The organism is Streptomyces sp. NPDC006510 (genome assembly GCF_040611955.1).
Classification (GTDB): domain Bacteria; phylum Actinomycetota; class Actinomycetes; order Streptomycetales; family Streptomycetaceae; genus Streptomyces.
The window spans coordinates 1-56,384 of record NZ_JBEXPH010000004.1 but is presented as its reverse complement, the minus strand read 5'-3'; the positions used below and the strand labels follow the sequence as shown (position 1 = coordinate 56,384).

55 protein-coding genes and 3 tRNA genes (1 of these 58 running past the window's edge) are annotated in these 56,384 nt (G+C 68.7%); 22 read left to right on the top strand and 36 right to left on the bottom strand.

What is annotated here, in order from left to right; all coding sequences use genetic code 11:
* The 5 genes from ABZY11_RS02725 to pdhA all read right to left on the bottom strand — a co-directional run.
* A protein-coding gene (locus tag ABZY11_RS02725; protein WP_356477369.1) for a molybdopterin molybdotransferase MoeA crosses the window boundary here: on the bottom strand, positions 1-113 show its 5' portion. 1,528 nt of this gene lie to the left of the window's left edge; only the first 113 of its 1,641 coding nucleotides appear in the window; it begins with the start codon at positions 111-113; its stop codon lies beyond the left edge, outside the window.
* Between the two features lie 248 nt (positions 114-361).
* The gene (locus ABZY11_RS02720) at positions 362-1,222 is read right to left on the bottom strand and encodes an NTP transferase domain-containing protein (RefSeq protein ID WP_356477368.1); all 861 of its coding nucleotides are present in this window, start codon (positions 1,220-1,222) and stop codon (positions 362-364) included.
* Between the two features lie 105 nt (positions 1,223-1,327).
* The gene (locus ABZY11_RS02715) at positions 1,328-2,839 is read right to left on the bottom strand and encodes a dihydrolipoamide acetyltransferase family protein (RefSeq protein WP_356477367.1); all 1,512 of its coding nucleotides are present in this window, start codon (positions 2,837-2,839) and stop codon (positions 1,328-1,330) included.
* Positions 2,839-3,870, bottom strand: coding sequence for an alpha-ketoacid dehydrogenase subunit beta (locus tag ABZY11_RS02710; protein WP_356477366.1), 1,032 nt, complete (start codon positions 3,868-3,870; stop codon positions 2,839-2,841). The genes ABZY11_RS02715 and ABZY11_RS02710 overlap by 1 nt, the downstream gene beginning before the upstream one ends.
* Complete coding sequence (pdhA, locus tag ABZY11_RS02705) at positions 3,867-5,030, bottom strand: pyruvate dehydrogenase (acetyl-transferring) E1 component subunit alpha (protein WP_356477365.1); 1,164 nt, start codon at positions 5,028-5,030, stop codon at positions 3,867-3,869. The genes ABZY11_RS02710 and pdhA overlap by 4 nt, the downstream gene beginning before the upstream one ends.
* Before the next feature lie 264 nt (positions 5,031-5,294).
* Between pdhA and ABZY11_RS02700 the strand changes: the two genes are divergently transcribed.
* On the top strand, positions 5,295-5,801 hold the full coding sequence (locus ABZY11_RS02700) for an Lrp/AsnC family transcriptional regulator (protein WP_356477420.1): 507 nt from the start codon (positions 5,295-5,297) through the stop codon (positions 5,799-5,801).
* Between the two features lie 50 nt (positions 5,802-5,851).
* On the opposite strand, the gene ABZY11_RS02695 is transcribed toward ABZY11_RS02700, so the two are convergent.
* Positions 5,852-6,445 carry a TetR/AcrR family transcriptional regulator gene (locus tag ABZY11_RS02695; protein WP_356477364.1) on the bottom strand — a complete coding sequence of 198 codons (594 nt, stop codon included), beginning with the start codon at positions 6,443-6,445 and terminating at the stop codon, positions 5,852-5,854.
* Positions 6,446-6,568: 123 nt separating this feature from the next.
* Here ABZY11_RS02695 and paaN point away from each other — a divergent pair, with 123 nt between their 5' ends.
* Positions 6,569-8,269, top strand: a complete 1,701-nt coding sequence (paaN, locus tag ABZY11_RS02690; protein WP_356477363.1) for a phenylacetic acid degradation protein PaaN — start codon at positions 6,569-6,571, stop codon at positions 8,267-8,269.
* A 212-nt stretch (positions 8,270-8,481) separates the two neighbouring features.
* On the opposite strand, the gene ABZY11_RS02685 is transcribed toward paaN, so the two are convergent.
* The 3 genes from ABZY11_RS02685 to ABZY11_RS02675 all read right to left on the bottom strand — a co-directional run bounded on the left by ABZY11_RS02685 (position 8,482) and on the right by ABZY11_RS02675 (position 11,287).
* Positions 8,482-9,171, bottom strand: coding sequence for a TrmH family RNA methyltransferase (locus ABZY11_RS02685; protein ID WP_356477419.1), 690 nt, complete (start codon positions 9,169-9,171; stop codon positions 8,482-8,484).
* Between the two features lie 104 nt (positions 9,172-9,275).
* Positions 9,276-10,502 (bottom strand): HTTM domain-containing protein, encoded by a 1,227-nt coding sequence (locus ABZY11_RS02680; protein WP_356477418.1) that lies wholly within the window; start codon positions 10,500-10,502, stop codon positions 9,276-9,278.
* A gap of 23 nt (positions 10,503-10,525) precedes the next feature.
* The gene (locus ABZY11_RS02675; RefSeq protein ID WP_356477362.1) at positions 10,526-11,287 is read right to left on the bottom strand and encodes a DUF5819 family protein; all 762 of its coding nucleotides are present in this window, start codon (positions 11,285-11,287) and stop codon (positions 10,526-10,528) included.
* 115 nt (positions 11,288-11,402) lie between these two features.
* Here ABZY11_RS02675 and paaA point away from each other — a divergent pair, with 115 nt between their 5' ends.
* From paaA to ABZY11_RS02645, 6 genes are all read left to right on the top strand, one after another.
* Positions 11,403-12,431 (top strand): 1,2-phenylacetyl-CoA epoxidase subunit PaaA, encoded by a 1,029-nt coding sequence (gene paaA, locus ABZY11_RS02670; RefSeq protein ID WP_356477361.1) that lies wholly within the window; start codon positions 11,403-11,405, stop codon positions 12,429-12,431.
* Entirely contained in the window at positions 12,428-12,718 is a 291-nt protein-coding gene (gene paaB, locus ABZY11_RS02665) for a 1,2-phenylacetyl-CoA epoxidase subunit PaaB (protein WP_093548044.1), read from the top strand. Before paaA ends, paaB begins: the two co-directional genes overlap by 4 nt.
* The gene (gene paaC / locus ABZY11_RS02660; RefSeq protein WP_356477360.1) at positions 12,715-13,416 is read left to right on the top strand and encodes a 1,2-phenylacetyl-CoA epoxidase subunit PaaC; all 702 of its coding nucleotides are present in this window, start codon (positions 12,715-12,717) and stop codon (positions 13,414-13,416) included. Before paaB ends, paaC begins: the two co-directional genes overlap by 4 nt.
* Complete coding sequence (gene paaD / locus ABZY11_RS02655) at positions 13,410-13,916, top strand: 1,2-phenylacetyl-CoA epoxidase subunit PaaD (RefSeq protein ID WP_356477359.1); 507 nt, start codon at positions 13,410-13,412, stop codon at positions 13,914-13,916. The genes paaC and paaD overlap by 7 nt, the downstream gene beginning before the upstream one ends.
* Entirely contained in the window at positions 13,917-14,975 is a 1,059-nt protein-coding gene (locus ABZY11_RS02650) for a 2Fe-2S iron-sulfur cluster-binding protein (protein WP_356477358.1), read from the top strand.
* 132 nt (positions 14,976-15,107) lie between these two features.
* Complete coding sequence (locus tag ABZY11_RS02645) at positions 15,108-16,295, top strand: acyl-CoA dehydrogenase family protein (protein ID WP_356477357.1); 1,188 nt, start codon at positions 15,108-15,110, stop codon at positions 16,293-16,295.
* An 81-nt stretch (positions 16,296-16,376) separates the two neighbouring features.
* On the opposite strand, the gene ABZY11_RS02640 is transcribed toward ABZY11_RS02645, so the two are convergent.
* The 4 genes from ABZY11_RS02640 to ABZY11_RS02625 form a co-directional block, all read right to left on the bottom strand.
* Positions 16,377-16,721 (bottom strand): rhodanese-like domain-containing protein, encoded by a 345-nt coding sequence (locus ABZY11_RS02640; RefSeq protein WP_356477356.1) that lies wholly within the window; start codon positions 16,719-16,721, stop codon positions 16,377-16,379.
* Positions 16,722-16,767: 46 nt separating this feature from the next.
* The gene (locus tag ABZY11_RS02635) at positions 16,768-17,823 is read right to left on the bottom strand and encodes a J domain-containing protein (RefSeq protein ID WP_356477355.1); all 1,056 of its coding nucleotides are present in this window, start codon (positions 17,821-17,823) and stop codon (positions 16,768-16,770) included.
* A 58-nt stretch (positions 17,824-17,881) separates the two neighbouring features.
* Positions 17,882-19,333, bottom strand: coding sequence for a DUF2252 domain-containing protein (locus tag ABZY11_RS02630; protein ID WP_356477354.1), 1,452 nt, complete (start codon positions 19,331-19,333; stop codon positions 17,882-17,884).
* A gap of 159 nt (positions 19,334-19,492) precedes the next feature.
* A complete protein-coding gene (locus tag ABZY11_RS02625; protein WP_356477353.1) occupies positions 19,493-20,662 on the bottom strand; it encodes a hypothetical protein in 1,170 nt (389 codons plus the stop codon).
* A 105-nt stretch (positions 20,663-20,767) separates the two neighbouring features.
* On the opposite strand from ABZY11_RS02625, the gene ABZY11_RS02620 reads away from it, so the two are divergent.
* On the top strand, positions 20,768-21,238 hold the full coding sequence (locus ABZY11_RS02620) for a MarR family winged helix-turn-helix transcriptional regulator (RefSeq protein WP_356477352.1): 471 nt from the start codon (positions 20,768-20,770) through the stop codon (positions 21,236-21,238).
* A gap of 183 nt (positions 21,239-21,421) precedes the next feature.
* Here ABZY11_RS02620 and ABZY11_RS02615 read toward each other — a convergent pair.
* Positions 21,422-21,504 (bottom strand) — tRNA-Leu (locus ABZY11_RS02615).
* A 315-nt stretch (positions 21,505-21,819) separates the two neighbouring features.
* On the opposite strand from ABZY11_RS02615, the gene ABZY11_RS02610 reads away from it, so the two are divergent.
* The 7 genes from ABZY11_RS02610 to ABZY11_RS02580 all read left to right on the top strand — a co-directional run bounded on the left by ABZY11_RS02610 (position 21,820) and on the right by ABZY11_RS02580 (position 30,330).
* Positions 21,820-22,689, top strand: coding sequence for a DUF3662 and FHA domain-containing protein (locus ABZY11_RS02610; RefSeq protein WP_356477351.1), 870 nt, complete (start codon positions 21,820-21,822; stop codon positions 22,687-22,689).
* 10 nt (positions 22,690-22,699) lie between these two features.
* Complete coding sequence (locus ABZY11_RS02605; protein ID WP_072487556.1) at positions 22,700-23,215, top strand: FHA domain-containing protein; 516 nt, start codon at positions 22,700-22,702, stop codon at positions 23,213-23,215.
* Positions 23,216-23,344: 129 nt separating this feature from the next.
* The gene (locus tag ABZY11_RS02600) at positions 23,345-24,853 is read left to right on the top strand and encodes a Stp1/IreP family PP2C-type Ser/Thr phosphatase (RefSeq protein WP_356477350.1); all 1,509 of its coding nucleotides are present in this window, start codon (positions 23,345-23,347) and stop codon (positions 24,851-24,853) included.
* Between the two features lie 23 nt (positions 24,854-24,876).
* Positions 24,877-26,277 (top strand): FtsW/RodA/SpoVE family cell cycle protein, encoded by a 1,401-nt coding sequence (locus ABZY11_RS02595; protein WP_356477349.1) that lies wholly within the window; start codon positions 24,877-24,879, stop codon positions 26,275-26,277.
* Complete coding sequence (locus ABZY11_RS02590; RefSeq protein WP_356477348.1) at positions 26,274-27,731, top strand: penicillin-binding transpeptidase domain-containing protein; 1,458 nt, start codon at positions 26,274-26,276, stop codon at positions 27,729-27,731. Before ABZY11_RS02595 ends, ABZY11_RS02590 begins: the two co-directional genes overlap by 4 nt.
* Positions 27,732-27,898: 167 nt before the next feature.
* Positions 27,899-29,881: a Stk1 family PASTA domain-containing Ser/Thr kinase gene (gene pknB, locus ABZY11_RS02585; RefSeq protein WP_356477347.1), complete on the top strand. Its 1,983-nt coding sequence runs from the start codon at positions 27,899-27,901 to the stop codon at positions 29,879-29,881.
* A gap of 200 nt (positions 29,882-30,081) precedes the next feature.
* Positions 30,082-30,330 (top strand): hypothetical protein, encoded by a 249-nt coding sequence (locus ABZY11_RS02580; RefSeq protein ID WP_356477346.1) that lies wholly within the window; start codon positions 30,082-30,084, stop codon positions 30,328-30,330.
* Between the two features lie 210 nt (positions 30,331-30,540).
* Here the strand turns inward: ABZY11_RS02580 and ABZY11_RS02575 are convergent, their stop codons facing one another.
* The gene (locus ABZY11_RS02575) at positions 30,541-30,867 is read right to left on the bottom strand and encodes a hypothetical protein (RefSeq protein WP_356477424.1); all 327 of its coding nucleotides are present in this window, start codon (positions 30,865-30,867) and stop codon (positions 30,541-30,543) included.
* Here ABZY11_RS02575 and ABZY11_RS02570 point away from each other — a divergent pair.
* Complete coding sequence (locus ABZY11_RS02570) at positions 30,775-31,236, top strand: restriction endonuclease (RefSeq protein ID WP_356477417.1); 462 nt, start codon at positions 30,775-30,777, stop codon at positions 31,234-31,236. The genes ABZY11_RS02575 and ABZY11_RS02570 overlap by 93 nt on opposite strands.
* Here ABZY11_RS02570 and ABZY11_RS02565 read toward each other — a convergent pair.
* Genes ABZY11_RS02565 through ABZY11_RS02540 form a run of 6 tightly spaced genes read right to left on the bottom strand, consistent with a single transcriptional unit; the run spans position 31,233 to position 35,762 of the window.
* Entirely contained in the window at positions 31,233-31,961 is a 729-nt protein-coding gene (locus tag ABZY11_RS02565; RefSeq protein WP_356477345.1) for a class E sortase, read from the bottom strand. The two genes, ABZY11_RS02570 and ABZY11_RS02565, sit on opposite strands and share 4 nt — an antisense overlap.
* A gap of 27 nt (positions 31,962-31,988) precedes the next feature.
* Positions 31,989-33,386 (bottom strand): class E sortase, encoded by a 1,398-nt coding sequence (locus ABZY11_RS02560; protein ID WP_356477344.1) that lies wholly within the window; start codon positions 33,384-33,386, stop codon positions 31,989-31,991.
* On the bottom strand, positions 33,383-34,021 hold the full coding sequence (locus tag ABZY11_RS02555) for an aminodeoxychorismate/anthranilate synthase component II (RefSeq protein WP_356477343.1): 639 nt from the start codon (positions 34,019-34,021) through the stop codon (positions 33,383-33,385). The genes ABZY11_RS02560 and ABZY11_RS02555 overlap by 4 nt, the downstream gene beginning before the upstream one ends.
* Positions 34,018-34,200, bottom strand: a complete 183-nt coding sequence (locus tag ABZY11_RS02550) for a hypothetical protein (protein ID WP_356477342.1) — start codon at positions 34,198-34,200, stop codon at positions 34,018-34,020. The genes ABZY11_RS02555 and ABZY11_RS02550 overlap by 4 nt, the downstream gene beginning before the upstream one ends.
* 57 nt (positions 34,201-34,257) lie before the next feature.
* Complete coding sequence (locus tag ABZY11_RS02545; RefSeq protein ID WP_356477341.1) at positions 34,258-34,968, bottom strand: class E sortase; 711 nt, start codon at positions 34,966-34,968, stop codon at positions 34,258-34,260.
* A gap of 26 nt (positions 34,969-34,994) precedes the next feature.
* The gene (locus ABZY11_RS02540) at positions 34,995-35,762 is read right to left on the bottom strand and encodes a DUF881 domain-containing protein (protein ID WP_356477340.1); all 768 of its coding nucleotides are present in this window, start codon (positions 35,760-35,762) and stop codon (positions 34,995-34,997) included.
* Between the two features lie 140 nt (positions 35,763-35,902).
* Between ABZY11_RS02540 and crgA the strand changes: the two genes are divergently transcribed.
* A complete protein-coding gene (gene crgA, locus ABZY11_RS02535; protein ID WP_093548084.1) occupies positions 35,903-36,157 on the top strand; it encodes a cell division protein CrgA in 255 nt (84 codons plus the stop codon).
* Positions 36,158-36,487: 330 nt separating this feature from the next.
* Here the strand turns inward: crgA and ABZY11_RS02530 are convergent, their stop codons facing one another.
* Together ABZY11_RS02530 and ABZY11_RS02525 are read right to left on the bottom strand one after the other, a co-directional pair.
* Complete coding sequence (locus tag ABZY11_RS02530; protein WP_356477416.1) at positions 36,488-37,390, bottom strand: rhomboid family intramembrane serine protease; 903 nt, start codon at positions 37,388-37,390, stop codon at positions 36,488-36,490.
* Positions 37,391-37,554: 164 nt separating this feature from the next.
* A complete protein-coding gene (locus ABZY11_RS02525; RefSeq protein ID WP_356477339.1) occupies positions 37,555-38,082 on the bottom strand; it encodes a peptidylprolyl isomerase in 528 nt (175 codons plus the stop codon).
* A 400-nt stretch (positions 38,083-38,482) separates the two neighbouring features.
* Between ABZY11_RS02525 and ABZY11_RS02520 the strand changes: the two genes are divergently transcribed.
* Positions 38,483-39,217 (top strand): DUF5324 family protein, encoded by a 735-nt coding sequence (locus ABZY11_RS02520; protein WP_356477338.1) that lies wholly within the window; start codon positions 38,483-38,485, stop codon positions 39,215-39,217.
* Positions 39,218-39,411: 194 nt separating this feature from the next.
* Here ABZY11_RS02520 and ABZY11_RS02515 read toward each other — a convergent pair.
* A tRNA-Ala gene (locus ABZY11_RS02515) sits at positions 39,412-39,484 on the bottom strand.
* 170 nt (positions 39,485-39,654) lie between these two features.
* On the opposite strand from ABZY11_RS02515, the gene ABZY11_RS02510 reads away from it, so the two are divergent.
* Together ABZY11_RS02510 and ABZY11_RS02505 are read left to right on the top strand one after the other, a co-directional pair.
* Positions 39,655-40,203 carry a DNA-binding protein gene (locus ABZY11_RS02510; protein WP_356477337.1) on the top strand — a complete coding sequence of 183 codons (549 nt, stop codon included), beginning with the start codon at positions 39,655-39,657 and terminating at the stop codon, positions 40,201-40,203.
* 83 nt (positions 40,204-40,286) lie between these two features.
* Positions 40,287-41,618: a serine/threonine-protein kinase gene (locus tag ABZY11_RS02505; RefSeq protein WP_356477336.1), complete on the top strand. Its 1,332-nt coding sequence runs from the start codon at positions 40,287-40,289 to the stop codon at positions 41,616-41,618.
* 62 nt (positions 41,619-41,680) lie between these two features.
* Here ABZY11_RS02505 and ABZY11_RS02500 read toward each other — a convergent pair whose 3' ends face one another.
* The 3 genes from ABZY11_RS02500 to ABZY11_RS02490 all read right to left on the bottom strand — a co-directional run bounded on the left by ABZY11_RS02500 (position 41,681) and on the right by ABZY11_RS02490 (position 45,264).
* Positions 41,681-43,024, bottom strand: coding sequence for a hypothetical protein (locus ABZY11_RS02500; RefSeq protein ID WP_356477335.1), 1,344 nt, complete (start codon positions 43,022-43,024; stop codon positions 41,681-41,683).
* The gene (locus ABZY11_RS02495; RefSeq protein WP_356477334.1) at positions 43,024-44,979 is read right to left on the bottom strand and encodes a VWA domain-containing protein; all 1,956 of its coding nucleotides are present in this window, start codon (positions 44,977-44,979) and stop codon (positions 43,024-43,026) included. The genes ABZY11_RS02500 and ABZY11_RS02495 overlap by 1 nt, the downstream gene beginning before the upstream one ends.
* 150 nt (positions 44,980-45,129) lie before the next feature.
* Entirely contained in the window at positions 45,130-45,264 is a 135-nt protein-coding gene (locus ABZY11_RS02490) for a DLW-39 family protein (protein WP_003958712.1), read from the bottom strand.
* Between the two features lie 309 nt (positions 45,265-45,573).
* Here ABZY11_RS02490 and ABZY11_RS02485 point away from each other — a divergent pair, with 309 nt between their 5' ends.
* Positions 45,574-45,945 carry a DUF6344 domain-containing protein gene (locus ABZY11_RS02485; RefSeq protein ID WP_356477333.1) on the top strand — a complete coding sequence of 124 codons (372 nt, stop codon included), beginning with the start codon at positions 45,574-45,576 and terminating at the stop codon, positions 45,943-45,945.
* Between the two features lie 83 nt (positions 45,946-46,028).
* On the opposite strand, the gene ABZY11_RS02480 is transcribed toward ABZY11_RS02485, so the two are convergent.
* From ABZY11_RS02480 to dnaN, 9 genes are all read right to left on the bottom strand, one after another.
* On the bottom strand, positions 46,029-46,382 hold the full coding sequence (locus tag ABZY11_RS02480) for a hypothetical protein (RefSeq protein ID WP_356477415.1): 354 nt from the start codon (positions 46,380-46,382) through the stop codon (positions 46,029-46,031).
* Positions 46,383-46,493: 111 nt separating this feature from the next.
* Positions 46,494-46,567 (bottom strand) — tRNA-Ile (locus tag ABZY11_RS02475).
* 70 nt (positions 46,568-46,637) lie between these two features.
* On the bottom strand, positions 46,638-47,243 hold the full coding sequence (locus ABZY11_RS02470; protein ID WP_356477332.1) for a DUF3566 domain-containing protein: 606 nt from the start codon (positions 47,241-47,243) through the stop codon (positions 46,638-46,640).
* A gap of 93 nt (positions 47,244-47,336) precedes the next feature.
* Positions 47,337-49,961 (bottom strand): DNA gyrase subunit A, encoded by a 2,625-nt coding sequence (gyrA, locus tag ABZY11_RS02465; RefSeq protein ID WP_356477331.1) that lies wholly within the window; start codon positions 49,959-49,961, stop codon positions 47,337-47,339.
* A gap of 46 nt (positions 49,962-50,007) precedes the next feature.
* The gene (gene gyrB / locus ABZY11_RS02460) at positions 50,008-52,113 is read right to left on the bottom strand and encodes a DNA topoisomerase (ATP-hydrolyzing) subunit B (protein ID WP_356477330.1); all 2,106 of its coding nucleotides are present in this window, start codon (positions 52,111-52,113) and stop codon (positions 50,008-50,010) included.
* A gap of 425 nt (positions 52,114-52,538) precedes the next feature.
* On the bottom strand, positions 52,539-53,051 hold the full coding sequence (locus ABZY11_RS02455; protein WP_356477329.1) for a DciA family protein: 513 nt from the start codon (positions 53,049-53,051) through the stop codon (positions 52,539-52,541).
* Positions 53,052-53,107: 56 nt separating this feature from the next.
* On the bottom strand, positions 53,108-54,238 hold the full coding sequence (gene recF / locus ABZY11_RS02450) for a DNA replication/repair protein RecF (RefSeq protein ID WP_356477328.1): 1,131 nt from the start codon (positions 54,236-54,238) through the stop codon (positions 53,108-53,110).
* An 85-nt stretch (positions 54,239-54,323) separates the two neighbouring features.
* Complete coding sequence (gnd, locus tag ABZY11_RS02445) at positions 54,324-55,202, bottom strand: phosphogluconate dehydrogenase (NAD(+)-dependent, decarboxylating) (protein WP_072487581.1); 879 nt, start codon at positions 55,200-55,202, stop codon at positions 54,324-54,326.
* Positions 55,203-55,334: 132 nt separating this feature from the next.
* The coding region (gene dnaN / locus ABZY11_RS02440) for a DNA polymerase III subunit beta (RefSeq protein WP_356477327.1) at positions 55,335-56,384 on the bottom strand (1,050 nt) is incomplete at its 5' end.

Sequence of the window (56,384 nt, the reverse complement as noted above, 5' to 3'; positions counted from 1 at the left end):
GCCTGAGGCCGACCCGAGGGGCGGGGCTCACCGGCCGACCGGCTCCCGACCAGAGCGAGAGCCTGCTCCACGGCCCGGTCCGCCTCCGCCGCCCGCACCTCTTCCGGAGTCAAACACCGCTCCCCGCTCCGAGAACGGTCACCCTCCGAGGACGAGCCGACGGCCGAGGACGAGCCAACAACCGAGGACGCTGCACCGACCGAGGACGCTGCACCGCCCGGCACCGGACGATCACACACCGAACCCCCGGCACCCGCCACAGTCCCAAGGCCCATCAGGGATCCGGCACCCGCCGGGGACCCCGCATCCATCGGCCCGCCATCCGCAGCCGGAGGCCGATCGGGCCCGCCGTCAGGGGTGGTCATTGCGTCTCGTTCTCGTCCGCCCAGCGGAGGGCGAGCGCGGCAGCCTTCCTGGCGGCCTCGGCCACAGCCGTGGCGGCATCCCCGTCGGCGTCACCTCCGCTGCTCGCCTTGGCCGCCGCGTACCCGACCAGGAAGGTCGTCAGCGGCGCGGCGGGCCGGGCGACGCCGTGGGCGGCGTCACGGGCGAGATCGAGCAGGACGTCGGTGTCGACGTCGAGTTCGATACCGAGTTCGTTCTTGACTGCGGTGATCCATTCATCCAGCACGGTCCCATGCTCTCTGATACGGGCCCGGGCCGACGCAATGTCCTCCCAGGTGTCGCAGTCGAAGGAGGCAAGAGGATCGGCCTCCACCCGGGCGAGATCGAGTTCGTGCGTCAGCAGACGCAGAGGGAGCCCGGACAGACCACCGTGCTCGGCGGCGATCAGCGCGAGCTCACGGCGCAGCGGCTCGGCACGGTAGACGGCGACGAGAGGCTGGTCGCGACCCTGCTGATCGGCGCACAGAGCCCCATCCCGCTGCCCTTCCCCGGCGGCGGCCAGGAGCGCTCCGACCGTGCTCGCGCCAAGAAACGGCAGGTCGGCGGAGAGGACAAGAACCCGTTCCGCCGTGGTCCGCCGGACCCCCGCGTCGAGCGCGGCCAACGGGCCGCCGCCCTGAGGCTCCTCGCGCGTCCAGATCACCGGCCGCGCGGTGGGCCGTCGCCCGCCCACCACCACCGTCGCCGAGGCATCGGCACAGGCCGCGAGCACCCGGTCGAGCAGCGCACGGCCACCGACCCGGATTCCGGGCTTGTCGGCGCCGCCGAGCCGTTTGGCGGCCCCTCCGGCAAGGACGATGGCGTCATACGCGGTCATGCATCCGAGTATGCGGGCCGCAGGCTCCCGTTGATCCACCCGGTCGGCGATCGAGCCGATCAGCCGGGTCGAGCAAGGGGGAAGAACCGGGAGCCACGGCCTCACCTACAACGTGCGCAGCAGCACCGCCGGTTGTTCCACGCAATCGGCTATGTAACGCAGGAAGCCGCCCGCCGTACCGCCGTCGCAGACCCGGTGGTCGAAGGTCAGCGAGAGCTGGACCACCTGTCGTACGGCCAGCTCCCCCTGGTGCACCCAGGGCTTGGGAACGATCCGGCCGACGCCCAGCATCGCCGCCTCGGGGTGGTTGATGATCGGGGTCGATCCGTCGACTCCGAACACCCCGTAGTTGTTCAGTGTGAACGTGCCGCCGGTCAGTTCCGCCGGGGTCAGCCGCCCGGCCCGCGCCGCCTCGGTCAGCCGGGCGATCTCGGTCCCGATCGACTCGGCGTTCCTGGCCTGCGCATCCCGCACGACGGGGACGACCAGGCCCCGCTCGGTCTGAGCCGCGAACCCGAGATGGACCTCCGGCAGCCGCACGATCTCCCGCGCTTCCAGGTCCACCGTGGAGTTGAGCTCGGGGAACCGGGCCAGTGCCGCGGTGCAGATACGCGCCAGTAGGGCCAGCACCGAAACCTTGGGACCGGCCGCCGGACCACCGGCGCTGTTCATCGCGGATCTGGCCGCCATCAGCTCGGTGGCATCGGCATCGACCCAGCATGTGGCGTCGGGGATCTCCCGCCGGCTGCGCGACAGCTTGTCGGCGACCGCGCCCCGTACACCGCGCAACGGAATACGGTGCGCGGCCGGGCTCGCCGCCGCCCCGGAAGCCGGCTCCGATACCGGTGCCGACGCCGCCACCCGCTCCGTCCCGGCCTCCGGCGTCGCGACCGCGGCCGGCCGGGGTGCCGCCGTTCCCTCTGCCGGCGCCCTGATCGCGGATTCGACATCGGCCCGCAGGATCAGCCCGTCCGGTCCGGAGCCCGCCAACTGCCGCAGATCAAGATCATGCTGCCGCGCCAGCTTCCGTACCAGCGGAGAAACCACAGCCACCGGCCCCGGCGCCGCATCCGGCACGGGATCAGGTGCCGACGTCGGCACCGCGGCCGGAGCCGGAGCCGCAGGCACCCGTGCGGGAACCGTTGCCGTCACGGCTGCGGGACGGACCCGCCGACGACGCGCCACCGGTGCACCCGTCCCGTACCCGACCAGCACATTGCCGGACGACTCCACCTCACCGGAACCAGAACCGGAGCCAGAGCCGGAACCGGACCCCGAACCGGAGCCAGAGCCGGAACCGGACCCCGAACCGGAGCCGGCTCCTGCCCCCTCGTCCGCACCCGCATCCGCCCCCACCGGCTGCGTCGCCCCCACCGAGACCGCCACCGTCAACAGAGGCGCCCCGACCGGCAGTTCCGATCCTTCTTCGCCGAACCGCGCGGTCACCACACCCCCGTACGGGCACGGCACCTCCACCATCGCCTTGGCCGTCTCGACCTCGACGACCGGCTGGTCGATGGCTACGACATCGCCGACCTCCACCAGCCAGCGCACGATCTCCGCCTCGGTGAGCCCCTCACCGAGGTCCGGCAACTTGAATTCGAGTACCTGGGGCATCAGTTCTCCGCCTCCCACTGCAAGCGGGCGACCGCGTCCAGCACCCGGTCCACGCCCGGGAGATGGTGCCTCTCCTGCATCGGCGGCGGATACGGAATGTCGAACCCGGCGACCCGCAGCACCGGCGCCTCCAGGTGGTGGAAGCAGCGCTCGGTGACCCGGGCCGCGATCTCACCGCCCGGACCGCCGAAACCGGAGGACTCGTGGACGACGACCGCACGCCCGGTACGCCGGACGGATGCGGCGACGGTCTCGTCGTCGAACGGCACCAGCGAGCGCAGGTCCACGACCTCCAGGTCCCAGCCCTCTTCGACGGCCGCTTCCGCCGCCTCCATACAGACGGGCAGCGACGGCCCGTACGTGATCAGCGTCGCGCTGCGGCCCGGCCGGCGGACGACGGCCCGGCCGATCGGCTCCACAGCCACCGGCGCCTCGGGCGACCAGTCCGCCTTCGACCAGTAGAGCCGCTTCGGCTCCAGGAACACCACCGGATCGTCGGAGGCGATCGAGGCCCTCAGCAGCCCGTACGCGTCCTCGACCGTGGCGGGCGTGACGACATGGAGGCCGGGCGTCGCCATGTAGTACGCCTCCGAGGAGTCGCTGTGGTGCTCGACCCCGCCGATCCCGCCGCCGTACGGCACCCGGACCGTGATCGGCAGCGGCATGGCGCCGGCCGTCCGGTTCCGCATCTTCGCGACATGGCTGATGAGCTGCTCGAACGCCGGATAGGCGAAGGCGTCGAACTGCATCTCCACCACGGGTCGCAGCCCGTACATCGCCATGCCCACGGCCGCCCCGAGGATGCCCGCCTCGGCCAGTGGGGTGTCCGTGCAACGGTCCTCGCCGAACTCCTTGGCCAGTCCGTCGGTGATCCGGAAGACCCCACCGAGCGTGCCGACGTCCTCGCCGAGGACATGCACCGTCGGGTCCTGTGCCATCGAGTCGCGCAGCGCCCGCCCGAGTGCCTGTGCCATCGTGGCGGGCTTGGCCTTCGCCGTCCGCTCTCCGGCCGCCGCCGCTGCGGTGGTCATCGCCCTTCCTCCACGTCGTCATGGCCGTGCTGATCCCGCTCGGCGTCCAGTTCGACACGCAACCGGGCTTCCTGCTCCCGCAGTTGTGCGGTCTGTTCCGCGTAGACATGGGCGAACAGATCCATCGGATCCAGCACCGGATCTGCGTTCATCCTCTCGCGCAGAGCTGCCGCCATCCGCTCCGCGGCCGCGCGCGCCTCCTCGATCCCGTCGTCACCGAGCAGCCCTCGCCCGGTCAGCTCGCGCTCAAGAAGCTGGATCGGGTCGTGCGCACGCCAGGCCTCCACTTCGCTGTCGACGCGGTAGCGAGTGGCGTCGTCGGCGTTCGTATGGGCGTCCATGCGGTACGTCACCGCCTCGACGAGCGTCGGCCCGCCACCGCTCCGGGCCCGCGCCACCGCCTCGCCGAGGACCTGGTGCACCGCGGCCGCGTCGTTTCCATCCACCAGCCGGCCCGGCATCCCGTACCCCACGGCCTTGTGTGCCAGGGACGGCGCGGCGGTCTGCTTCGCCAGCGGTACGGAGATCGCGAAGCCGTTGTTCTGCACGAGGAAGACGACCGGGGCACGCCAGACGGCTGCGAAATTCAGTGCCTCGTGGAAATCGCCCTCGCTGGTCCCGCCGTCACCGACCATGGCGAGCGCCACCACGTCGTCGCCCTTGAGGCGCGCCGCGTGTGCCAGCCCGACGGCGTGCGGCAGCTGGGTGGCAAGGGGGGTGCAGAGCGGTGCGATGCGGTGCTCACGCGGGTCGTAACCGGTGTGCCGGTCACCACGCAGCAGCGTCAGCGCCTCGACCGGGTCCAGGCCGCGCGCCACTGCCGCAAGGGTGTCCCGGTAGCTGGGAAAGAGCCAGTCCCGCTCCTCCAGCACCAGCGCGGCCGCTATCTCGCAGGCCTCCTGCCCCGTGCTCGACGGGTAGACGGCGAGCCGGCCCTGCTTGGTGAGAGCGGTGGCCTGCGCGTTGTACCTCCGGCCGCGGACCAGCTCCGTATAGAGCCGCAGCAGCAACTCGGGGTCGGCGTCGGCCACGGCATCCGTACCGAGCACGCGGTACGGCTCGGGGTCCGGGAGCAGCGGCGCGGGATCGGTGAGCGGCTTCCAGGCCGGGGGCGGCGTGGGCCGGTAAGCAGCCGCGCCGGGCAGCTCTTGGACCGTCATGACAAGCACCTCCTGGCATCGAGGGGTTCCGAGCGGCGTCTGTCGGCATCAGGGGATCGTCCGATGCCGAGGGGTGTCGAAATACATCGAAATATCGAGCGCTGTCCGAGGCACGGATGTGGTGTGCCTCACCTACCGATTGTTCGGTCGCGAGCGCATTTTGGCTACAGGCGCCTTCAGCCTGTGGACAAACGGTTCTCCACAGCCTGGGATAGAGGCAGGTCGTCCAGGACGGGGAGGCGGGGGCACATGTCAGCTGAACAAATGGCCGACGGGGGCGAGGACCCCGGCCAGGTTGCGCCCGCGCGGCCGCTCGATGCCATCGACCGCGGCATCCTGCGACTGCTCCAGACGGACGGCCGCGCCTCGATACGGTCGGTGGCCGATCGTGTCCATGTGTCCCGGGCCAACGCCTACGCCCGGATCAGCCGGCTCATCGACGACGGCGTGATCCGTGGCTTCACCGCGCGCGTGAACCATGAGCGGGCGGGGCAGGGAGCCTCCGCGTACATCACTCTCAAGATCGTCCAGAATTCCTGGCGCACGGTGCGCGAGCAGCTCCAGGCACTGCCGGGGGCGACTCATATCGCGCTGGTCAGCGGCGACTTCGACGTCCTGCTGCTGGTGCACACACCGGACAACAGGTCGTTGCGCGAACTGGTCCTGACGAGGATCCAGGCCATCCCGGAGGTGCTCTCCACCCGCACGCTCCTGGTGTTCGAGGAGACCGACCTGGCCCCGGGCACGGACGGACCCACCGAGCTCGCCTAGGGCCTTTCGTTCGGATCACGCCGGATCCGTGCGACCGCCGACGGTTCGGCTCAGCGGCTGGACCGCATTCCCTCGAAGGCCACGCGCACGAGCGTGTCCGCCAGACGCTCCCCGTCGACTCCGCCGTCGGGCAGCGGCCGGTACCACTCCACCAGGGAGTTGACCATTCCGAAGAGCAGCCGTGTCACCAGCCGTATGTCCACGTCGGAGCGGAGGTCACCGTCCGCGACCGCCGCCTTGAGCAGATCGGTCACCCGCTGGTCGAACTCGCGCCGCCGCTCCATGGCCCAGCGCTCCGTCTTCGTATTGCCCCGTACGCGCAGCAACAGCGTGACGTAGGGCAGTTCGGCTATCAGCACGTCGACGGTGCGACGGGTGACGTACTCGACCCGCTCGATCGCCCGCCCCCGTGTTGCTCCCGGCTCGTCGAGAATTCCGAAGAGCCCGTCCAGCGCACGGCTGACCGCGCGGCGCAGGAGTTCCTCCTTGCCCGCGACGTGGTGGTAGATGGACGACTTGGAGATGCCCGCCGCCTTGGAGAGATGCTCCATGGACGTGCCGTCGTAGCCCCGCTCGTTGAAGACACGGACGGCAACGGTGAGCAGTGTCTCCGGGGTGTACGTGTCCCGCTTGGCCGTGGTCATGTCCGCGATCTTCCCCTACGAGTTGTCCACAGGTTTGGCGGGCCCCCTTGTCCCGACCGATCGTTCGGTTACTCTAACTCTGTCCGCCCGTCCCTGCCCAGCTCGATGAGGAGTTGGTCCGTCATGGCCGCCGAGCTCTCCCCGCACCTGCTGTCCGAGAAGCACCGCCCCACGCTCGACCAGGCCCTCGACGCGATCCGCACGCGTGCCTACTGGTCCCCGCATCCCGAGCACCCGAAGGCATACGGCGAGGGAGGCGCCCCCGGCAGCCTGAGCGCCGCAGAAGGGAAGGCCGCCTTCGACGCCGTGCTGAACACCCGGCTCGACCTCGGCCAGCCCGGCACCGACGGCTGGACGGGCGGAGAGATCTCTCCGTACGGGCCGGAGCTCGGCGTCGAATATCCGCACGCCGACCTGGACGTCCTGCTGCCGGCGATGCGTGCGGGCATGCCCGCCTGGCGTGCGGCGGGCCCCGAGACCAGGGCCCTGGTCTGTCTGGAGGTCCTCGCGCGGATCAGCGCCAGGACCCACGAGTTCGGTCACGCCGTGATGCACACCAGCGGCCAGGCGTTCATGATGGCGTTCCAGGCGGGCGGCCCGCACGCCCAGGACCGCGGCCTGGAGGCGGTGGCGTACGCGTACGAGGAGCAGACCCGCACCCCGCGGAGCGCCGACTGGTCCAAGCCGCAGGGCAAGCGCGACCCGCTCAAGCTGCAGAAGTCGTTCACCGCGGCACCGCGCGGCATCTCGCTCCTGATCGGCTGCAACACCTTCCCCACGTGGAACGGCTATCCGGGCCTCTTCGCCTCCCTGGCCACCGGCAATCCCGTACTGGTCAAGCCGCACCCACGCGCTGTGCTCCCGCTCGCGCTCACGGTGCAGGTGACCCGCGAGGTGCTCGCAGAGGCGGGCTTCGACCCCAACCTGGTCGCCCTGGCAGCCGAGCGACCGGGCGAAGGCATCGCGAAAACCCTTGCCCTCCGCCCCGAGATCAAGATCATCGACTACACCGGGTCCACCGCCTTCGGCGACTGGCTGGAGACAAACGCCCGCCAGGCCCAGGTCTACACGGAAAAGGCCGGGGTCAACACGATCGTCCTCGACTCCACGGACGACTACCGCGGCATGCTGTCCAACCTGGCGTTCTCCCTCTCCCTGTACAGCGGCCAGATGTGCACGACCCCGCAGAACCTGCTGATCCCCCGGGACGGCATCAGCACCGACGCCGGCGACAAGACGTACGACGAACTGGTCGCCGACATCGCCGCCGCGGTCACCGGCCTGCTGGGCGACGACGCCCGGGCGAACGCGCTGCTCGGCGCCCTGGTCAACCCCGATGTGAAGGCCCGCCTGGAGGCGGCCGCGGATCTGGGCGAAGTCGCCCTGCCCTCCCGCGAGGTGGCCAACCCGGAATTTCCCGACGCCGTGGTCCGTACCCCCGTCGTCATCAAACTGGACGCCACCAAGCCGGCCGACGAGGAGCACTACCTGTCGGAGTGCTTCGGTCCGGTCGCCTTCGCGGTAGCGGTCGACTCGACGGCCGACGCCGTCGAGCTGCTCCGCCGCACGATCCGCGACAAGGGCGCGATGACGGTCGGCGCGTACACCACCTCACCGGAGGTGGAACGCGCGGTGGAAGACGTCTGCCTGGATGAGTCGGCCCAGCTGTCGCTGAATCTGACCGGCGGGGTGTACGTCAACCAGACCGCGGCCTTCTCCGACTTCCACGGCTCGGGCGGCAACCCGGCAGCGAACGCGGCCTTGTGCGACGGAGCCTTTGTGTCCAACCGATTCCGCATGGTGGAAGTCCGCCGCCAGGCGTAACCCGGACCCGAGTCCCCGCCCGGCTCCTCAACCCCTCCGGCACCTGAGGAGCCGGGCGGGGTCCGGGAACAGGGCCCGACAACGGGATGGGCGGGCCGAGGAAGAAGCCCGCCAAAACCCCCAGCCCTGCCCCACCCAACCCAGGCCGTCTAGGGTCTTTCGTTTGGATCAGGCCGAACCCCGCGAGCCCGGCCTGATCCGAACGAGAGACCCTAGCTCCCCGCCTCAGGAATCTCCGCATACCGCTGCACCCACGCGTGCATGGCAATGGCGGCCGCGGCCCCCGCGTTGATCGACCGCGTCGATCCGAACTGCGCGATGGAGCACACCATCGCCGCGTGCTTACGGGCCTCCTCGGTGAGCCCGGGCCCTTCCTGTCCGAAAAGCAGTACGCAGCGCCGCGGCAACTCGGTCCGTTCCAACGGCACCGCCCCCGGCAGATTGTCGATCCCGATGATCGGCAGACCCTCGGCCTCCGCCCACGCGGTCAGCGACTCCGTGTCGGGGTGGTGCCGCACATGCTGGTACCGGTCGGTGACCATCGCGCCACGACGGTTCCAGCGCCGCCGCCCCACGATATGGATCTCCTTGGCGAGGAAGGCGTTCGCCGTGCGCACCACGGAACCGATGTTGAAGTCGTGGCCCCAGTTCTCGACCGCCACGTGGAAGTCGTGCCGCCGCAGATCCAGATCGGCGACGATCGCCTCCCTGGTCCAGTACCGGTAGGCATCACCCACATTGCGCCGGTCGCCGTTGGCGAGCAGCTCGGGGTCGTACCGCTCGTTCACGGGCCAGGGCAACGGGTGCGGCCCGACACCGATCTCCGTGCCGAACCCGTCGTCGTACTGAATCGGTTCCGCGGGCGGACCGGACTCCTCCGACAGACCGGGCTCCGCCGCCACGGGCACGAAGGGCGCCGCAACCCCGACGGCCTCCTCGGTCACCGATTCCCCGCCACGACTGCCTGCGCTGCTCGTGCTGCCCGTACTGCCACTCTCACTCCTGCTCACCCGACGAGCGTATGGCCCGCGTCGCCACTGTGCTGCGGGACCTCCTCGTCATCGCTGCCCCGCCGCTGCCCGGGCACCTTGCCCCTGCCCGGGAACATGAGCTCCCGGGCGAGGGTCACCCGGCCGCCGAGCCACACCAGGAAGACGGTCGGCAGGAAGACGGAGTCGGCGGCGATCATCGCCATGGAGAAGAAGGGCAGCCCGAGCAGCAGGGCGATGCCGGCGTGCTCACACATCATGGCGACGAGCAGCACGTTCTTGACCCGACGGTTGAACAGGGTGAAGGGGAACGCGACCTGAACGATGACCGTGCCGTACGTGAGCACCATCACCATCACACCGCTGGAGGCGAGGATGTCCGACAGCCCGGGCCAGGGCGTGAAGTAGTCCAGCTTGAGCGGGTAGTAGAGCGCCGTGCCGTCCTGCCACCGCGAACCCTGGATCTTGTACCACCCAGCAGTGGCGTAGATCAGACAGACCTCGGCCATGATCACGACGAGGGTCGCGTTGTGGGCGAGGTTGGCGATGACGTCGAGCAGGGTGTGCGATTCGCTGTGCGGTGCGTAACGGTTCACAGCCCACCAGGCGCCTTCGCCGACCCACAGGAACCAGAGAAGAGTCGGCAGCCACCAGGTGCCGCCGAGCCCGTCGGTCACGCCGGCCACGATCAGTACGAGGCCGAGCACCGCCCAGAGGACCGGACCGGCCACATTCCCCCGCACCCGGCGCCGCGGATCGTCCGCCTCCGCGCGCGCCTGTCGCGCCGCACGCCGGGCGTCCAACGACCAGACCCGCCCGCAGCGCGTGAGCACCAGATAGATCGCCATGAGATGGATGACGTTGTCGCCGCCGTCACCCATGAAGATGCTGCGGTTCTGCAGGGAGAGCACCCCGGCCATGAAGAGGACCGACATGGCCCGGGTGTGCCAGCCGACCATCAGCAGCGCCGCGGAGATCAGCGCGACCGCGTACACGACCTCGAACCAGACCGTGTTGTCCGACCACATGAGCGCGGTGAACGACTGATTGCCGGATATGAGCTGCTGCGCCATGTCCCAGCGCCACGGGGCGTCGGGGCCGTACATCTCGTGGCGGTGCGGCAGTTCGCGCAGCAGGAAGAACAGATAGGTGGCCGAGAAACCGATCCGGATGACGGCACTCTGGTACTGGCCTAGGGCCGTGGAGGTGATGCGCTGGATAGCGCGGGCGACCTTGTGGGCCATCTTGCCGTCGTGGGCGACCGTACTCACTTGTCCGCCCCCTCGGCGCTCTCGGGGAGGTCCGCGGGAGTGACCGTCCACCACGGCAGTACCCGGTAGGACGGCCGCGTACTGATCTTCTCCTCGCTCCATGGAGGCGCCGCGACGGACCGCACCTCGGAACGGACCTGGATGCGCTCTACGGTGCCGCCGTAGTCGTGTTCGCTGAGGCGCAGCATCACGATGCGGCGGATGTAGCGCTCGGAGAGCTGACCGCGAAGACCGTTGGCCCGGTTCTCGTTGTCATGGGAGTTGAGGTAGAAGTCCCAGCCGCGGCGGAGTTCGTTCTGATGGACGTGACTGGGGAGAAGACTGCCGCGTATCGCCTTGCCGTCCTCGCCGGAGAGGCTCATCCAGGCTGTGGTGCGGCGTCCGTCGGCTCCGGCTATCTCGGCTCGTACGTGAACGGCGATGTTCTGTTGAAGCGGGTTCGGGGCGAAGAGCTTCCAGTTCTGCTCGAACTCGGGATAGATCCAGTCGTCGACCGCTTCGCCGTGCTGCTTGGTCAAAGTGTTGGAGGGTGCGACGTGCAGAAACACCATGACCAGCTGTCCACAGGCGACCAGTCCGATGACCGACAGCGCGATCGCGGCAACGATCCGGTACGGAAGCGACAGTGCGGCCATCCCGCCACAAGGACCTGATTCCAGCACCTGACCAGCGCCGGAAGGTATTTCTTCACGCTGATCCGGCCCCGGTTCGGCGATCCCGTCCCCGCCTTCGGCTCCCCTGTCGTCGTACGAATCCATCCCGCCCCGATCCCCGTCGATCCCCGGTCAGTTATCCACAGGGTTGACACCCTACGGGCCGCCGACTCACCATTGAAGACATTGAACCGAACGATCGGTCGGTAGGGAGCCCGGGATGGCGGCAGTGACTGCGGACCAGACAGCGCAGGCGGGAGCAGGCAGGCCCGAAGGGGCGGACGAGGCCCTGGAGGCGGCATTCGACGCTGCGGTGGCGGCGGACGAGCGCATCGAGCCACGCGACTGGATGCCCGATGCGTACCGCGCCTCGCTGGTCAGGCAAATGGCCCAGCATGCCCACTCCGAAATCATCGGCATGCAGCCGGAGGCCAATTGGATCTCGCGTGCGCCCTCGCTGCGCCGCAAGGCGATCCTGATGGCCAAGGTGCAGGACGAGGCGGGCCACGGGCTCTACCTGTACAGCGCGGCGGAAACCCTCGGCACCGGCCGCGAGGAACTGCTCGACAAGCTTCACGCGGGACGCCAGAGGTATTCATCGATCTTCAACTATCCGACGCTGACCTGGGCGGACGTCGGCGCGATCGGCTGGCTCGTGGACGGCGCCGCGATCACCAACCAGGTGCCGCTGTGCCGCTGCTCCTACGGCCCGTACGCCCGGGCGATGGTCCGTATCTGCAAGGAGGAGTCCTTCCACCAGCGCCAGGGATACGAGCTGCTGCTCACCCTCAGCAACGGCACCCCGGCGCAGCACGAGATGGCGCAGGACGCGGTGAACCGCTGGTGGTGGCCGTCCCTGATGATGTTCGGCCCGCCGGACGACGCATCGGCCCACTCGGCGCAGTCGATGACCTGGAAGATCAAGCGCCACTCCAACGACGAGCTGCGGCAGCGCTTCGTGGACATCTGTGTCCCGCAGGCCGAGGCGCTGGGGCTCACCCTCCCGGATCCGGACCTCCGGTGGAACGAGGAGCGTGGACAGCACGACTTCGGGGCGATCGACTGGAAGGAGTTCCAGGAGGTCCTCAAGGGCAACGGCCCGTGCAACGAGCAGCGCCTCAGCCAGCGCCGCCGGGCGCACGAGGAGGGCGCCTGGGTCCGGGACGCGGCGGTTGCCTACGCCGAGAAGCACACCGCAGCACCTACAGCAGCACACACAGCAGCGAGGAACGGGGAGGCGACAGCATGAGCAGCTCGACCGAATGGCCACTGTGGGAGGTGTTCGTGCGTTCGCGCCGCGGTCTTTCCCACACCCACGCGGGCAGCCTGCACGCACCGGACGCGGAGATGGCCCTGCGCAACGCGCGCGATCTGTACACGCGCCGTTCCGAGGGCGTCTCCATCTGGGTGGTCCCGTCCGCACAGGTCACGGCCTCCTCCCCGGACGAGAAGGACTCCTTCTTCGAACCGGCCGGCGACAAGCCGTACCGGCACCCGACGTTCTACGAGATCCCGGAAGGGGTGAAGCACCTGTGACCGCGGCCCTCGCCCTGGGCGACGACGCGCTGGTGCTCTCGCACCGGCTGGGGGAGTGGGCGGGCCATGCGCCCGTGCTGGAAGAAGAAGTGGCCCTGGCCAACATCGCCCTGGACCTGCTGGGGCAGGCCCGGGTGCTCCTCTCCCTGGTCGGGGACGAGGACGAGCTGGCGTATCTGCGCGAGGAACGCGCCTTCCGCAACGTCCAGCTGGTCGAACAGCCGAACGGCGACTTCGCCCACACCATCGCCCGCCAGCTCTACTTCTCCACCTACCAACGGCTGCTGTACGAGCAGCTGGCATCGGGCGAGAACGCTTTCGCCGGTCTCGCGGCGAAGGCCGTCAAGGAGGTCGCCTACCACCAGGACCACGCGGAGCACTGGACGCTGCGGCTCGGCGACGGCACGGACGAGAGCCATGACCGGATGCAGCGCGCCGTGGATGCCCTGTGGCGTTTCACCGGTGAGTTGTTCGAACCCGTCGAGGGCGTGGAGGTCGACTGGCAGTCGCTGCACAGCGGCTGGCTGGAGTCCGTCTCCGCGGTGCTGGAGCAGGCCACGCTGACGCGACCGGCCGGCCCGCACTCCGGGGCATGGGCAGCGGGCGCGGGACGCCAGGGCATCCACACCGAACCCTTCGGCCGCATGATCGCCGAGATGCAGCATCTGCATCGCAGCCACCCGGGGGCGTCATGGTGACCGAGACCCTCCTGGAGAAGGAACTGCACCGCGTCGCGGGCTCCGTACCCGATCCGGAACTGCCCGTGCTGACCCTGGACGAGCTGGGGGTGCTCCGGGGCGTGGATGTTCTCGCCCCCGGCAAGGTCACCGTGCGTCTCACCCCGACCTACACCGGCTGTCCCGCGATCGAGGCCATGTCCGCCGACATCGAGCGGGTGCTGCACGACCACGGCATACCGGAGGTCTCCGTGGTCACGGTGCTCTCACCGGCCTGGTCCACGGACGACATCAGCGCGGAAGGGCGGCGCAAGCTGGCCGAGTTCGGCATAGCGCCCCCGCGCCCGCACGATGTCACGGCTCCTGCGGGCGGCCCGGTGCCGCTCACGCTCTCGGTGCGCTGTCCGCACTGCGGCTCGACCGACACGGAACTGCTGAGCCGGTTCTCCTCCACCGCATGCAAGGCATTGCGCCGCTGCGTGACGTGCCGCGAACCGTTCGACCACTTCAAGGAGTTGTAGATGTTCCATCCGCTCCGGGTCCGCACGATCGAACGGCTCACGGACGATTCGGTGGCCGTCACCCTCGCCGTGCCACCCGAGTTGTGCGAGACCTTCCGCCACAAGCCGGGCCAGCATCTCAATGTGCGGTACACGGTCGACGGCGAAGAGATCCGCCGCTCGTACTCGATCTGCTCCCCGGCCGTCGAGGCACCGGACGATCCGGTGCTGCGTGTGGGCATCCGGCTCGTCGACGGCGGCGCGTTCTCCACGTACGCCCTGAAGGAACTCGCCGTCGGTGACGTGGTCGAGGCAATGTCTCCGATGGGCCGCTTCGTGCTGACGCCCCGCACCGGACACTTCGCGGCGATCGTAGGAGGCAGCGGAATCACGCCGGTGCTGTCGATCGCGGCCACGCTGCTGGCGCGGGAACCAGACGCCCATTTCTGCCTGATCCGCAGCGACCGGACAGCGCTCTCGACGATGTTCCTGGACGAGGTCGCCGACCTCAAGGACCGCTATCCGGACCGGTTCCAGCTGGTCACGGTGCTCTCCCGGGAGGAGCAGCAGGCAGGTCTCCCTTCCGGCCGGCTGGACCAGGATCGTCTCACCGAGCTGCTGCCCGCGCTGCTTCCACTGGCCGAGGTGGACGGCTGGTATCTCTGTGGGCCGTTCGGGCTGGTCCGGGCCGCGGACCAGGCACTGCGCGGCCTTGGCATCGACCGGACCCGTATCCACCAGGAGATCTTCCATGTGGACGACGGCGCGGGCGCAGCTACCCGCATCAGGATCGAGTCGCCTGCTCACAGCAGACTCACCGCGACCCTGGACGGCCGTTCCGGCACCTGGCCGGTCGAGGATGGCGAATCGCTGCTGGAGACCGTGCTGCGCAGCCGAGCCGACGCACCGTACGCCTGCAAGGGCGGGGTGTGCGGGACCTGCCGGGCGTTCCTGGTCTCGGGCGAGGTGCGGATGGACCGCAACTTCGCGCTGGAGCCCGAAGAGACGGGCGCGGGTTATGTGCTGGCGTGCCAGTCACATCCGGTGACACCGGAGGTGGAGCTCGACTTCGACCGCTGACCGACCCATCGCCTCGCCTCTCCCAGACTCTCCTCGCTCCTCCTCCTGTGTTCCCTTCTCATAGAACCTGCCCTATCTTGACGATCCGTCAGATTCGGGCACGGGTGCATCGGTCAACGGGAGGCCAGGGCAGTGGACTTCACCTTCACCGAGGAACAGCAGGCGGCCACGGAGGCAGCACGGGCGGTCTTCTCGGGAGTCGCACCGGACGGGGTTCCCAGCCCCGCTCTCGTACCAGGCGCGGTGGCCGAGGACATCGACCGACCGCTGTGGGCCGGGCTGGCGTCCAGCGATCTGCTGAGTCTGACGCTGCTGCCGGAGCACGGCGGGGCCGGACTCGATCTCGTCGCGCTCTGCCTGGTGTTGCGCGAGTCCGCCAAGGTGCTCGCGAGAGTGCCGTTGCTGGAAACGTGCGCGGCCGCGATGGCGCTCCAGCGGTACGGAGACCCGCGGCTGGCCGCCGAGTTGCTGCCCCGGACCGGCCGGGGCGAGCTGGTCCTCACGGTCGGGGCCAACGGCCGCTCCGGCCACGATCCGGCCGAGCTCGCCGTCACCGCCCGTCAGGAAGCGACATCAAGTACGGTCCGGACGGACGAAGTTCCCGGTGACGCCATCGGCGACGTTACCGGCTGGGTGCTCGACGGGGTGCAGTCAGCAGTGCCGTGGGCACAGGCCGCGGACTGGATCGTCATTCCGGCCCACACCGACGAGGGCCGGGCTGTCGTCGCCCTGATCCAGCCCTCCCAGGACGGTGTCACCCTGGCCGAGCAGGTCTCCACCAGCGGTGAACGGTTCGCCGAGGTCCGGCTGAAGTCGGTACGGATCGACGACCGCGCGCTGATCGACAGCGCCGGGGCCTGGGAGTGGCTGCGCGCCCTCCTCACCACCGGGACATGCGCGCTCGCACTGGGCCTGGGTGAGGCCGTGCTTGCCATGACGAGCCAATACACCGGCAAGCGCGAACAGTTCGGCTTCCCGGTGGCGACCTTCCAGTCCGTCGCGGTACAGGCCGCGGACCGGTACATCGACCTGCGGGCCATGGAAGTGACGCTCTGGCAGGCGGCCTGGCGGATCTCCACCGGGGCCGACGGGATGCTGCCCGCCGAGGGCGACATCGCCGTGGCGAAGATCTGGGCGTCGGACGGTGTCCGCCGGGTCGTGCAGACGGCACAGCATCTTCACGGCGGTTTCGGCGCGGACACGGACTACCCGCTGCACCGCTTTCACGCCTGGGCGAAGCAGATCGAACTGTCCCTCGGTCCGGCAGCGGCACACGAGGAGGCACTGGGCGATCTTCTGGCCGCGCACCCCCTGGGCTGACACCGGTCAAGCAGCAAACAGACAGACCGACAACAGATTCAGACCGGCAACAGAGCTGCCCCGGACGGAGCAGCTCCCGGCTCAGAGCACGAAGGCCGGGTCACCGCTGTCCGTGACCATCGGGCGTCCGGCGCCGTCCCAGGCGAGCATCCCGCCGTCGATGTTCACGGCGTCGATGCCCTGCTGCACCAGGTACTGAGTGACCTGGGCCGACCGGCCACCGACCCGGCACATCACATGCACGCGCCGGCCGTCGTCGGCGGCCTCGGTCAGCTCTCCGAAGCGGGCCACGAAGTCACTCATCGGGATGTGCAGGGCGCCCTCTACATGCCCGGCCGCCCATTCGTTGTCCTCCCGGACGTCCAGCACAAAGCCGTCCGACGGAACCGCCGCGACATCCACCGAGGGCAGCGAGGCGAAATTCATGGGTCATGCCTTCTCTCGTACGTACGCTCCAGGGTCACCCGGAACGCTACTGCACCATGCCCGCCAGCTCCGCCTCGCGCTGCGCGACCTCGCCCAGCAGCTGCTCGGCGATCTCGTCGAGCAGCCGGTCCGGATCGTCCGGCGCCATCCGCAGCATGGCACCGATCGCGCTCTCCTCCAGCTCCTGGGCGAGCACGGTCAGAAGCTCTTTGCGCTGGGTCAGCCAGTTCAGCCGGGCGTAGAGCTCCTCGCTCTCGCTGAGCTCCGCCTCCGGGGCCACCGGGCCTGCCGCCCATTCCTGCGCCAGCTCCATCAGGAGCGCCTCGTCCCCCCGCCCGTACGCAGCGTTCACCCGAGCAATGAACTCGTCCCGGCGGCCCCGCTCCGTCTCGTCCTGCGCCAGGTCCGGGTGGGCCTGGCGTGCCAGGTCGCGGTAGAGCTTGCGCGCCTCCTCGGTCGGCCGGACCCGCTTGGGCGGCCGGACCGGCTGCTCGGTCAACATCGCAGCGGCCTCGGGGGACAGCCCGTCGGAGTCGATCCAGTCGTGGAACAGCTCGTCGACGCCCGGCATCGGCATCACGATCGCCCGGGCCTCCTGTGCCTTGCGGATGTCCTCCGGGTCGCCCGTCCGGGCAGCCCGGGCCTCCGCGATCTGCGCATCGAGCTCATCGAGGCGGGTGTACATGGGCCCGAGCTTCTGGTGATGCAGCCGGGAGAAGTTCTCGACCTCGACCCGGAAGGTCTCCACCGCGATCTCGAACTCGATCAGCGCCTGCTCCGCCGCCCGAACCGCCCTCGCGAGCCGAGCCTCGGGCCGCTCCCCCTCAGCACGACCACCCGCCCCCTCGCCGGCGTCCCCGCCCGCTGCCCCATCGCCGTCCCCGTCCCCGGCGCCGCCCGCAGCGGCACCGGAGCCACCATCGGCACGGGTGTCCGAACCGGCACCGGCCGGCGAACCGTGCTCCTCGAGCGGCTCGCCCCGGCCGTACTGCCCGTACTGCGGATGCTGCTCGCTCTGGGCATGCTGCTCGCGCTGTCGGTCGTGGTCCTGCCGGTCATCGTCGTTCCGGGTGGTCGGCACCCCGGCGGCTTCGTGGGTCACCCGTCCAGCGTATGGCCACGGCCCAGGTCCCGAGGACGCACGGTCGGCCCGATGCCCCTCAGACGCCCAGTTCGGCGGCTATCCGCCCCGAACCGATGGCCCGCACCAACTCCGCGTGATCCGCCTCCGTACGGTCCGCGTAGGTCACCGCGAACGCCGCCACCGCCTCGTCCAGTTCCTCGTTCTTGCCGCAGTAGCCCGCGATCAGCCGCGGATCCGCGCTGTGCGCATGGGCCCGCGCCAGCAGCGCACCGGTCATCCGCCCGTAGTCGTCGACCTGATCGGCCGCCAGTGCCGCCGGATCCACGCTGCCCTTGCGGTTCCTGAACTGCCGCACCTGGAACGGGCGCCCGTCCACCGTCGCCCAGCCCAGCAGGATGTCACTGACGACCTGCATCCGCTTCTGCCCGAGCACCACCCGGCGGCCCTCGTGCGCCACCTCCGGCACGTCGAAGCCGGCAGTCGGCAAGTACGGCGCCAGCACGGAGGGCCGCGCCTCCTTCACCTGCAGTACCAGGGGCTCACCACGGTGATCGAGCAAGAGCACCACGTACGACCGGGTGCCGACGCTCCCGGTACCGACCACCCGGAACGCCACATCGTGGATCGCGTACCGGGCGAGGAGCGGAACCCGGTCCTCCGAGATCGTGCCCAGATAGTCGCCGAGTCCCGCCGCGACCGCCGCGGCCTCCTCGTCCGGCACCCGCCGCAGCACTGGCGGCGCGTCGATGAAACGGCGTCCGCCGTCCCCGGAGTCCTCGGTGGACTTGGCCGCGAAGCGGGCGCTGGTGTTGTTACGGGCCTTCTCCGAGACCCGCTCCAGAGTGCCGAGCAGATCCCGCGCATCCGTGTGCGAGACCAACTCCTCGTCCGCGATGGCGTTCCAGGCGTCGAGTGCGGGCAGTTTGGCCAGCAGCCGCATCGTCCGCCGGTACGCGCCCACCGTGTCGTACGCGCCCTGGCTGCAGGTGTCCTCGTCCGCCCCTGCCTCGCGCCCTGCCAGCACCAGCGAGGTGGCCAGCCGCTTGAGGTCCCACTCCCAGGGGCCGAACACGGTCTCGTCGAAGTCGTTCAGATCGATGACCAGGCTGCCCCTCGCATCGCCGTACAGCCCGAAATTGGCCGCGTGCGCATCGCCGCAGAGCTGTGCGCCCACCCCGCTGACCGGTGTGCCCACCAAGTCATGGGCCATCAGCCCGGCCGAGCCGCGCAGAAAGGCAAAGGGGGTGGCTGCCATCCGCCCCACCCGGATCGGGGCGAGAGAGGGCACTCTGCCCCGGCTCGACTCCTCGACCGCCCGCACCGCGTCGGGCCGCCCGGACGGAAGCTCCAGCAACGCGTGCGAGGCCCTGGGCACCCGCTCCCGCAGCGCCTTGCCCGCCTCCCTCGGCGGCTGCGCCGCGTCCACGCCCGCCGCAGCCGCCCGCCGCGCGAATCCGGGCACGACCGGAATACGCGGATCACCTGTCACAGCCCGCTGAACCGGCACTGTCGCTTCGATGTCACCCATGGCGCGCAGCCTCCCCCGCCTCGCCCTGCGCTCCTGGCCCGACGCCCTGTCGCAGATCAATTTCGACGAAGGTACCGCCGTCGACCGAAAGCCGTCTGCCCCTGTGGAAAACACCTGTGGAAACACACTTTGCGGCCTGTGGACAACGATCCGTCCTGGTCAGACGCCGACGGCCTCTTCCATCTCCTCCTCGATCCCCTCGATCTCCTCCGCGGTCTGCTCCTCGTCGCCCGCATCGGTCCGGGTTCCGGCCCCGGCCCTTGCGGCTTGCCTCGGCCCATGCGCTCCGCCGGTCTCGACGGAACCGGCGACGGCGCCGACCACTGCCGTCCCCACCGCGGCCTTTCGCCGCTTCGACTCGGACAGCCCCGCCAGACCCATCAGGGCCAGGCCGGCCACGAACCAGAGCGCGAGCACCAGCACATGTCCGCCGAGCGCGTGTCCGTCGAAGTACACATGGCTGCGCACGCCCTCGACGAAGCCCGCGCCGTTCCAGAAAGAGTGCAGAGAAGCAAAGAAACCGGGCTGCAGCTCGGGCCTGAAGATGCCGCCGGAGCTGGTGAAGTTGAGCATCACGAACAGCACCATCAGGCCGAGCGTCGTCCATCGCTTGAGGAAGGGGTGCAGTCCGACGCCGATCAGCAGGATGCCTGCGGAGTACAGCCAGGCCATCGCCCACAGCCCGCCGAGCCCGTGGTCCACAAGACCGAACAACGGCCCCGCGAACACCACGCCGATCAAGCTCACCACCAGCGACGCGGCAATGGCCAGCGCGCCCCTGATCCGCAGCGCCAGTACGGCGCCCGCGCCACCGATCACCGCGACCGATGCGTACGAACCGATGCTCACCGCGACCAGCAGGAAGAAGATGCCCTGACCGGTCGGATCGCCGTCCGCGGTCGGTGCGGTGTCCGTCACCTTCAGCGGGTTCCCCTGTCCGGCGGCGACCTTGGTGAACACCTTCTCGACCACCGTGGCGCTGGTGTCGGAGGACGCACTGGCCACGAGCAGCTCGGGGCGCTTCCCCGGCAGGTAGGCGCCGTAACTCGCCTGCGTCTTGAGGTGGTTCACCGCCGCGGCGCGGTCGGGAACGGTACGTACGCTCAGCGCCCCGTCGCTCTTGTCCTGCAGCCTCTGCGCGAGCACCTGCGCGCTCGGCCCCGAACCGACCACGTCCACCCGGAGATCGTGCGGCTCCGGGGCGTGGAAGGCCCCGAGATAGGCGAGCCCCATGCCGATGCACATCAGCAGCGGCGTGACGAAATGGCCCAGCACATGCCGGAGAGCGGCGGCAGTGGAGCCGGTGGCGGCACTCGGGCCTGTGGACATTCGGAACTCCAATAGTTGGCTTTTACAACTCCCAACTCGTTGTACTATACAACTGAAGTTGGAGACCGCGAGACGGTCGGAAACCGCGAGGCGGAGAGCGGAACAGTGCCAGGCACCCCCGAGGAACGCGAAGAGTCACTGGACGTCATCCAGCGAGAACTGACCGCCTTCGCACGCCGCGCACGAGCCGCGGCAGCCCACCTCCACCCCGAGCTTCCCCTGGTCTCGTACACGCTGCTGGCGCACATCGAAGACCAGCACGGCTGCCGCGCGACAGATCTGGCCGCGCACTACATGCTGGACAAATCGACGGTCAGCCGGCAGATCGGCACACTGGAGAAACTGGGACTGGTCGAGCGTCACCCGGACCCCGACGACCACCGAATCCAGGTGCTGCACCCCACGGCGGCCGGAACCCAGGCCCTCGCCTCGACGCAGGCCAGCCGCCGCACGGCCTACCAGGAACGCCTCGCGGACTGGACGGAGGAAGATCTCGCCCGGTTCGCCGAGTACCTGTTGCGCTACAACTCGGCCGGCAACACCACCACGACCGCCCCGCAGACGCCGAGGGCCTGATCCGGCCCTATCCCTCGATATGCCTCGTAAGCCCCTGAAGCCACCGATTCCCCTGAAGCCCTAGTGACAGACACTTAAGCCCTATCGACCCACAGGGCACCTCGAATCCGGCGTTTCACGTGAAACCAGAAACCGGGAACGAAGAAGCCCCACAGACCGTTGGCCTGTGGGGCTTCTCTCTTGTGCGCGAGGGGGGATTTGAACCCCCACGTCCCTAAGGACACTGGCACCTGAAGCCAGCGCGTCTGCCGTTCCGCCACTCGCGCAAGAGTGGTGTTTCCAGACTCTCCCACCGTTTGGTGTGTTTGCCTGGCGACATCCGGAAGATTAGCACGCTGGACAGGGTGGATTCACATCCGTTGTTTCACCGGCCGACCGACGGGAACCGGGAACGCCGAGCGGCCGCCCCCACTCCTCCTCTATGCACCCCGGGTGCGGGACACTGTGAGGAGGCCGCCTCTACGATCCGTGTGAGAGGTGACACTCATCCACAGGGCAGACGAGGGGAACCAGCCGATTTCCCGACGCGTGGATACGATCAGTAAGCAGTACAGGGACGACTACAACGGAGGAGGTGCCCCATGGGAGTCATGAAGCGTTTCGAGCAGCGTCTCGAAGGTCTGGTCAACGGCACCTTCGCCAAGGTCTTCAAGTCCGAGGTCCAGCCGGTCGAGATCGCAGGAGCCCTCCAGCGCGAGTGCGACAACAACGCAACGATCTGGAACCGCGAGCGGACCGTCGTCCCCAACGACTTCATCGTCGAGCTCAGCACCCCTGACTACGAGCGACTCAGCCCGTACTCCGGCCAGTTGGGCGACGAACTCTCCGGGCTGGTCCGCGACTACGCCAAGCAGCAGCGGTACACCTTCATGGGCCCCATCAAGGTTCACCTGGAGAAGGCCGACGACCTCGACACCGGGCTCTACCGGGTACGCAGCCGCACCCTGGCGTCGAGTTCGTCACAGCAGGACCCCCAGGGCCGCCAAGGACTGCAGGGCCAGCCTCCCCACCCGGGCCCGGGCCGGTCCCCGCAATCCACCGGCGGCTACGGCTACCCGCCCAGCTCCGCCCCTCCCATGCCCGCGGCCCCGCCGCCGGGCGCCGGCAGACCAGGAGCCCCCAGCGCCGACCGGCACCCGCCGGCCGGGCCCAGCCCCCTGCCGAACGCGCAGGTGCGACGCTGGATCGAGATCAACGGCACCCGCCATCAGATCTCCCGCCCGACGCTGGTGCTGGGACGCAGCACCGACGCCGACGTGCGGATCGACGACCCCGGCGTATCCCGTCGGCACTGTGAGATCCGGACCGGAACGCCCTCGACGATCCAGGATCTCGGGTCTACCAACGGCATCGTGGTAGACGGGCAGCACACCACCCGCGCTACGCTCCGCGACGGCTCGCGGATCGTCGTGGGCAGCACCACCATCGTTTACCGGCAAGCCGAAGGGTGAAGCGGGGGCAATGTCAGAGCTGACCCTGACGGTCATGCGGCTAGGTTTCCTGGCTGTTCTGTGGCTGTTCGTGATCGTGGCCGTCCAGGTCATCCGCAGCGACCTGTTCGGAACGCGCGTCACGCAGCGCGGCTCACGCCGCACTGCGAACGACGCACGGCCTCCACAGGCACGCCAGAATGCCGCGGCACCGCCGCAGCAACGCCAGCAGCCGGGCCGCCAGCGCCGGGGGGCACCCACAAAGCTGGTCGTCTCCGAGGGCAGCCTCACCGGCACCACGGTGGCGCTCCAGGGGCAGACCATCACGCTGGGCCGGGCGCACGATTCAACGATCGTGCTGGACGACGACTACGCGTCCAGCAGGCATGCCAGGATCTACCCCGACCGTGACGGCCAGTGGATCGTCGAGGATCTCGGGTCCACCAACGGCACGTATCTCGACCGGACCCGACTCACCACCCCGACACCCGTTCCGCTGGGCGCGCCGATCCGGATCGGCAAGACCGTCATCGAGCTGCGGAAGTAGTACGACAATGAGCGAGCGGAGCGAGCGAGCCGCGGCGGTCCGGGCAACGGACCCCGCCCGGCTCCCGACCGGAGGGTGGGCAGTGTGGCTCGAGACCGGCTGTACCCCGAGCCGACGGGCGAGGTGCGCATGAGTCTTTCCCTGCGCTTCGCCGCCGGATCGCACAAGGGCATGATCCGGGAGGGCAACGAGGACTCCGGCTACGCCGGACCCCGCCTTCTCGCCATTGCCGACGGCATGGGCGGCCAGGCCGCCGGCGAGGTCGCCAGCTCCGAGGTGATCTCCACGCTCGTCCAGCTCGACGACGACGTCCCGGGCTCGGACATCCTCACCTCGCTCGGTACCGCGGTCCAGCGGGCCAACGACCAACTGCGCATGATGGTCGAGGAGGACCCCCAGCTGGAGGGCATGGGCACCACGCTCACCGCCCTGCTCTGGACCGGTCAGCGCCTCGGCCTCGTCCACGTCGGCGACTCCCGCGCCTACCTGCTGCGCGACGGCGTACTCACCCAGATCACCCAGGACCACACCTGGGTGCAGCGGCTGGTCGACGAGGGCCGGATCACCGAGGAAGAGGCCACCACCCACCCGCAGCGCGCCCTGCTGATGCGCGCACTGGGCAGTGGCGACCACGTCGAACCCGATCTCTCCATCCGTGAGGTCCGGGTCGGCGACCGCTACCTGATCTGCTCCGACGGGCTGTCCGGCGTCGTCTCCCATCAGACGATGGAAGAGACGCTCGCCAGCTACCAGGGCCCGCAGGAGACCATCCAGGAGCTGATCCAGCTCGCCCTGCGCGGCGGCGGCCCCGACAACATCACCTGCATCGTCGCCGATGTCCTCGACGTCGACAGCAACGACACCCTGGCCGCACAGTTCAACGACACCCCGGTCATCGTCGGCGCGGTCGCCGAGAACCAGGCCGCGCAGATGAGCGCCGCCGAGAGCACGGCCGCCATGCAGACCCCCGCCGGACGGGCAGCCGGCCTCGGCCGCCCCGTACCGCCGCCCACGGGTGGCTTCGGCCCGCCCGGAAGCGGCGACGAGGTCGGCGGCTACGGCGGAATGCCCGACGGCTCCTTCGACGCGTACACCGACGACGACTTCGTCAAGCCCAGCAGCGGCCGCAAGTGGCTGAAGAGATCCCTGTACACCGTGCTGGCGCTCGCCGTCGTCGGCGGCGGTCTCTACGGCGGCTACCGCTGGACCCAGAACCAGTTCTACGTCGGCGCGAAGAACGAACACGTCGCGCTCTTCCGCGGCATCAGCCAGGATCTGGCCTGGGTCTCGCTCTCGAAGGTTGAGAAGGACCACCCCGAGATCGAACTCAAGTACCTCCCGCCCTACCAGCGCAAGCAGGTCGAGGCGACCATCGCCGAGGGCAACCTCGCCGCCGCCCGCGAGAAGATCGACGAGCTCTCCGTCCAGGCGTCCGCCTGCAAGAAGAACGCCGAACGACGTGCCGCCGAGAAGGCCAGCGCCGACGAGGGCCAGGCACCGGGTACGGACGCTGCCAAGACATCCGGTGGCGCCAAGACGTCCGACGCCGCCAAGACCAAGCCGACCAAAACTCCCACTCCTGGTCCCAGCCTCTCGGAGGAAGAGAAAAAGCTGGTCCCGCAGTGCGGTAAGCAGTAAAGCCGTAGGGGGCCTTCAGCACCATGAGCGTTGTCACCAATACGACCACGATCGGCGCGATCGACGCACCGAGCCGGCGCAACACCGAACTGATGTTGATGGTCTTCGCCGTCGCCATCTCGGTGTTCGCCTACGCCAATGTCGGGCTCGCCCTCAACGGCGAGCTGCCCTCCGGAATGCTCGGATACGGGCTCGGACTCGCCCTGCTCGGCGGCATCGGCCACCTCGCCGTCCGCAGATTCGCCCCGTACGCGGACCCGCTGCTGCTGCCTCTTGCGACGCTGCTGAACGGGCTGGGACTGGCCATCATCTGGCGTCTGGACCAGTCCGAACGGTTCCAGGCGACCCGGGACTTCGTGCCCGCCGCCTCCAAGCAGCTGCTGTTCTCGGCAGTGGGCGTCGCGCTGCTGGTAGTCGTTCTGGTGGCCCTCAAGGACCATCGCATTCTGCAGCGCTACACCTACATCTCCATGCTGGTGGCGCTGTTCCTCCTGATCCTTCCGATGTTCTTCCCCGCGGTGAACGGCGCCAAGATCTGGATCAAGATCCCCGGTGTCGGCACGATCCAGCCAGGGGAGTTCGCCAAGATCATCATTGCGGTGTTCTTCGCCGGCTATCTCATGGTCAAACGGGACGCGCTGGCCCTGGCCAGCCGCCGTTTCATGGGCCTCTACCTTCCCCGGGGCCGTGACCTCGGCCCCATCCTCATGGTCTGGGCCTTCTCGATCCTGATCCTGGTCTTCGAGACCGACCTGGGCTCGTCCCTGCTGTTCTTCGGCATGTTCGTCGTGATGCTGTACGTGGCCACCGAGCGCACCAGCTGGATCGTCTTCGGTCTGCTGATGTCCGCGGCCGGCGCCGTCGGTGTGGCCGCGTTCGAACCCCACGTACAGCAGCGCGTCACCGCGTGGCTCGACCCGTTCGCCGGATGGGGCAAGCTGGCGGCCAGCGAGCAGATGGCCAAGTCCCTGATGGCCTTCGGCTCCGGCGGCACCCTCGGCACCGGGCTCGGCCAGGGCAACTCCGACCTCATCGGCTTCGCCGCCAACTCCGACTTCATCCTCGCCACCGTCGGCGAGGAGCTCGGCCTCGCCGGGATGATGGCCATCCTGCTCGTCTACGGACTGATCGTCGAACGCGGTGTCCGCACCGCCCTCGCCGCCCGCGACCCCTTCGGCAAACTCCTCGCGATCGGGCTCTCCGGCTCCTTCGCCATCCAGGTCTTCGTCGTCGCCGGCGGTGTCATGGGACTCATTCCGCTGACCGGTATGACCATGCCGTTCGTCGCGGCGGGCGGGTCGTCGGTGATCGCCAACTGGGCCCTGATCGGCATCCTGCTCCGCATCAGCGACACCGCACGCCGCCCCGCGCCGACCCCGGCCCCGTCACCCGACGCCGAGATGACCCAGGTGGTCCGACCGTGAACAAGCCCCTGCGCAGGATCGCGATCTTCTGCGGGGTGCTCGTCCTCGCCCTCCTGGTCCGTGTCAACTGGCTCCAGTACGTCCGCGCCGACGAGCTGAACGCGAACGAGCACAACCGCCGCGTCCAGATCGAGCGGTACGCACACGAGCGCGGCAACATCATCGTCGACGGCAACCCCGTCACCGGGTCCGTCGAGACCAAGGGCAGCGACTTCAAGTACAAGCGGGTCTGGAAGAACGGGCCCATGTGGGCCCCCGTCACCGGTTACTCCTCGCAGGCGTTCGACGCCTCGCAGCTGGAGAGCCTTGAGGACGGAATCCTCACCGGCAACAGCGACCAGCTGTTCTTCGACCGCACGCTCTCCCTCTTCACCGGCGAGAAGAAGACCGGCGGCAACATCGTCACCACCCTCAACGGCGCCGCTCAGAAGGCCGCCTTCAAGGGACTCGGCAGCAAGAAGGGCGCCGTAGCCGCGATCGACCCGCAGACCGGCGCCATCCTGGCCCTGGTCAGCACTCCTTCGTACGACCCCTCGGTCTTCGCGGGTAATTCCCTCAAGGACGCGGAAGCCCGGCAGCAGCTCCTGAAGGACAAGGACAAGCCGATGCTCAACCGGGCATTGCGCGAGACCTACCCGCCCGGCTCGACCTTCAAGGTCGTCACCGCCGCCGCGGCCCTGGAGAACGGGCTGTACAAGGGCATCGACGACAAGACGAACTCCCCGCTGCCCTGGCGGCTCCCGCTGACCACCGGCAACCTCGCGAACGAGGGCAACATCCCCTGCGAGAACGCCACGCTCCGGGAAGCTCTGCGGTGGTCCTGCAACACCGTCTTCGGCAAGATCAGCGACGATCTCGGCAACGAGAAGATGATCGACGAGGCCAACAAGTTCGGCTTCAACGAGGAGATCTTCACTCCGGTCCGCGCCGACGCCAGCATCTACCCCAAGGACAACCGTCCGCAGAACGCCATGGCCGGCATCGGCCAGGCGTCCAACCGCGCCACCCCGCTCCAGATGGCGATGGTCGCCGCAGCGGTCGCCAACGACGGCAAGCTGATGCAGCCGTACATGGTCGCCGAGCGCCAGGCCCCCAACCTCGACGCGATCTACACCCACGAGAAGGAGCAGTTCAGCCAGCCCCTCTCGGGTGAGAACGCGCAGAAGCTCCAGCAGATGATGGAGACCGTCGTCGAGAACGGCACGGGAACGAACGCCAAGATCCCCGGCGTCACCGTCGGCGGCAAGACAGGTACCGCCCAGCACGGCCTCAACAACAGCGAGAACCCGTACGCCTGGTTCATCTCCTACGCCAAGACCGACAGCGGCTCACCGGTCGCCGTCGCCGTGGTCGTCGAGGACAGCCAGGCCAACCGCGACGACATCTCCGGTGGCGGCCTGGCCGCCCCGATCGCACAGGCAGTAATGAAGGCGGTCATCGACAGCAAGAAGTGATGCCCATCACATCGGGTGCCATACCTGCACATCGGGATACCGGTCGGATATCAGGTCCGGACTCCGGGCCGAACAGGTAGTGCGCGGCCGGTAGCGTATGCGCGAGCAGCACACCGCCGGACCACACACCGGTGCGGTCGGGACTGACGGAGAGGGCTGGAACAGTTATGGAAGAGCCGCGTCGCCTCGGCGGCCGGTACGAGCTGGGCTCGGTGCTCGGCCGTGGTGGCATGGCCGAGGTCTACCTCGCACACGACACCCGGCTCGGCCGCACCGTAGCCGTGAAGACGCTGCGCGCCGATCTGGCCCGCGATCCGTCCTTCCAGGCCCGGTTCCGCCGTGAGGCCCAGTCCGCCGCCTCGCTCAACCACCCGGCGATCGTCGCCGTCTACGACACCGGCGAGGACTACGTCGACGGGGTCTCCATCCCGTACATCGTGATGGAGTACGTCGACGGGTCGACACTCAGGGAACTCCTGCACTCCGGCCGCAAGTTGCTGCCCGAGCGCACCCTTGAGATGACCGTCGGCATCCTCCAGGCGCTGGAGTACTCGCACCGCGCCGGCATCGTCCACCGCGACATCAAACCGGCGAACGTCATGCTGACGCGCACCGGTCAGGTCAAGGTCATGGACTTCGGCATCGCCCGCGCCATGGGCGACTCCGGCATGACGATGACCCAGACCGCCGCCGTCATCGGCACCGCCCAGTACCTCTCCCCGGAGCAGGCCAAGGGCGAGCAGGTCGACGCGCGCTCCGACCTCTACTCGACCGGCTGTCTGCTCTACGAGCTGCTGACCGTCCGGCCGCCCTTCATCGGGGACTCACCGGTCGCGGTCGCCTACCAGCACGTACGGGAAGAGCCGCAGAAGCCCAGCAACTTCGACCCCGAGATCACGCCCGAAATGGACGCGATCGTGTTGAAGGCCCTGGTCAAGGACCCCGACTACCGCTACCAGTCGGCCGACGAGATGCGCGCCGACATCGAGGCCTGCCTCGACGGCCAGCCGGTCGCCGCCACCGCGGCGATGGGCGCGGCCGGTTACGGCGGCTACGACGGATACGGCAACGACCAGCCGACCACCGCGCTGCGCGCCGCGGACCAGAACGGCGCGCCCACGTCCATGCTGCCCCCGGTCAACCCGGACGACGGCGGCTACGGCTACGACGACCGCCCGGACCGCCGCCGCCAGAAGAAGAGCAACACCTCGACGATCCTGCTGATCGTCGCGGGCGTCCTGGTGCTGATCGGCGCGATCCTGATCGGCCAGTCGGTGTTCAGCAACCGCAACAGCGACGGCGACAAGCTCGATGCGCCGAACCTGGTCGGCTCGACGGTGAAGGAAGCCGAGAGGCTCGCGGACAACGCCGGCATCGTCCTGAAGATCGGCTCGCGCGAACCGTGCGAGGACCAGCCCAAGGGCAAGATCTGCAGCCAGACCCCGACCCCCGACGAACAGATGGCGAAGAAGGACACCGTCACGGTCGTCGTCTCCACCGGGGCTCCGAAGGTCGATGTCCCGGACGTCGTGGAGAAGACCGAGGCAACCGCCCGTAAGGACCTTGAGGACAAGGGCTTCACGGTGAACGTCACCACGATCGAGTCCGAGAAGACCGCGGGCACGGTCATCAAGCAGAACCCCGAAGGCAACACGAAGGCCGAGAAGAACTCCGAAGTCACGATCACGGTCGCCAAGCAGGCCACCCAGAAGGTGCCGAACGTCGCCGACCGGGACTACGACGCCGCAGTGGCTCAGCTCAACGGCCTGGGCTTCACGAACGTCTCCAGGACCGACGTCGATTCGGAAAAGCCTGCGAACCAGGTGATCAGCCAGACACCACTCGCCGACTCGATGCAGCCGCTGACCGCACAGATCGTGCTGACGGTCTCCAAGGGCCCGCAGCAGCCGGAACAGACCACGGTTCCCGATCTGCAGGGCAAGACGCTCGGGGAGGCAAAGGCCCTGCTTGCCGGGGCGGGTCTGCAGCTCGGCCAGGTGCAGGGGCCGGGTGACGACAAGGCGAAGGTCGTCGCCTTCCAGCCCAACTCGGGCCAGCAGGTCGACAAGAACAGCGCGGTCAACATCCAGACCATGCCGGGCGGTGGAGACGGCAACATCTTCGGTGGCCCGTCCGGCTCACACCGCTGACCCGGACACACTGCCCCGAAGGGCCCCGGTCGCCGCACGGCGACCGGGGCCCTTAGCTGTGGACGTCGCGAAAAAAATCGCCGCATATCGCACATGTGGCTGTAAGCCGATCGTGTCTTCACATGTACTGATTCGTTTGATCCATTGGGGCGAGGCATCGGGCTCCGGCCCCAGATCCGGCCATGCGAAAGGCCAGGAGCATGATCAACGAGGTCGCTCTGGTGGAATCACAGGCGCCGCGGCAGAGCTTCACCGAGCGGACGGAAGCACTCGACCGGGTAAAGACGCTGTCCCTGCTGCCGAACGGCTTACATGTGACCACCGCCATGGTCGCCGCCTACTTCGAGGTCGCGGAAACAGTCATCAACAACCTCCTCAGCCGCCATCGAGAAGAACTCGAATCGAATGGCCTGAGGGTGATCCGGGGCGCTGAGCTGCAGAAATTTTAGGAACTCACCCTGAGTTCCTATCCGGAGAGTTATCCACAGCCCCGTTCGAGCATGGCTCTCTGGCTCCGGCGGACAGTCCTGAACGTCGCCATGCTGCTCCGGGACAGTGATGTCGCACGTCGCGTCCGTACGCACCTGCTCGACGTCGAGCACACCTTCCGGGCGCAGCCGATGGTCGTGGACGCCCCACGGCACGGCAGCGACGTCGAGTCACTCGACGACCGCATCACACGGCTCAGCGAAGAAAGCTTCACACGTCTCCTCTCTCCTCGGCACCACCGTCGTTCCCATGCTCAGCGCCCTCATCGAGACATCCAGCGAGCAGCAACAAGAACTCCTCAGCCTCCGCGAGAACGTCCGGAGGATCGAGCGGAGGCCGTCCGGCACGACATCCAATTGCGGCGCCTCCAGCGCGCGCAGGAACAGCGCCCCCTCGTCGGAGTCATGGCCGCCATGGATGCCATGAACTGGCGGGAGTTCGAGCAGCACATCGCCGGACTGCTCCGCCGGGACGACTGCATCGATGTCGAGGTCCACGGCGGGAGCGGCGATCGCGGAGCCGACATCACCGCGTACACCGCCGACGGACGTCGACTGGTCGTCCAGGGCAAGAACTTCGCCCCGTACCGCTCTGTGTGGAGTGGTGAGATGCAGAAGTTCGTCGGCACCAAGACGCTCCACCGGGCGGACGTCGCTGTGTACGTGGCGACCTGCCCGTTCTCCCGCGAGGCGCTCGATATCGCGATGCAGGCCGGCGTCACCGCCGTGCACCGCGGCCTCCTGGAGGCCTGGAGCACGGGCGCGAAGCTGCAGGTGCTCAAGCAGGAGCAGCCGGCCGGAACGACAGAAGGCCCGAAGTCGCAAGGATTGTTTGCGGCTTCGGGCCCGGCTCATCGTAGCGGCTAGCGCAGCTCCGCCGGCTTCGTACGGTCCTTGTCCACCTTCTCCGTACGCACCAGTTCGCCCCACACGATGTAGCGGTACTTCGACGTGTAGACCGGCGTGCAGGTCGTCAGCGTGATGTAGCGGCCGGGCTTCTTCGCGCCCGATCCCTTCGGCACCTCCTGGAGAACATCGACGTTGTACTTCGACGTCTCGGGAAGCTCCTTGAAGACCTTGTAGACGTACCAGGTGTCCTTGGTCTCGAAGACGATCGCGTCCCCGGACTTCACCTTGTCGATGTTGTGGAACTTGGCGCCGTGCCCGTCGCGATGGGCGGCCAGGGTGAAGTTGCCCCTCTTGTCCCACGGGAGAGCCGACTTCACCGGTTCCGTGTAATAGCCCGCGATGCCGTTGTTGAGGTTCTCGGTGTCGGTGCCCTTCTTGACCAGCACCTCGCCGTTCTTCATCGACGGGACATGCAGGAAGCCGATGCCGTCCTTGGTGTCCAGCGCGCCCGGTCCGCCCGCCCAGCGGTCGCGGATGGTGTGGCCCTGTTTGGTGGCCTCACGGTCGGCGAGCACATTCGTCCACCAGAGGGAGTAGACGACGAAGAGTCCGAGCACCAGGCCCGCCGTGATCAGCAGTTCGCCGAAGACACTGATCACGGTCGCGACGGGATGGCGGCCCCTGCGCCGGGGCGGGAGCGCGGTCTCGCCGATCCGCTCTTCGTGCTCGGTCCTCGCTGTCACCGCACCCGTCCCTGTCGTGATGATGATTCAGCCCACGAGCGCGTCGGGCTTCCCCTTGCTGCGCGGTCGTTCGTCGACCATCTTGCCCCAGACGATCAAACGGTACGTACTCGTGAATTCCGGCGTACAAGTCGTCAGAGTGATGTATCGGCCCGGCCCGGTGAACCCGGAACCGCGCGGCACCGGATCGATCACCGAGACATTGGACGGCGATGTCTGCGGCAGGGTCCTCGCCGTCTCGTACGTGTAGTACGCGTCCTGCGTCTCGACCACGATCAGGTCGCCGGGATTCAGCTGGTTGATGTAGCGGAACGGCTCGCCGTGCGTGTTGCGGTGGCCGGCCAGGGCGAAGTTGCCCTGTTCGGCCGACGGCATCGCGGTACGGAGCGTTCCCTCGCCGTAGTGGCCGACCATGCCCCGGTCGAGGACCTTCTCCTTGCTGATGCCCTCGGCAATCGGAGCGACCACGTCCAGCTTGGGGATGTGGATTATGGCGAACCCTTGCCCCGCTTCGAACACGCCAGGATTGCGGTCGCCCTTCGCCCAGTCGTCCTGGATCTTGTGCGTCTCCTTGCCGGCGTACTGGTCGGCGCGCACATTCGTCCACCACAGCTGATAGGTGACGAACAGCAGCATCAGCACACCGAGCGTGATGAACAGCTCGCCGGTGACCCGGCTGGCCACCACGGCCGGGCTGTCCTTGGCCGCGCGCGCCGCGCGCCGTGCCTCGACGCGCGACATCGGCTTGTCGGCCTGCGTAGCGGCCGTCGCCGCGGTCTCCGGCCGCTGTTCGACGCGGCGGCGGCCTCGCCCCTTGGCGGCGCGGCGGCGTTCGGCCCGGCCTCCGGTGCGTGGTTCCGGATCGGTGCCTTCGGAGTCCGGTTCGGACTCCCCGAAGCTCTCCGAGCCGCCCGCCGGATCCGGCTCAAGGTCCGGTTCGAGGCCCGGCTCAAGGCCCGTCCGCAGTCCGACCGTCTCGTCGTCGAGCGGGAAGGAAGGGGGGACGGGTTGCGCCCGGAGCACCGGGGCGGGCGCGGGCACCGGGGCGGGCGCCTGCTGCCCGTACCAGTCCCGTTCGAACCCCTCGGGGTCGTACCACTCCCGCAGAGCCCCCCCGGGGCTCTGTACCCCGTGCGGCACCTGGGTCTGCGTCTGTGTCTGTGCCTGGGTCTGTGTCTCAGGTTCTGTCCGTGCCCGCCCGTCCGGGGCACGGTGCTGTCCCTGGCCCGCCCCCGGCTCCTCGGCCGCCCCGGCCGGGATGTTGCCCGCCCTGAACCACGGCGAGGCGTGCCGCCCCGGCAGCGGGTCGTTCAACGGGTCCGCCATCTGGTCGACCGCCGCCTCGAACGCGCCTGCGGCCTCGTACGCTCCTTGCTCGTACGGGCCGTCCTGTCCGGCGTCGTGTTCGGGGCGGGGTGCGGTCACGCGACGGCCTTGCCCACCACCGACGCGAGCCCCGCCGACCTCGCCACGGCTCCCGTGTCGCCGCACTGTGCCAGCCAGTTGGCCAGCATCAGATGCCCGTGCTCGGTCAGCACCGACTCCGGATGGAACTGCACGCCCTCCACCGGCAGTTCACGGTGGCGCAGCCCCATGATGATGCCGTCGGCGGTCCGCGCCGTCACCTCCAACTCCGCCGGTACGGTGTCCGGTTCGGCGGCGAGCGAGTGGTAGCGGGTCGCGGTGAAGGGGGACGGCAGGCCGGCGAAGACCCCCGCTCCCTCATGGGTCACCGGCGAGGTCTTGCCGTGCAGCAGCTCCGGGGCGCGGTCCACCACACCGCCGTACGCCACCGCCATCGACTGCATCCCCAGGCAGACCCCGAAGACCGGGACGCCCGTCGCCGCGCAGTGGCGCACCATCTCGACGCAGACGCCCGCCTGCTCCGGGGTGCCGGGACCGGGCGACAGCAGGACGCCGTCGAAGCCGTCCTGGGCATGTGCCGTGGTCACCTCGTCGTTGCGCAGCACTTCGCATTCGGCGCCGAGCTGGTAGAGGTACTGAACAAGGTTGAAGACAAAGCTGTCGTAGTTGTCCACGACAAGAATGCGGGCACTCACTGGCCGGTCTCCGTCCCGGTCGAGCCGTCGACCGTCACATCACCGAACGGAAGCAGCGGTTCCGCCCAGGGGAAGACGTACTGGAAAAGCACGTAGACGACGGCCAGTGCCAACACGAGCGAGATGAGCGCACGCACCCATGTGTTGCCCGGCAGATGCCGCCAGATCCAGCCGTACATGCTGTCCCCTCCATTCGGTACGGGAACCAGACTAAAGGGCCGGGGCAGAAGCGTGGGTCAGCTGTGGAAAGCTGCCGGTTTGCCTTCGGTCACGGGCTGGGTGGCATCGAGGTGCGCCCAGGCGATCAGCCGGTGGCTGCTGCCCCATTCCGGATCACAGGTGGTCAGTGTCAGATAGCGGCCGGGCCCGTCGAAGCCGGACTTGCGGGGCACGGGGTCGATGACCCCGATGTCGCTCGGCACGGTCCTGTAGGGCGGCTTGTCGATGCGGTACGTGAACCACGTCGTCCCGTCGGTCAGCACCACCGCGTCGCCCGGACGCAGCTTCGGGAAGTCCTTGAACGGATCCCCGTACGTACGGCGGTGTCCGGCCACCGCGAAATTGCCGCTCGCGCCGAGGCGGGCGGTCCCCGAGTAGTGACCGAGCCCCTTCTGCAAGGTCCTGACCTCGGTGTTCTCCAGGACGGGCCACTCCCAGCCCTTGCCGAAGCGGGGTATGTACAGCATCGCGAACGGCTTGCCGTCGCGGTACGCGGCGGGGGCGGGAGGCGCCTTCGACGTCCCCGACGTCGGGGAGGTCTGCGGCGCGGGTGGCACGGACACCGGCCCCTGCGCCCACCGGCTGCGCAGGGTGTCGATCTGCCCCTCGGTCGCGCCGGCCGCCTTCACCCCGGTCCAGAACAGCACGTACACCACAAAGAGCACGATCAGGGCGCCGACCGTGATGCAGAGTTCGCTGAACGTCCTGACGATCAGTCGCACCGACACCTGGCCGGCCTCCCCACAGCCGCTCGCTACTTCACGGGCTCCGCATAGTGGAGGTCCACTGTGCCCGAGTAGCCGGGAAGAGTCACCGCCTCGTGCTCGTCGACTTTCCAGCCGAGCCCGTACGCCTTCACGTACAGCAGGTAGTTGCTGACCGCCGGGGAGTTGTTGAGCGCCTGCTTGAGTTTGCCCGGGTCGCCGACCGCGGTGATCTTGTACGGCGGGGAGTAGACCCGGCCCTGGAGGATCAGGGTGTTGCCGACGCAGCGCACCGCGCTGGTGGAGATCAGCCGCTGGTCCATGACCTGGATGCCCCGGGCACCGCCCTGCCAGAGCGCATTGACGACCGCCTGCAGGTCCTGCTGGTGGATGACCAGGTCATTGGGTTGCGGGTCGGGGTAGCCGGGGTTGGCGGTGGCGTTGGGCGGGGCGTCGTTGAGGGTCACGGACACCGACCGGCCGGTGAGCTTCGTGGTGCCCCCGGCCCGCTCCAGCTCCTTGAGCCGGGCGTCCTCCGCCTCGGTGCTGCCGTCGTCCCGCCGGACGAGGGCGTCGATGTCCTCGCGCACGGCTGCGGTGGTCTCGTCCAGCTGGGCGTTCTTGTTGCTGCGCTGCTGGATGAGATCGGAGAGCTTCAGCAGCGAGGAGTCGGTGCGGATGTTGGTGCCCTTGGCCGTGTTGGCGCTGGTGACGAAGATCAGTCCGGCGAGTGCGAAGACGGCAGCGGTGAGCACACGGGCCGGGTTCCGGAAGGTGCGCCGGACCGGCCCTTGGGGGGAGTCGGCAGAATTGCTCAACGTACCCTTATCTCCTTCGGCGCCAGGGAAGCACTACGCTAACGGACGCCCGGGGAAGGCAGCATTGCCCCTCGAGCCCGCCCCGGCGCCAGCCACAGTTCCCTGCGCGGTCACGCAGCGCATCGACAGGAGAGTTCCTCGTGCCGAAGTCACGTATCCGCAAGAAGGCCGACTTCACGCCTCCTCCGGCGAAGCAGGCAACCAACATAAAGCTGACCAGCCGCAGCTGGGTGGCGCCGGTGATGCTGGCGCTCTTCCTGATCGGTCTGGCCTGGATCGTCGTCTTCTATGTGACCGACGGCGACCTGCCGATCAAGGACCTGGGGAACTGGAACATCGTCGTCGGCTTCGGCTTCATCGCCGGCGGCTTCGGTGTCTCCACGCAGTGGAAGTAGCGCATCAGCGGAAGCAGCACCGCAGCGTAGTAACACCGCAGCGCTCGTAAATTCCACAGCGGGGCCCTGTCCCGCAACCCTTGCCCGGAAGTTACCCACAGCGTTATCCACAGGCGGGGGAAAAGGTCAGACGATCTGTGGATAACTCCCTGACGGTTGACGCCGATGTGACTGCAGTCTCCCCCATCGGGGGATTGCACGCCCCTTGTCCTGGCTGGAAAAACCCAGCTCAGCGACAAGGGGCACAGTTGTTCCCACAGAATGCACAAGATCCGGTACCCGCTGTGGACAACTCCGACTGTGGACAACTGACGCGGGGACGATGTCCGCTCAGGTCAGTGCGGCCGTTCTGGCGATCACGACGAGGATCACAGCCGCCAGGACCAGGGCGCTGGTTCCGTACTGCACCAGCGCGCGCCGCTCGCGGGGTGCGTGCACCATGCCGATCGCGATCAGCGTGCCCGCGACCAGGCCGCCGACATGCGCCTGCCAGGCGATTCCGCCCCAGGGGTTGAAGGTGATGACCAGGTTCACCGCGAGGAGTGCGAAGACCGGGCGCATGTCGTAGTTGAGCCGGCGCATGAGCACGGCGGTGGCGCCCAGCAGTCCGAAGATCGCTCCGGAAGCTCCGAGCGAGCCCTGCACAGGCGCGGAGAGCCAGTAGGTGAGGGCGCTGCCGGCCAGGCCGGAGAGCATGTAAAGCGTGAGGTAGCGGGCGCGGCCGAGCGCCGATTCCAGCGGCCCGCCGAGCCACCACAGCCCCAGCATGTTGAACGCGATGTGCCACACCTCCTGGTGCAGGAACATCGACGTCACCAGTCGGTACCACTGGCCCTCCGCGACGCCTTCGAGCGGACCGCCGTAGTAGGTCGGGGCGCGGCCGAGCAGCATCAGCTCGTCGACCAGCGCGGTGCCCCTCGCCAGCACCGCGAGGTACACGGCGACATTGAGACCGAGAAGGATCTTGGTCACGAGGCGGGGATCGGCCGTGACAGTGCCGCCCGCGATGGTGCGCGGCTGGTTGGCGGCCGGTCCGTGTCCCGTACCCGATCCCTGGCGGACGCAGTCCGGGCACTGGAAGCCGACCGAGGCGTCGATCATGCACTCGGGGCAGATCGGGCGCTCGCAACGGGCGCAGCGAATGTTCGCCTCGCGACCGGGGTGGCGGTAGCAGCTGAGCGAGCCGTCCGCGGCGGCGGGCTGGTCCCTGCTTCCCGGCGGCTGCTGGTCCATCGGTCCCATCACTTCCTGGTCCCTTCGGTCCTCGTCCAAGCGGCACGGCGGGCACGGCACGCACGACGCCGCCCTGCTCGTCCGCTATGTATCAGTACGGACGGGCAGGGCGGTTGGTTCCCGAAAGGGAAATCAGTGTGTGATCAATCGATGACCATTGGTGATCAACGAGTTTCGATGACGACCGACTCGATCACGACGTCCTGCACCGGACGGTCGGTACGGGCGTTGGTCTGGGTGGCGGCGATGGCATCCACGACCTTCTGACTGGCGGGGTCGGTGACCTCGCCGAAGATGGTGTGCTTGCCGGTCAGCCAGGCGGTCGGCGAAACGGTCACGAAGAACTGCGAGCCGTTGGTGCCCGGGCCGGCGTTGGCCATGGCCAGCAGATACGGCTTGTTGAAGCTGAGGTCGGGGTGGAACTCGTCCGCGAACTCGTACCCCGGGCCACCGGTGCCGTTGCCGAGCGGGTCGCCGCCCTGGATCATGAAGCCGCTGATTACACGGTGGAAGACAGTGCCGTCGTACAGCCTGTCCGTCGACTTCTTGCCGGTCTCGGGATGCGTCCACTCGCGCTCACCCTTGGCGAGCTCGACGAAGTTCTTGACCGTCTTGGGCGCGTGGTTCGGCAGAAGCCGGATCTCGATGTCGCCCTGATTGGTCTTCAAGGTGGCGTAAAGCTGCTCAGCCACGATCTGCCTTCCGTAAGCCTTCGGTGACGTTACGTCTTCTTCGGTGACGTTGAGTCCTCAGTGACGTTCACCGATCCTCGCACGGACCGTGCGATCCGGCGCCCGGCCACCACCGGCGAACGCGCGGTGCTCACCTTCCTGCCCCAGTCCGCACCCCGCACGCCGGTGCCGCTCACCGCAGGAACAAATGCGGCCAAGTGCGTGACGAAGCGGCGCGGGCTGAGGCGAACCGTGGCATTGTCGTCGACAAGCTCCCCTTGCACCGTATTGCACCAAAACATCACTCATGACCTGGATGACCCGGATGCCAGCCCCGCATGCCATACAGGACTCCGGCAGGCATGATCTCGAAATGGGTGGAAAGGCGGAGTGTCTACCCGCCACCAAGGAGGAGGATCCCGTGACCCGCATCGACAGCGTGCGCGCCGCAACCGACTCGGCGAAGGACAGCGTGCAGCACGCCGCGGAAGTGGTGGCGCCCTACGCCGACACGGCCAAGGACCAGGCCGCACATCTTGCGCACGAGGCCCGCACGCGCCTCGCGCCGAAGGTGTCCAAAGCGGCCCAGCAGGCCCGCGTCCAGTACGACGCGCATCTGGCACCACGTATCGAACTCGCCCTCACCCATGTGCCGCCCAAGGTCGACGAGGTCGGCCGGCGCGCCGCGCGCGGCACCCGCCGGGCGGCCCGTACCGCTGCGGACTTCACGGTTCCGCGCGTCGAGCACGCGATGGCCGTCGCCCAGCCCGTGGCCGAGGAGGCCTCGGTCCGCAGCGCCGCCGCGCTGGCCGCGCTGCGCGGACAGGTCACGGCGGAGGAGATCCGGCAGCTGGCCAGGAAGCACGAGCGGCGGGCGAAGGCCGGTCGGCTGTGCAAGGTGCTCGCCGTGGCCGGCATCGTGGCGGCCGGCGCCTATGCCGCCTGGAGGTGGTGGGACAAGCAGGCCAACCCCGACTGGCTGGTCGAACCGCCCGCTGCCACGGAGGTCTCCGACCGTGCACCGCTGACCTCGGTCGACGGCAGCGGCCCGGCCCCGTTCGACCCCGAGGCCCGGGCCAAGCAGGCCGAGGCGGAGACCGATGGGACGGACGGCCCGGAAGGCGTGGACGGCACCGGCCCGGACGACCGCCGCTGAGCGGGACCCCGCAAAACGGAACCCGCGCCGGAATGCCACGATGTCTTCCGGCGCGGGTTCCGTTTCTCTGCCGCCCGGCCGCTTCCCTCGTCGCACCCCCGAGCCCGCACACCAGCGCGTGCGCACGGACCGCACGACCAGCACGCAAAACCCCCTCCAGCCGTGTTTTTGCCGGTCGGAGGGGGTTGATTGGGTGGAGCCTAGGAGATTCGAACTCCTGACATCTGCCTTGCAAAGGCAGCGCTCTACCAACTGAGCTAAGGCCCCGAAAAACGGACAGCCCCGGACGCTTCAGCGTCCTGGCCACCGCCGCAGACCAGAGTACCGGGTACTCCCCGGAATCCTGCAAAAAGATGGGGGCTCCCGGTCGGCGACCACTCTCCGTAAGATGCTCGACGAGGTTCGCAGCAGCGAAGCCGCAGCGAAGGGGAGACGCCATGGACGCAGCTCAGCAAGAGGCAACGGCAAGAGCCAGGGAGCTTCAGCGCAGTTGGTACGGAGAGCCTCTCGGTGCGCTCTTCCGCCGGCTGATCGATGATCTCGGCCTGAACCAGGCCCGGCTCGCCGCCGTCCTCGGGCTGTCCGCCCCCATGCTCTCCCAGCTGATGAGCGGCCAGCGGGCGAAGATCGGTAACCCCGCGGTCGTCCAGCGCGTCCAGGCGCTCCAGGAACTGGCCAGTCAGGTCGCGGACGGCAGCGTCAGCGCGGGCGAGGCCACCGACCGCATGGAAGAGATCAAGAAGTCCCAGGGCGGCTCCGTCCTCACCAGCACCGGCCAGACCTCCACCACCGGCGGCGCCCCCACCGTCCGGCGCGTGGTCCGCGAGATCCAGTCGCTGCTGCGGTCGGTCGCGGCCGCCGGGGACATCATCGATGCCGCCGACTCCCTCGCCCCGACCCATCCGGAACTGGCAGAGTTCCTCAGGGTGTACGGCGCGGGGCGCACCGCGGAAGCGGTGGCGCACTACGAGGGACACCAGAGCTAAGGGCCGTTCGCCCGGCTCGGGCCGGGCACGACCCCGAGATCCGGCCGTGGGCCGAAACAGGAACTGGGAGCGGACGCAGCGCAATGGGTGAGGTCTTCGCCGGTCGGTACGAACTGATCGATCCGATCGGACGTGGTGGGGTCGGCGCCGTCTGGCGGGCCTGGGACCACCGGCGCCGCCGTTATGTGGCGGCCAAGGTCCTCCAGCAGAGCGACGCACACACGCTGCTGCGCTTCGTCCGCGAGCAGGCGCTGCGGATCGAGCATCCGCATGTGCTCGCACCGGCCAGTTGGGCCGCGGACGACGACAAGGTCCTGTTCACCATGGATCTGGTGAGCGGCGGTTCGCTGGCGCATGTCATCGGCGACTACGGACCGCTGCCTCCCCGTTTCGTCTGCACGCTCCTCGACCAACTGCTGTCCGGGCTGTCCACGGTGCACGCGGAGGGCGTCGTGCACCGGGACATCAAGCCGGCCAACATCCTTATGGAGGCGACCGGTACCGGACGGCCGCATCTGCGGCTGTCCGACTTCGGCATCTCCATGCGCAAGGGGGAGCCGCGCCTCACCGAGACCAACTATGTGGTGGGGACGCCCGGTTACTTCGCGCCCGAGCAAATGATGGGCGCGGAACCCGATTTCCCCGCGGACCTGTTCGCGGTCGGTCTTGTCGCGCTGTATCTGCTGCAGGGCAAGAAGCCCGACGCGCAGGCGATCGTCGAGCACTTCGCCTCGTACGGCACGCCCGCCGCCCCGGAGGGGATCCCCGAGCCGTTGTGGCAAGTCCTCGCGGGGCTGTTGCAGCCGGATCCCCAGGCCCGGTTCCGTACGGCCACGGGTGCGCGCAAGGCGCTGACGGCCGCGGTCGAGATGCTGCCGGAGCCCGGGGTCGAGGACGAGCCGGTCGAGGTCTTCGACCAGATCGGGCCGCTGCCCGCCGGTTTCGGCCCCTCGGGACCGATCACGGCCCCCGTCCAGAACGCGCAGGACGCCCAGCCGGGCCAGGCAGCAGCCCAGCAGCCCTACACCCAGCCGCCGGTCCCGATGTCGGAGACGGGCAGCTTCCACCTCCCGCCGCCTCCGCAGCAGCCCACTCCGCCGCCCCAGCCGGTCACGCCGCACACCCCGCTACCGGCGCACGCGGCGTCCCCCTACGCCACTCCCGCGCCGGATCCCTCGCAGGCGCCCACGGCCGCCGTGCAGCACGAACCGGCTCTCACCCGTGCGTACACCGTCGGGCAGCCGCAGGCACCCGCTCCCGCGCCCGGCGCGGGGGTTTCCCCGCAGCCCCCGGCCGCCGCTCCGGCGCACGCCCCGCAGAGGCGTCCGGGACCGTCCCCGAAGGTGGCGGTCCCGGTGTTGGTGGTGGCGTTGATCTGTTTCGCGGTGGGCATCTGGGCGCTGACCCAGAGCTGAGCCCGGGTGACCTGAGCCCCGTCACCAGAGTCCCTGCCGTGCGGGCTCGGGTCCCGGCCCGGCTACCAGGTCTGCGGCGGGCCCCCGTACGGCTGGTTGCCACCGGACGGGCCTGCCGGGGCGGTGGTGGCGCGGCGCCGTGCCAGCAGCGTCCACACCCCGAGCCCGAGCACCAGCACCGAACCGGCGCCGATCCCGGCCGCGCCGACCATCTTCATGGTGTCGCTCCTGGCCGCCTGAGGGCCGCTCTGGCCGTCCCTCGCCATGTCCTTGTCGTCCTGCGTGACCGAGAAGATCCCGGCGTCCCCCGCGTACGGAGAATTCCGGGCCTTCCCCTCGACCTTGATCCTGAGGGTCAGCGGAATCGCCTTGTCGCCGTACGACTTCGCGACCGCCGGGCTGAGCGTCACCGACAGGTAGTACCAGCCGGCGAACCGCATGGCGCTGACACTGCTGGTGGAGTCGTACCGGTTCTCGTACGCCACCGGGGGCAGCGGATCCAGCGACACGGACGCGGGCTTTCCGGAGTACGACAGCGGCGTCGCGGAGTCGACGTGGCCGTACGCCGGGTTGTCGAGGGACAGCGCGAGCGCGTTGCCGATGAAATCGTCCGAGGCGTTGTTGTTGCTCAGGTCCGCGGTGGCGAAGATCTGCTGGCCCCAGTCCACCGGCACTCGGTAGAAGAGGGTCTGCCCCGGCTTGATGCCGCCCTTCTCCTGCCACTCGCCGGTCTCCAGGCCGGTCGCGTCGTAGTAGCTGGTGCCGCCCGACCGCTTCTGCGGGGCGGTGGTGGGCGGCACGGGCGAGGCCGACGGCCAGCTCTCCGGCGCGTCGGTCGGCATCGAACCGGCCGATTTCAGCTGCGGCTCCGACTCGTAGCGCAGCTCCAGGTCCCACTCGTCGGGGGCGGAGGTCTCCTTGCTCTCCCGCTCGATCAGGACGTTGTACGTGCCCGCCTCCTGGCAGATGCTGCTGTCCTTCTCCATGATCCGGTAGGCGTACGCCGCGATCGGGCGGGCGAACTCCGCCGACTCGAACCGCGCGTCCTCCGAGCTGCACTGGAGGTCCGTGCTGTCGCGGATGCTGACCGTGATGCCGTCCCCGTAGGCGACCTGGCCGCCGCCCCTGGGCACGGCCACCGCCGAGACGTACCCGTTCGTCTTCGCGTCGAGGTTCAGGCGGTAGTAGAGCTTCTGGCCGGGCTTGATCGAGCTCCGGTAGACCGATCCGGCCGTCAGCGCCGACGCATCGGTGCTGGCCTCCGCGCCGTCGATCTTCTCCGCCCCGGGATCGAAGGTGTACGTGGCGGGCTCCCCGGCCGCGTACGCCTGCCCCGGCAGCGCCGCCGCCGCGCACATCGCCGCGACCGCGGCCAGCGCCACCCGGCCCCTGTTGCGCTGCCTCATCACGCGCTTCCCCTCGTCGTCTGTGCGGCCCGCCCACGACGCCCGCGTACGAACACGAGCCCCGCGATCACCACCACCACGGCGCCCGCCCCGGCAGCGGCCGCAATGCCGGTCCATCCTGCCCCGCCCGTACCGCCGCTGTCTTCGACCCTGATCGAATTGCCCTTCTTATCCGCTTTCTCGTCTGCCGTCCTGCCCGCTTTCCTGCCCGTCTCCTCGGCCGCGGCGGGAGCGTTGTGCTCGGGGCCGGCCAGCTCGTCGCCGAGGACCGACACCCGCAGCACCACACCGATCTGCGGGTTCTCCGCGATGTCCGCGGCCCGCGCCCCCAGCGTCACCGAGATGTAGAAGTCGCCCCCGGCGTGCACGGGCCGGACCTGGGAGCCGTACTCGTAGCGGTTGGTCCAGGCGACCGGCACACCGCCCATCCTGATCGCCGTCGGGCGGCCGCTGTACAGGGTCGTCGGACTGAACTCGCCGCCTCCGGTGAGCGGGAACCGGGCGGGGGTGAACAACTGCGTCGCCCCGTACGAGTACGTGGAGCCGCCACGCTCCACCGTGGGCTCGTTCGCGAACTCCACGTCGTAGCGCACCTGCTGGCCCCAGCCTGCCGGGACCTTGTACCAGAGGGTCTGCGCCGGAAGGATCCGGTCGCGCCACACGCCCCGGCCGATCTCCTCGGCGTCGTTGAAGCCGGTACCGCCCCGTATGTCGCGGGGGTCGCCGGACGGCAGCACGGCATCCTCACTCCCCTTGCCGTACTCCGGCCGGGACTGGGCGGGCGTGACACCCTTCTTCAGGGGCGCCTCCACCCCGTGGACCAGTTCGAGCGGCCAACGCGCCGCGTCGGAACCCTTCTTGCTCTCCCGCTCGACCACCAGCCAGTACCGCCCCGCCCGGTCGCAGATGCCCTTGCCCTTGCCCCGTGCGGCGGGGATACGGGCGATCGCCGAGGTCAGCGGGGTCGCGCCCTCCTTCTGGGAGAAGCGCGCGGTCTCCGAACCGCAGGAACTGTCAGTGCCGTACGCGATGCTGGTACGCATCGCGTCGAAGGTGTCGACGGCCGCCCCCGGCTGCGGCACCGCCGTCGCCGAGAAGTCCACCGTCGAGACGGCGTCCAGGTCGACGGCGTAGTACCGCTTCTCACCCGGCCCGATGGTGTCGAGATACTGCCCCGGTCCGAGCACCGGCGCCCCCGCGCTCGTCGCCGTACCCGCGATCCGCTCGCCCCGGAACCGGTAGCCGTCCGCGGAGAGTTGCGACGCCCGCTGCAACTGCCTGGCCAGCGACTCGGCGTCCGGTGCGTCGTAGTAGCGGCCGTTGCCCGCCACCGCGACGCATTCGAGCTGCTCCCGGGCCGCGCCCTCCACCTGGAAGCCCACGGTGTCGATCCGCAGCCCGACTCCCTCCTTGCCGAGCTGCTCGGCGACCTCGCAGGGCGGTGGCGCCCCGCAGTTGTCCTCGCCGTCGGAGACCAACAGGATCGTGCGCGTACCGATGGCGCCGCCCGAGGGGCGTGGAAGGTCCTCGGCGGCCTTCCGCAGCGACAGGCCGATGGGGGTGTCGCCCCTGGGCTTTACGGCCGCCACGGCCCGCTTCACGGCCGTCCGGTCGAGCCCGCGCACCGGCCTCACGAGCCTGGTGTCCGTGCAGCCCCGGGCGCGGTCGGCGCCGTACACCCGCAGTCCGGTCGGATATCCGTCGGGGAGGCCGTCGACGACGGTCCCGACGGCCGCACGGGCGCTCTCCATCCGGGTGCGCCCCGTACCGTCGTCGTCCGCCATGGAGCCGGACGAGTCGAGGACCAGGACCAGGCTGCCGTTCGGGCCGGCTCCGGATGCTCCGGGCACGCTGTCCGAGGGCGCCGCCACGGCAGGCGTCGCGCCCGCCACCAGGGCGAGCAGCGCCCCGCCGATCCATGCCCCGCGACTGCGGTGCCGGTCCCGTGCCTTCACCCGTGCCCCCTCGACCAAAACCCCGGATGTTTTGCTCAAGCAACGTATTGATTTGCTTGAGTGAACTCAAGGGTGCGGGTGTCACGGTCCCGCAACAGCACGAAGCCCCGGCCGCTCAGCGACCGGGGCCCGCAATCAGGCTGTTCTGTCTCACACACCCGAACCTGCGGGCACGGAGTCAGTCGCCTCCGTCCACAGATCCTGCTCGGCGCGATCCGCCTGGATCTGGCGGTACACGAGGAGCCCGCCGATGGCGGCCAGTGCGACCAGGAGAAGCTTCTTCACCGCGCGACCTCGTCTTTCCTTGACGTAGGGGACTTCTGCCGCCCGACTATACACACCGGCCGATATCAACCGGTGACCTGCCTGCGACCCAACTGGCGCCCGGCGAGGAGCGATCACCCGGGGACCGCTCCGCCCGGCGGATCCGGCCGCGGCCCGCGGACCCCGCGCGAGCCCGTCAAGACCGGTTGAACCATACGAGTGGTGTTCATCAGAAGATCGGCGGATCGGTGGCGTCGGTCCATGAAATCGCGAACCACATCCACATCATCAGAAAGGTAAGCAAACCGGACCACCCGAAAGCGAGGGGCCATGAGCACCTTCAAGCCCAAGAGCATCTGGACCGCCTTCGTCACCGCCCTCTTCGCGCTGCTCACCGCGCTGGGGATCATGAGCACCCCGGCGGCGGCCACGGAGCAGAGCGCCACGGAGCCGACCACCACGAATCACGAACACACGGGTGCGACCGCGGCAACCGCGACCACCCCGTCGGTGCGATGGACCCTTCCGCGCGACCGGGCGCTGCCACCCACGATGAAGCAGCGCATCCACGCCGAAGCACACGGCTCCTCGCCCGCCACCCGCCATCTGTCCGTCGACACCATGGACACCACGGACATCTGGAACGCCGCCCGCACCGCCCACGGGGCCGCGGTGGGGGACGCGTCCCTGCTGCCTCCCTGAGAGCCGCTCAACTGACGCACAGAGCCCCCGGGCCGGTTCACACCGGACGGGGGCTTCTCCGTGCCTCCAGCGGCTTTCCCCGCCTACCGGAGCCAGCGCTGCGCCGCCTCGACGGTGTCCCTTCCGCCGGTGTTGAACGCGATGGCGGCCCGAGGCGCATGGCGGCGGATCAGATTCACGATCTGCTCGAAGAGCGGGAGCAACTGCTCGGTCTTGCGGATCCCGCCCCCGACGACCACCACGTCCCACGGACGCTCCGCCAGCGACGCGACGATCGCGGGCTCGGCCGACTCGTCGAACACCACCAGCGTCATGGCCGCTTCGATGCCACGCTCCTCGAACCGCCTCAGTTCCCCGGCGAGAGTCGCGCGGATGGCATCCGCGTCGACGCCGGGCAGGGCCTGCGGGTCGTAACCGACAACAAGTACGGAAGAGATGCGGCCAACCTACTGACGTCGGCCACGGACGCCGGCCGCGGATGCCGACCGCGGGTGTCAGCCGTAATGCCGAAGGCCCTCGACCGGATCCGGTCGAGGGCCTTCGTACTGTGGGGCTAACAGGATTTGAACCTGTGGCCTCATCCTTATCAGGGATGCGCTCTAACCAACTGAGCTATAGCCCCGCCGCGCTGTGCGCTGACTTCTGAAGATTAGCGCACGTCGGGGCCAGTCCCAAAATCGATACCCGGCGCCCTACTCGTCCTCGGCCAGCGTGAGCTCGATACCGCCCACGAAGCCCGCCGACAAGTTGTAGATGAAGGAGCCCAGCGTCGCCAGGGCGGTCGCCAGAACCACGTCGATCACCGCGATGACCGAGGTGAAGATGAGAACCCTCGGCAGCGACAGGAACGACTGGAGATCGAAGCCGTTGCCCTCGTTCGAACCGGTGGCCTCGCTGATCGTTCCGCCCACGGTGGAGAAGACGCCCATCGCGTCCATCACCATCCACAGCACCGCGGACGCCACGACCGTGCAGATGCCGAGCGCGATGGAGAGCAGGAAGCTGACCTTCATCACCGACCACGGATCGGCCTTGGCCACCCGCAGCCGCGCCTTGCGGGTACGCGGAGTCGTCCGCGCCCCCGTCCGCGGCCGCCGGGCCGCCTGCGCGGCGCCGACGCCCTGTGCACCGCCCTGCGTGCCGTGCGGCCGGCCGCCCTGGGTCCCGCCCGCGGGCGAGGGATACGCCTGCGGCGGGTGGTACGGCCCGCTCTGCCCCGGTGCGGGCTCGCGCTCACCCGGCAACGGCCCGGTCGCGTAGCCCTCGTACTGGGGCTGAGGCCCCCGGGTGTCCGTCACAATGCCCCCTTGGGAGTCCGCGGCAGGGCCACGGGCACCGTTCGCTCCTGCTCCGGAAGCGGCCGAACCGGCGCCCGTGGCTCCACTCACGCTCTACTCCTCGTGCTCCCCGGCCGAAGGCGACGTGCCTTCGACATTGCCCTCGACCGTGCTCTCGGCACCCTCCGCCGTCGCGGTCTCGGCGTCCTCGGACCCCTCGACTTCTTCGGCCTCACGACCGGCTTCGGCGTTACGGGCAATACCGACGACGGCATCGCGCTTGCCCAGATTGATCAGTTGGACGCCCATGGTGTCACGGCCCGTCTCCCTGACTTCATTGACTCGCGTACGAATCACACCACCGCCGAGCGTGATGGCGAGGATCTCATCCGTCTCCTCGACCACCAGCGCGCCGACCAGTGAGCCCCGGTCCTCCACGATCTTGGCAGCCTTGATGCCCAGACCGCCACGGCCCTGAACCCGGTACTCGTCGACAGGGGTCCGCTTCGCGTACCCACCGTCGGTGGCAGTGAACACGAACGTACCCGGCCGGACAACATTCATCGAGAGCAGTTCGTCGCCCTCGCGGAAACTCATGCCCTTGACACCCGAAGTCGCACGGCCCATCGGGCGCAGCGCATCGTCCGTCGCGGTGAACCTGATCGACTGGGCCTTCTTGCTGATGAGCAGCAGATCGTCCTCGGCCGAAACCAGCTCCGCACCGATCAGCTCGTCGTCCGAGCCGTCGGCCGTCTCCCGGAGGTTGATGGCGATGACACCGCCCGAACGCGGCGAGTCATAGTCCTTCAGCGCGGTCTTCTTCACCAGACCGCCCTTCGTGGCCAGGATCAGATACGGCGCGGCCTCGTAGTCACGGATCGCCAGGATCTGGGCGATCTGCTCGTCCGGCTGGAAGGCCAGCAGGTTGGCGACGTGCTGGCCACGGGCGTCGCGGCCGGCATCCGGGAGCTCGTACGCCTTCGCCCGGTACACCCGGCCCTTGTTCGTGAAGAACAGCAGCCAGTGGTGCGTCGTCGACACGAAGAAGTGGTCGACGATGTCGTCTTCCTTGAGCTTCGTACCGCGCACGCCCTTGCCGCCGCGCTTCTGCGAGCGGTAGTCGTCCGTCTTCGTGCGCTTCACATAGCCGCCGCGCGAGATCGTGACGACGATGTCCTCCTCGGCGATCAGGTCCTCGATGGACATGTCACCGTCGAAGGGCACCAGCTTGGAACGGCGGTCGTCGCCGAACTTCTCGACGATCGCCGCCAGCTCCTCGCTGACGATCTTCCGCTGCCGCTCCGGCGACACCAGGATCGCGTTGTACTCGTTGATCTTCGCCTGGAGCTCGTCGTGCTCGGCCGTGATCTTCTGGTGCTCCAGCGCGGCCAGCCGGCGCAGCTGCATCTCCAGGATCGCGTTCGCCTGGATCTCGTCGATCTCCAGCAGGCCCATCAGGCCCTCGCGCGCCACCTCGACCGTCTGGCTGCGCCGGATGAGCGCGATGACCTCGTCGATCGCGTCCAGCGCCTTGAGCAGACCACGCAGGATGTGCGCCCGCTCCTCCGCCTTGCGCAGCCGGAACTTCGTACGCCGGACGATGACCTCGATCTGGTGCGTCACCCAGTGCCGGATGAACGCGTCGATCGAGAGGGTGCGCGGCACACCGTCGACCAGCGCCAGCATGTTCGCGCCGAAATTGGTCTGCAGATCGGTGTGCTTGTACAGGTTGTTCAGCACGACCTTGGCGACCGCGTCCCGCTTCAGCACGACGACCAGGCGCTGGCCCGTACGCGACGACGTCTCGTCACGGACGTCGGCGATCCCGCCGATCTTGCCGTCCTTCACCAGGTCGGCGATCTTCTGCGCCAGGTTGTCGGGGTTGGTCTGGTACGGGAGCTCCGTGACGACCAGGCACTGCCGGTTCTGGATCTCCTCGACCGCGACGACCGCACGCATCGTGATCGAGCCACGGCCGGTGCGGTACGCCTCCTCGATGCCCTTGCGGCCCACCACGAGCGCGCCCGTCGGGAAGTCCGGGCCCTTGATCCGCTCGATCAGTGCGTCCAGGAGCTCCTCCTGAGAGGCCTCCGGGTGCTCCAGATACCACTGCGCACCGGCCGCGACCTCACGCAGATTGTGCGGCGGGATGTTGGTCGCCATACCGACCGCGATGCCCGCCGAACCGTTGACCAGCAGGTTCGGGAACCGCGCCGGCAGAACCGTCGGCTCCTGGTTGCGGCCGTCGTAGTTGTCCTGGAAATCGACGGTCTCCTCGTCGATGTCCCGGACCATCTCCATGGACAGCGGCATCATCTTGCACTCGGTGTACCGCATGGCGGCGGCCGGGTCGTTGCCCGGAGAACCGAAGTTGCCGTTGGAGTCCACCAGCGGCATGCGCATCGACCACGGCTGCGCCAGACGCACCAGTGCGTCGTAGATCGACGAGTCACCGTGCGGGTGGTACGTACCCATGACGTCACCGACGACACGGGCGCACTTGTAGAAGCCCTTCTCGGGCCGGTAGCCGCCGTCGTACATCGCGTACAGCACCCGGCGGTGGACGGGCTTGAGACCGTCCCGTACGTCCGGCAGCGCACGCGAGACGATGACGGACATCGCGTAGTCGAGGTAGGAGCGCTGCATCTCCGTCTCGAGCCCCACGGGCTCGACACGCATGCCCACACCCGCCGCGGCGGGCTCCTCTTCAGGTGTCACAGGGGTGTTCTCGTCGGCCATTGCTGGTCAAAGTCCTTTCGAGCGGCGGCTTGCTGGTACGGCCGACTCAGATGTCGAGGAAGCGGACGTCCTTGGCGTTGCGCTGGATGAACGAGCGCCGTGCCTCGACGTCCTCGCCCATCAGCACCGAGAAGAGGTCGTCGGCCTGCGCCGCGTCGTCCAGCGTGACCTGGCCGAGAACCCGGTGGTCGACGTCCATCGTGGTGACGCGCAGCTCCTCGGCGTTCATCTCGCCGAGACCCTTGAAGCGCTGGATCGAGTCTTCCTTGATCCGCTTGCCGTTCTGCTTGCCCAGCTCGACCAGGGCGTCGCGCTCCCGGTCCGAGTACGCGTACTCGAAGTCGTCCCGGCCCCACTTGATCTTGTAGAGCGGCGGGCGGGAGAGATACACGTGCCCGGCCTCGACCAGCGGACGCATGAAGCGGAAGAGGAACGTCAGCAGCAGGGTGTTGATGTGCTGACCGTCGACGTCGGCGTCCGCCATCAGGATGATCTTGTGATAGCGCAGCTTCTCGATGTCGAAATCCTCGTGGACCCCGGTACCGAAGGCTGAGATCAGCGCCTGGACCTCGGTGTTCTGCAGGATCTTGTCGACCCGGGCCTTCTCGACGTTCAGGATCTTGCCGCGGATCGGCAGGATCGCCTGGTACATCGGATTACGGCCGGACTTCGCCGAACCACCGGCGGAGTCACCCTCGACGATGAAGATCTCGCACTTCGTCGGGTCGTTGGACTGGCAGTCACTCAGCTTGCCCGGCAGCGAGGCGCTCTCCAGGAGCCCCTTGCGACGGGTCAGATCACGCGCCTTGCGGGCCGCGACCCGGGCCGTGGCCGCCGCGATGCCCTTGCGGATGATGTCGGCCGCCTCGTTCGGATTGCGGTCGAACCAGTCCGTCAGGTGCTCGTGGACGACCTTCTGGACGAAGGTCTTCGCCTCCGTGTTGCCCAGCTTGGTCTTCGTCTGCCCCTCGAACTGCGGCTCGCCCAGCTTCACCGAGATGATCGCCGTCAGACCCTCACGGATGTCGTCACCCGTGAGGTTGTCGTCCTTCTCGCGCAGCAGCTTCTTGTCCCGCGCGTACTTGTTGACCAGCGTGGTCAGCGCGGCGCGGAAACCTTCCTCGTGCGTACCGCCCTCATGCGTGTGGATCGTGTTCGCGAAGGAGTACACACCCTCGCTGTACTGCGTGTTCCACTGCATCGCGATCTCGGCCGAGAGGAGACGCTCCTTGTCCTCGGCCTCGATGTCGATCACCGACTGGTGAATGACATCGCCCTTGCGGGAGTTGAGGTACTTCACGAAGTCGACGATGCCGCCCTCGTAGTGGTACGTGACCGTACGGGCCTGCTCCTCCTCGGCGACGTCGGCCACCTCGGCGACCTCCGCACCCAGCGTCGCCTTCGCCGACTCGCGCTCGTCGGTGAGCTTGATCGTCAGGCCCTTGTTGAGGAACGCCATCTCCTGGAAACGGCGCGACAAGGTCTCGAAGGAGTACTCGGTCGTCTCGAAGATGTCCCCGTCGGCCCAGAAGGTGACCGACGTCCCCGACTCCTCGGTGGCCTCGTTACGGGCCAGCGGAGCGGTGGGCACACCCAGCTTGTAGTCCTGGGTCCAGCGGAAACCGTCCCGCCTGACCTCGACCGAGACGCGCGCCGACAGCGCGTTCACCACGGAGACACCGACACCGTGCAGACCGCCGGAGACGGCATAGCCGCCTCCGCCGAACTTGCCGCCGGCGTGCAGCACCGTCAGCACGACCTCGACCGCGGGCTTCTTCTCCGACGGCACGATGTCGACCGGGATGCCACGGCCGTTGTCGATCACCCGGACCCCGCCGTCGGCGAGGATCGTGACGTCGATCGTGTCCGCGTGCCCGGCCAGGGCCTCGTCGACCGAGTTGTCGACGACCTCGTACACAAGGTGGTGGAGTCCACGCTCACCGGTCGAGCCGATGTACATGCCAGGTCGCTTGCGGACCGCGTCCAAGCCCTCGAGGACGGTGATCGCGCTGGCGTCGTACGAGGCCGTGACCTCGCCCGAGCCGACTCCTTCGCCGGAGGCGGTGACCTCGGCGCGATCACCGGATGTGGACGGAATGTTCTCGTTGGGGTTGCCGGAATCGGCCACGAAGCGCCCTTTCTGGCACAGCACAGGCCGTTCTCCGGGCAAACGGGAGCGGCTGCGTCGTTCGGCTTGTATCGACGACTCCCGCAAGGATGCGGGATTGTCGACCAGTCTACCGGTAGCGCCGACATGAATGGGGGTTTGCTGGTACCTGAGTACGCATGTGCCGCCCTGAATGAGCGGCTGACGACTCCCCATATTCAGGAAGGGCCCTCAGGAGGCTCACGCGGGCCTTGAGCGCTTCGGCCTGTCAACCTCCCGCTACCGTGAGGGACGCCCCACTTCCGCCGCATGGTTTAAACCACCACAAACCCGTACAACCTGGATCCGACGGACAAGCGCCCGCGCAGCCGCAGCCGAGCCGGGAACGGGGCCGCAAAGAGCCCGCAAAGCAGCCGAGGGGCAGCCCAGGAGGCAGCCCGGCAGCAACTCGAAAACGGGAAAAGCCCAGGTCAGCCGTAGGTGTCGCCGGGCCCTGTACTCCCCGGCGCCCGCAGCGGACCAAACCTGCGCTGCGGACCACCGGGCCCCAGCACCTTGATCAACCGCACCGTGCCCTGCCCCAGATCCGCATTCAGCCGGGCCACCAGCTGAGGCGCCAGCAACCGCAGCTGCGTCGCCCACGCCGTCGAGTCGCACTGCACCGTCAGCACCCGCTCGTCCGGGTCCTCGTCGTACCGCAACGGCACACAATGATTGGCCAGATCTTCACCGACGATCTGCGGCCAGCGACCCATCACCCCACCCACCGCCGCCGGAGTCTCCCAGCCGCGCTCGGTGATCAGACGGTTGATCGCAGAACCCAGCGGCAACGGATCACGCCCATCCGCCCGCGCACCCGAACGCAGCCCGCCACCCCGCCTGGCCTGCTTCTTCTGCTGCGCCGCGGCACCACGCGCCCGCGCCTGCTCCTTCGCCGCACGCAACGCCACCCGCGCCAGATCGACCCCCGAGGGCTCCGGCACCCTACCCCCACCGGAACGCTCCTGGGACGGCTCCTTGGACCCCGCACCGCGGCCGCTCACAGCCGCTCCACCTCACCCGCGGACACCGCGTACCGCGCCCCCGCCAGCACACCCGGAACATCGTCGTCCACCGCGGCCGTCACCAGCACCTGCTCACCCGGAGCCACCAGTTCCGCCAGCCGCTCACGACGCCGCGCATCCAGCTCCGCGAAAACATCGTCAAGCACCAGCACCGGCTCATTGCCCTCGCTGCGCAGCAGATCGTACGAAGCCAGCCGCAGCGCCAACGCGTACGACCAGGACTCGCCATGGCTCGCGTACCCCTTGGCCGGCATCCCCCGCAGCCCCAGCACCACATCGTCACGGTGCGGACCGACCAGCGTCACACCCCGCTCGATCTCCTGCTTACGGACCTCCGCCAGCGCGGCGATCAGCTGCTCGTACAGCTCCTCACGGGTACGCGCGGACTCCACACCCGCCCCGACCGAACTGCGGTACTCCAACGCCACCGGGCCGCCACCGGGCGCGACATCCGCATACGCCTTGTCCGCCAGCGGCTGGAGGGTCGCGATCAGATCCAGCCGCTGTGCCAGCAGCTCCGCGCCCACCCGGCCCAGATGCTGGTCCCACACGTCGAGCGTGGACAGGTCCATCGACCTGCCACCGTGCCGACGCGCCATCGCCGCCGACTTCAGCAGGGTGTTGCGCTGCTTCAGCACCCGCTCGTAGTCCGAGCGCACACCCGCCATCCGCGGCGAACGAGCCGTGATCAACTCGTCGAGAAAGCGCCGCCGCTCCCCGGGGTCCCCCTTGACCAGCGACAGATCCTCCGGTGCGAACAGCACCGTACGCACTATCCCCAGCACGTCACGCGGCCTGACCTGTGACGATCGATTGATACGGGCCCGATTGGCCTTGCCGGGATTGAGCTCGAGCTCGATCAGCTGCGAACGCTCTCCCTGCGTCACGGCGGCGCGGATGACAGCCCGGTCCGCGCCCATCCGCACCAGCGGCGCATCGGAGGAGACCCGATGACTGCCGAGCGTCGCGAGATAGCCGACCGCCTCCACCAGATTCGTCTTGCCCTGGCCATTGGCCCCCACGAAAGCGGTGACGCCCGGCTCGAGAGGTACCTCGACCCGGGCGTACGAGCGGAAGTCGGCCAGCGAGAGATGCGTGACATGCATGGGTGTACGCCGACCTTCCCGGCTTCCTGCTCCGTGCTTCGTGGAGCGGACCGAACGCCTTGGTCCGATCCGCCACTCGTTGCGGTTACTTCTTGTTCTCGACCGCGTGGCCACCGAACTGGTTGCGCAGCGCGGCGATCATCTTCATCTGGGGGGAGTCGTCCTGGCGCGAGGCGAAACGCGCGAAGAGCGACGCGGTGATCGCGGGCAGCGGCACCGCGTTGTCGATCGCGGCCTCCACCGTCCACCGGCCCTCACCGGAGTCGGCGGCGTAGCCACGGAGCTTGTCGAGGTGCTCGTCGTCGTCCAGCGCGTTGACCGCCAGGTCGAGCAGCCAGGAACGGATGACCGTGCCCTCCTGCCAGGAGCGGAAGACCTCGCGCACATCGGTGACGGAGTCGACCTTCTCCAGGAGCTCCCAGCCCTCGGCGTAGGCCTGCATCATGGCGTACTCGATGCCGTTGTGGACCATCTTCGCGAAGTGGCCGGCACCGACCTTGCCCGCGTGGACGGAACCGAAGTCGCCCTCGGGCTTCAGCGCGTCGAAGATCGGCTGGACCTTCGCCACGTTCTCGGCGTCGCCGCCGTACATCAGCGCGTAGCCGTTCTCCAGGCCCCAGACGCCGCCGGAGACGCCGCAGTCCACGAAGCCGATGCCCTTGATGCCCAGCTCGACCGCGTGCTTCTCGTCGTCGGTCCAGCGGGAGTTCCCGCCGTCCACGACGATGTCGCCGGGGGAGAGGAGACCGGCGAGCTCGTCGATGGTGGCCTGGGTCGGGGCACCGGCCGGAACCATCACCCAGACGACCCGAGGACCCTTCAGCTTGCCCACAAGCTCTTCGAGGCTGTGGACATCGGAGACGTCCGGGTTGCGGTCGTAACCGATGACGGTGTGGCCAGCGCGGCGGATGCGCTCGCGCATGTTGCCGCCCATCTTGCCGAGGCCGACGAGACCGAGCTCCATCAGAGATTCCTTAAGCGTTGTGCCGATTCGTACCCAGGGACGAGCCTACGCCCGGCCGGGGACAGACCGACGGGCATGCTCGGCGCCGAGCGTGCCCGTCGGGAAACTGCCGTGACAGGACCGATGACCGGATCAGCCGGAGAGGCGGACCGGCATGATCAGGTACTTGTACGCATCATCCGCATCGGCATCCACCGCCGGGCGGCCGCTGAGCAGCGCGGGCTTGGTGGACGTCGTGAACGAGAGCTGAGCGACCGGGGAGTCGATCGCGCTCAGCCCGTCCAGCAGGAAGGTCGGGTTGAAGGCGATCGAGATGTCGTCGCCCTCCAGCACCGCGTCGACCCGCTCCACAGCCTGTGCGTCGTCGCTGGAACCCGCCTCCAGGATCAGCACGCCCTGCTCGAAGCTGAGCCGCACCGGGGTGTTCCGCTCGGCGACCAGGGCCACACGCTTGACGGCCTCGACGAACGGCGCCGTCTCGATGACCGTGACCGAGTTGAACTCGGTGGGGAAGAGCGTGCGGTACTTCGGCAGATCGCCTTCGAGCAGCCGCGTGGTCGTACGCCGGCCCGCGCCCTCGAAACCGATCAGCCCCTCACCGGCGCCCGAGCCGGACAGTGCCAGGGTCACCGTGTCACCGCTGGTCAGGGCCTTGGCGGTGTCCAGCAGCGTCTTGGCGGGCACCAGGGCGACAGCGGAGGCGTCCGGGTTCTCCGGCTTCCAGAGGAACTCGCGGACCGCGAAGCGGTAGCGGTCGGTCGAGGCCAGGGTGACGGTCTCGCCCTCGATCTCGATCCGCACACCGGTCAGCACCGGCAGCGTGTCGTCACGGCCCGCGGCGATGGCGACCTGGGCGGCGGCCGAGGCGAAGACCTCGCCGGGAACCGTGCCCGTCGCGGTCGGCATCTCGGGAAGCGCCGGGTACTCCTCCACAGGAAGGGTGTGGAGTGTGAATCGCGAGGAGCCGCAGACCACGGTCGCCCGTACACCGTCTGTGGAAATCTCCACCGGGCGGTTGGGGAGGGCGCGGCAGATGTCGGCGAGGAGCCGGCCGGAGACCAGCACCGTGCCGTCCTCCTCGACCTCGGCGTCCACCGAGACCCGGGCCGAGACCTCGTAGTCGAAGCTGGAGAAGCTGAGGACCCCGTCCTCAGCCTTCAACAGAAGGCCCGCAAGAACGGG

What these genes read in the sequence shown, in the direction of transcription:
- ABZY11_RS02720 (WP_356477368.1), bottom strand. Translation starts at nt 1,222, where the DNA reads ATGACCGCGTATGACGCCATCGTCCTTGCCGGAGGGGCCGCCAAACGG.
- ABZY11_RS02715 (WP_356477367.1), bottom strand. Translation starts at nt 2,839, where the DNA reads ATGCCCCAGGTACTCGAATTCAAGTTGCCGGACCTCGGTGAGGGGCTC.
- ABZY11_RS02710 (WP_356477366.1), bottom strand. Translation starts at nt 3,870, where the DNA reads ATGACCACCGCAGCGGCGGCGGCCGGAGAGCGGACGGCGAAGGCCAAG.
- pdhA (WP_356477365.1), bottom strand. Translation starts at nt 5,030, where the DNA reads ATGACGGTCCAAGAGCTGCCCGGCGCGGCTGCTTACCGGCCCACGCCG.
- ABZY11_RS02700 (WP_356477420.1), top strand. Translation starts at nt 5,295, where the DNA reads ATGGCCGACGGGGGCGAGGACCCCGGCCAGGTTGCGCCCGCGCGGCCG.
- ABZY11_RS02695 (WP_356477364.1), bottom strand. Translation starts at nt 6,445, where the DNA reads ATGACCACGGCCAAGCGGGACACGTACACCCCGGAGACACTGCTCACC.
- paaN (WP_356477363.1), top strand. Translation starts at nt 6,569, where the DNA reads ATGGCCGCCGAGCTCTCCCCGCACCTGCTGTCCGAGAAGCACCGCCCC.
- ABZY11_RS02680 (WP_356477418.1), bottom strand. Translation starts at nt 10,502, where the DNA reads ATGGCCCACAAGGTCGCCCGCGCTATCCAGCGCATCACCTCCACGGCC.
- ABZY11_RS02675 (WP_356477362.1), bottom strand. Translation starts at nt 11,287, where the DNA reads ATGGATTCGTACGACGACAGGGGAGCCGAAGGCGGGGACGGGATCGCC.
- paaA (WP_356477361.1), top strand. Translation starts at nt 11,403, where the DNA reads ATGGCGGCAGTGACTGCGGACCAGACAGCGCAGGCGGGAGCAGGCAGG.
- paaB (WP_093548044.1), top strand. Translation starts at nt 12,428, where the DNA reads ATGAGCAGCTCGACCGAATGGCCACTGTGGGAGGTGTTCGTGCGTTCG.
- paaD (WP_356477359.1), top strand. Translation starts at nt 13,410, where the DNA reads ATGGTGACCGAGACCCTCCTGGAGAAGGAACTGCACCGCGTCGCGGGC.
- ABZY11_RS02650 (WP_356477358.1), top strand. Translation starts at nt 13,917, where the DNA reads ATGTTCCATCCGCTCCGGGTCCGCACGATCGAACGGCTCACGGACGAT.
- ABZY11_RS02640 (WP_356477356.1), bottom strand. Translation starts at nt 16,721, where the DNA reads ATGAATTTCGCCTCGCTGCCCTCGGTGGATGTCGCGGCGGTTCCGTCG.
- ABZY11_RS02630 (WP_356477354.1), bottom strand. Translation starts at nt 19,333, where the DNA reads ATGGGTGACATCGAAGCGACAGTGCCGGTTCAGCGGGCTGTGACAGGT.
- ABZY11_RS02625 (WP_356477353.1), bottom strand. Translation starts at nt 20,662, where the DNA reads ATGTCCACAGGCCCGAGTGCCGCCACCGGCTCCACTGCCGCCGCTCTC.
- ABZY11_RS02610 (WP_356477351.1), top strand. Translation starts at nt 21,820, where the DNA reads ATGGGAGTCATGAAGCGTTTCGAGCAGCGTCTCGAAGGTCTGGTCAAC.
- ABZY11_RS02605 (WP_072487556.1), top strand. Translation starts at nt 22,700, where the DNA reads ATGTCAGAGCTGACCCTGACGGTCATGCGGCTAGGTTTCCTGGCTGTT.
- ABZY11_RS02600 (WP_356477350.1), top strand. Translation starts at nt 23,345, where the DNA reads ATGAGTCTTTCCCTGCGCTTCGCCGCCGGATCGCACAAGGGCATGATC.
- ABZY11_RS02595 (WP_356477349.1), top strand. Translation starts at nt 24,877, where the DNA reads ATGAGCGTTGTCACCAATACGACCACGATCGGCGCGATCGACGCACCG.
- pknB (WP_356477347.1), top strand. Translation starts at nt 27,899, where the DNA reads ATGGAAGAGCCGCGTCGCCTCGGCGGCCGGTACGAGCTGGGCTCGGTG.
- ABZY11_RS02580 (WP_356477346.1), top strand. Translation starts at nt 30,082, where the DNA reads ATGATCAACGAGGTCGCTCTGGTGGAATCACAGGCGCCGCGGCAGAGC.
- ABZY11_RS02570 (WP_356477417.1), top strand. Translation starts at nt 30,775, where the DNA reads ATGGCCGCCATGGATGCCATGAACTGGCGGGAGTTCGAGCAGCACATC.
- ABZY11_RS02550 (WP_356477342.1), bottom strand. Translation starts at nt 34,200, where the DNA reads ATGTACGGCTGGATCTGGCGGCATCTGCCGGGCAACACATGGGTGCGT.
- ABZY11_RS02530 (WP_356477416.1), bottom strand. Translation starts at nt 37,390, where the DNA reads ATGGACCAGCAGCCGCCGGGAAGCAGGGACCAGCCCGCCGCCGCGGAC.
- ABZY11_RS02510 (WP_356477337.1), top strand. Translation starts at nt 39,655, where the DNA reads ATGGACGCAGCTCAGCAAGAGGCAACGGCAAGAGCCAGGGAGCTTCAG.
- ABZY11_RS02505 (WP_356477336.1), top strand. Translation starts at nt 40,287, where the DNA reads ATGGGTGAGGTCTTCGCCGGTCGGTACGAACTGATCGATCCGATCGGA.
- ABZY11_RS02500 (WP_356477335.1), bottom strand. Translation starts at nt 43,024, where the DNA reads ATGAGGCAGCGCAACAGGGGCCGGGTGGCGCTGGCCGCGGTCGCGGCG.
- ABZY11_RS02485 (WP_356477333.1), top strand. Translation starts at nt 45,574, where the DNA reads ATGAGCACCTTCAAGCCCAAGAGCATCTGGACCGCCTTCGTCACCGCC.
- gyrA (WP_356477331.1), bottom strand. Translation starts at nt 49,961, where the DNA reads ATGGCCGACGAGAACACCCCTGTGACACCTGAAGAGGAGCCCGCCGCG.
- recF (WP_356477328.1), bottom strand. Translation starts at nt 54,238, where the DNA reads ATGCATGTCACGCATCTCTCGCTGGCCGACTTCCGCTCGTACGCCCGG.
- gnd (WP_072487581.1), bottom strand. Translation starts at nt 55,202, where the DNA reads ATGGAGCTCGGTCTCGTCGGCCTCGGCAAGATGGGCGGCAACATGCGC.